Origin of the sequence: Pseudomonas sp. L7 (assembly GCF_046605565.1) — a bacterium.
Lineage (GTDB): Bacteria > Pseudomonadota > Gammaproteobacteria > Pseudomonadales > Pseudomonadaceae > Aquipseudomonas > Aquipseudomonas wayambapalatensis.
The window spans coordinates 783,454-825,000 of the sequence record NZ_CP176784.1 but is presented as its reverse complement, the minus strand read 5'-3'; the positions used below and the strand labels follow the sequence as shown (position 1 = coordinate 825,000).

Sequence of the window (41,547 nt, the reverse complement as noted above, 5' to 3'; positions counted from 1 at the left end):
TCGCGCCCATACATGCCCACCGCCAGGATAGCCAGCGGATTCATCGCCTCATCCAGGCGCAATCCTTCCACGTAGGGCCAGTCGATCAGCGCAAAGCCCGAGCGCTGACCCGGCATGCTCTTGGGATCCTGCAGCGTTTCGAAACGAACATAACGAGCCTTCGAAGTCGGCTCGACCTGCTTGAGTACCTCATACAGCGGAAAGCCCAGCCAGGGAATGACCATCGACCAGGCCTCGACGCAACGCAGCCGGTAGATACGCTCCTCAAGCTGCAGGGGCTTGACGAAGTCTTCCAGCGCGTAGCGCCCGGGCTTGCCCACCTCGCCATCGACCACCACGCTCCAGGGCTCGGTCTTGAGACTGCCGGCATTGGCCGCCGGGTCCCCCTTGTCGGGCCCGAACTCGTAGAAGTTGTTGTAGTGGGTAGCATCCTTGAATGGCGTGATTGCCTCATCCTTGACCGTCACGGCTTGCCAGCGCGTCGCACCGAGCTTGTCCTTGAACCAGCCAGGCGTCGAACCCGCCTCCACGTCGGCATAGCGCGAAGGTTCGGCGGCCTGGCCGAGCACAGGCAAAGCGCCCAACGCAAACCCGGCTAGAGAGGCACCCAATACAGAGCGGCGAGAGAAATAGACACTTTCAGGGGTAACGTCCGATTCGTTGCAATCGGACGACTTGGGAAGCTTGATGAGCATGGCGGCTCCACAGCACTGGTGGCGGATGTACCAGTAAGACTATGGAGCCGGAGGGTTATTCCAGCATTAAATCTTTTTTCAGACTTTTCGACGACGACCGCGCAGCAAGTACTGCACTGGGCCTGAAACCGCATAGCCGAGGAAGATCAGCAGCAGAATCCGTGGTGGATCGCTGAACACCACGGCGAACACCAGCACCACGGCCAGAATCGCAACAAAGGGTACGCGCCCCTTGAGATCCAGCTCCTTGAAGCTGTTGTACTTGATGTTGCTGACCATCAGCATGCCTGCAGCCGCCACCAGCAGCGCCACCAGGAACGACAGTTTTGAACCCTGGATACCGTAATCGCTGAAGGCCCACACGGTACCGGCGACCACACCTGCCGCGGCCGGGCTGGCCAGACCGATGAAGTAGCGCTTGTCGGCGGTGCCGACCTGGGTGTTGAAACGCGCCAGACGCAACGCGGCACCGGCCACATAGATGAAGGCGACCATCCAACCGACCTTGCCCATGTCGCCCAGCGCCCAGCCAAAGGCCAGTAACGCAGGCGCCACACCGAAGGCAACCATGTCCGACAACGAGTCGTACTCGGCACCGAAGGCGCTTTGCGTGTTGGTCATCCGCGCCACACGGCCATCGAGGCTGTCCAGGACCATGGCGACGAAGATGGCGATCGCAGCGAAGGCGAAGTACTTGCTCGCCTCGCGCGGATCACCCGCGCTCAGGGCGCTCTGCGCACTGATGGAGTTGATGATCGAGTAGAAACCGGCGAACAGGTTAGCGGTGGTGAAGAGGTTGGGCAGCAGGTAGATACCGCGATGCCGGACCTTGCGCCCTTCGGCGTCGTGACCTTCCTCAACATGCTCATCGACAGGTAGCAGGCTTTCGGCGTCGGAGGGCTTGTTCGGCTCTTCGGGACGTTCGCTCATGAAATGCACCTTGCAACTGGGTGGAATAAGTTCGACAGAGGCCGGCGAAACAGGTTCTAACGGCAGATCTCTGGTCGCTTTATACCAGAAGCTGACTGCCTAAACGAAAAAACGCGGCCGAAGCCGCGTTTTTAATCTATCGAGGCAAGACTCAGTTCTTGGTCTTGTCGACGATCTTGTTGGCCGAGATCCACGGCATCATCGAGCGCAGTTGCTCGCCGATGATTTCGATGCCGTGGGCGGCGTTGTTACGACGCTTGGCGGTCATCGAAGGATAGTTGGTAGCACCTTCGCTGATGAACATCTTCGCGTATTCGCCGTCCTGGATGCGCTTCAGAGCGTTGCGCATGGCCTTGCGGGATTCTTCGTTGATGACCTCAGGACCGGTCACGTACTCACCGTACTCGGCGTTGTTGGAGATCGAGTAGTTCATGTTGGCGATGCCGCCTTCGTACATGAGGTCAACGATCAGCTTCAGCTCGTGCAGGCACTCGAAGTAGGCCATTTCAGGCGCGTAGCCTGCTTCGACCAGAGTTTCGAAGCCAGCCTTGACCAGCTCTACGGTACCGCCGCACAGAACGGCCTGCTCGCCGAACAGGTCGGTTTCGGTCTCGTCCTTGAAGGTGGTTTCGATGATGCCGGTACGGCCACCGCCGACGCCAGCAGCGTACGACAGTGCGACGTTCTTGGCGTTGCCCGAAGCGTCCTGGTAGACCGCGATCAGGTCAGGAATGCCGCCACCCTTGACGAACTCGGAGCGCACGGTGTGGCCCGGAGCCTTCGGCGCGATCATGATCACGTCGAGGTCGCCGCGCGGAACGACCTGGTTGTAGTGGATCGAGAAGCCGTGGGAGAAGGCCAGGGTGGCGCCTTTCTTGATGTTCGGCTCGATCTCGGTCTTGTACAGGGTGCCCTGGAATTCGTCCGGGGTCAGGATCATGACAAGGTCGGCAGCAGCGACGGCGGTAGCGACGTCAGCGACTTTCAGGCCATGGGCTTCTGCCTTGGCAACGGTGGCCGAACCTTTACGCAGACCGACGGTAACGTCTACACCGGAGTCTTTCAGGTTGCACGCCTGGGCGTGACCCTGGGAGCCGTAACCGATGATGGCGACTTTCTTGCCCTGGATGATGGAGAGGTCGCAGTCTTTGTCGTAGAACACTTTCATGGAAATACCCCTGGTTATATCTTGGCCCCGCAGGACCTTCGCTAATTGGTGAAGTTAGATGCTGAGTACTTTGTCGCCACGGGCAATGCCGGTGACGCCGCTGCGCACGGTTTCGAGAATCGAAGCGGTGCCGATCGCCTGAATGAAGCTGTCCAGCTTATCGCTGGTGCCGCTCAGTTGCACGGTATACACACTGGCGGTGACATCGACGATCTGCCCACGGAAAATATCCGTGGTGCGCTTGATTTCGGCGCGCTGGGCGCCGGTAGCCTTGACCTTTACCAGCATCAGTTCGCGCTCGATATGGGCGCTCTCCGACAGGTCGACCAGCTTGACCACCTCTACCAGCTTGTTCAGGTTCTTGGTGATCTGCTCGATCACTTCGTCATGACCCACGGTGGTGAGGGTGAGGCGCGACAGGGTCGGGTCCTCGGTTGGTGCAACCGTCAGGCTTTCGATGTTGTAGTTGCGCTGGGAGAACAGACCGACCACGCGCGACAAGGCACCAGGTTCGTTTTCCAGCAGCAGGGAAATGATGTGCCGCATATCAGGTACGCTCCGTCTTGCTCAGCCACATGTCACGCATCGAGCCGTCCTTGATCTGCATCGGGTAGACGTGCTCGGTCCGGTCGACCGCGATGTCGATGAACACCAGGCGGTCCTTCATCGCAAAGGCCTCTTCCAGTTTTGGCTTGAGGTCTTTGAGGCTGGTGATGCGGATACCCACATGGCCATAGGCCTCGGCCAGCTTGATGAAGTCAGGCAGCGACTCGACGTACGAGTGCGAGTGACGACCGTTGTAGGACATGTCCTGCCATTGGCGAACCATGCCCAGCACCCCGTTGTTCAGGTTGACGATCTTCACCGGCAGGCCGTACTGCATGCAGGTGGACAGCTCCTGGATGTTCATCTGGATGCTGCCTTCGCCAGTGACACAAGCCACGTCCTGGTCCGGGAAATTGAGCTTGACGCCCATGGCTGCCGGGAAACCGAAGCCCATGGTGCCCAGGCCGCCGGAGTTGATCCAGCGATTGGGTTTGTTGAAGCGGTAGTACTGCGCCGCGAACATCTGATGCTGACCTACGTCGGAGGTGACGAAGGCGTCGCCATTGGTCACTTCGCACAAGGTCTCGATGACCTGCTGAGGCTTGATGACACTGCCGTCGCCCTTGTCGTAAGGGAACAGGCCGCGGTCACCGCGCCACTCATCGATCTGCTTCCACCAGGTATCGAGGGCCGCCTTTTCAGGCTTCTCGCCGATCTCCCTGAAGATGGCCAGCATCTCGCTGAGCACGCTCTCGACCGGCCCCACGATCGGCACGTCGGCCTTGATCATCTTCGAGATCGACGCAGGGTCGATGTCGATGTGGATGATCTTGGCGTTCGGGCAGAACTTGGCCGGGCCGTTGACCACACGGTCGTCGAAGCGCGCGCCAACAGCAAGGATCACGTCGGCATTGTGCATCGCCAGGTTGGCGGTGTAGCTGCCGTGCATGCCCAGCATGCCGAGGAACTGGCGATCGGTACCTGGGAAGCCGCCCAACCCCATCAGGGTGTTGGTGACCGGCAGGTTCAAGGACTTGGCGATTTCGGTCAGGGCTTCGGAGCCACCACCGAGAATCACGCCGCCGCCGGAGTAGACGATCGGACGCTTGGCGGCCAGGAGCATCTCGGCGGCCTTGCGGATCTGGCCGGAGTGGCCACGGACCGCAGGGCTGTAGGAGCGCAGCTTGACCTTTTTCGGGTAGACGTACTCGAACTTCTCGGCCGGGTTGGTCATGTCTTTTGGAATGTCGACCACGACTGGACCTGGGCGACCGGATTGCGCCAGGTAGAACGCTTTTTTCAGAACTTCCGGGATCTCGGTCGGGTTCTTGATCATGAAGCTGTGCTTCACGATCGGCCGGGAGATCCCGATCATGTCGGTTTCCTGGAAGGCATCGGTGCCGACCATGGTGCTGGGCACCTGGCCAGACAGGATGACCATCGGGATGGAATCCATGTAGGCGGTGGCGATACCGGTAATGGCGTTGGTCGCACCGGGACCGGAGGTCACCAGGACCACGCCAGCCTTGCCGGTGGCACGGGCATAACCGTCTGCCATGTGCGTGGCAGCCTGCTCATGACGAACCAGGATGTGCTGGACTTCCGGTTCCTTGAACAGGGCATCGTAAACATGAAGGAGAGCACCACCAGGGTACCCGTAAATGTGCTTAACGCCTTCGTCACGCAAGAAGCGGACGACCATCTCAGCGCCAGATAAAAGCTCCACGTTGTTCACCTCTAAAACGCCAGAATACCGCCCCATCCGGGCGGGTCTTAATAGGTTTACTGCCAAGCAGAGCATGAGCGAACGTCAGCACTGACTGAGCAAGTATTGGGAGCGCCCCAGAGTGTTGCGGGGTTTTCCCACCCAGCGCGAGGTAACGCGTTGCGGGGTGTAGCGAGTCGGCGCGGGTGTGCGCCTCATGATCTGCCTAGCGGGTCTGCTTCTGGCAGTCCCCCTACAGCGGAAACTGGATTCTTCTGATTCGCCGCCCTCAAGTCAAGAAAAATTATTGCCAATTTTTCCCTGAGATGAATTCCTACCACCACGAAAAACGACGCCAGCAGCAGGAAAGCAAAGATTTCCATAAAAAAGGGCCACAATCTGCGGCCCTTGAAGGAAAAAGAGAAGAAATCAGGCTCAAGCAGCGATCAATTGATCGAATGCTGCCAGCAGGCGCCGCAGTTCGCGGCTTTCTTCCGGACGGTCGGTGAATACCGTCTCGGCCATGACCAGGATCCCCGATGCATTAGGCAAAGGGTGACCATGCTCAAGAATAAGCTTCATGCGCGGTAGGAAAATCCACTGCAGCCACTGTTCGAACGAAAGCGTATCGACCGCGAACGGCACGGTGCTGGCCAGGGCGCTTGCGCTGGGTGGCTCATGGTCCCACCAGCCACGGACCTGAAGCTCGCGCTCGATCAGCAGCAGGTGGTCGGCAATATCGAGAATGCGCTGTTCCATCACGACGCGGTCCGCGCCTTCTGCCGTGCCAGGGCGGCGCCGGCACTGTCACCCTGTTTCTCGCGAGCCTGGGCGATGATGTTCCACAGTTCGGCCTGCAGATCAGGACGACCGTTGGCATACGTCAGTGCCCGGCGGGCGAGTTGCTCGGATTGTGCAGCATCACCTTGCGACAGACGCACCTGAGCCAGGCGGAACAGCACCTGCGGCTCACGCGGTGCGATGCGCTGGGCGCGCTCCAGGCTGGACGAAGCACCGTTGAGGTCGCCACTGCCCTGCTGCTGCTGGGCGGTGGTCAGCAATGCCAGGACTGGACCGTCCAGTTGCTCATCGGCGGACAACCCGCCGCCGTTGCTGCGTGGGATACCGGTAGGCGCACGCGTGGCAGCGGTCGGCGCACTGTTCATCGACGCGATGTCGAAAGGTTCATCACCTGCCGGATTGGGGTTGGTGGTGATCGGGCCGCTGCTGACCGGCCCTGGGGTGATCGGCCCGGTGCTCAGCGGTGCAGAACCGGTTTGCGCCGGGAAGGTCTGGATCGGCGATGCACCCGCGCCCTGCGGGATCATCACCGTGACCCCGGAATCTTCAGGCAGGGACTGGGCCTGGGACGTACCATTGCTGCCGGAGTAGACCGGCGCGCCACGGTTGGCCGTGACACGCTCGCTGTTCGAGACCCGTGTACTCGAATCAACCACCGGAATGGCGCCACGCGGGACGCTGGCGCAGCCGTGCAGCACGGCCAGCGCCGTCAAGGCAGGAAACCACCACTTGTTCACTTCACACCCTCTTCAATACAGGCCGCTCAATTCATCCAGCCCTTGACCCAGTCCATGACCGACTCGGCAGGATTCTGCTCGCCACCGCAGGCAGTACCGGCAGGCGGTTCGCTCCCACGAATATACGGCATCTGCACCGCTCCCGGACAGCTACCGTCGGAGCCCTGGGCGCTGTGCGGATCGATCCAGGCCTTCACCACGTTATCCGGCTGCGGCATGTCCAGCGGCAGCGGGTCAGCCTTGCGCATGAAGCTGGTCCAGACCTGCAATGCACCGGTAGCACCGGTGAATGGGGTCTTGCCGTTGTCGTCGCGGCCGAGCCAGACCACTGCCAGCAGGTCCTGGCTGAAGCCTGAGAACCAACTGTCGCGCGAGTCGTTGCTGGTACCGGTCTTCCCCGCCAACGTCAGATTGTTCGGCAGCACGTTGTACACCGAGCGACCTGTACCCTCGCGCATTACCCGCTGCATGGCGTTCTGCACCAGGTAGATCGCACCCGGATCGAAGGTCTGCTGGATCTGGAACGGGTAGCGCTTGAGCGGCTCGCCTTCGGCGGTCAGCACGCTGCGAATCCCGCGCATCGGTGTATTGAAGCCACCATTGGCGATGGTCTGGTACATGGTCGCGACCTGCATCGGCGACATGCCGCCAGCGCCCAGCAGCATCGACGGGAACGCCGGCCAGTCGACCTTGACACCCAGCCGGCCGATGGTCTTGATGACGTTGGGCACGCCCACCTCAAGGCCCAGCTTGGCGGTGGACAGGTTGTAGGAGTTGGCCAGCCCCTGATACAGGTAGATAGTGCCGTGAGAGCGCCGGTCGTAGTTCTGCGGGCGCCATACCTGGCCATCGGCGCCCTTGACCGAAAACGGTTCGTCCTGCACCCAACTGGTCAGGGTGTACTTGCTCGGCTGCTCCAGCGCCGTCAGGTAGACCGCCGGCTTGACCAGCGAACCGATCGGCCTGACCGCGTCGATGGCGCGGTTGAAGCCGGCGAAGCCCGACTGACGGCTGCCGATCAGCGCCTGCACTTCGCCGGTTTCCGGGTTGGTCACCACCATCGCCGACTCGACCTCGTCGGCGCCCTTGCGGCCGGCCAGGCGCTTGAAGGTTTCACTCATCGCGGTTTCGGCCTTCATCTGCAGGATCGGGTCGAAACTGGTGAAGATGCGCAAGCCTTCTTCGGTCAGGTCTTCGTCGCGATAGTCCTGGCGTAGTTGGCGCTTGACCAGGTCGAGGAAGGCCGGGAAGGAGCTGTCGGCCAGGCTGCCGCGCTTGGTCACGCCCAGTGGCATCTTCTTCGCCGCATCGACCACTTCCTGGCTGGCCACGCCCTGCTCGGCGAGCAGGTCGAGCACCAGGTTGCGCCGTTGCAGAGCGCGCTCAGGGTAGCGGCGCGGGTTGTAGTAGGACGGTCCCTTGACCATGCCCACCAGCAGGGCAATCTGGTGCAGCTTGAGCTCCGACAGCGGCTGGCTGAAGAAGAACTGGCTGGCCAGGCCGAAACCATGCACCGCGCGCTGGCCGTCCTGACCGACGAAGACTTCGTTCAGATAGGCTTCGAGAATCTCGCGCTTGTCGTAGTGCATTTCCAGCAGCACGGCCATCATCGCTTCGGTCAGCTTGCGGCTGAGGCTGCGTTCGTTGGTCAGGAAGAAATTCTTCACCAACTGTTGCGTGAGCGTACTGCCGCCCTGGCGCATGGCCCCGGACGACGTATTGACCCACAAAGCCCGCGCGATCGACTTGGGCGAAACACCGAAGTGGCTGTAGAAATCGCGGTCTTCGGTGGCGATCAAGGTCTCCAGCAGGTATGGCGGCACCTGGTCGATGTTGATCAGGATGCGGTCTTCGAGATTCTTCGGGTAGATACCACCGATCATCAGCGGCTCCAGGCGAACCACGTCGAGCTTGCCACCGTTGGCCCCCGCCAGCCCGGCGACATAGTCGCCGGAGAAGCGTACACGCACGAACTGCGCAGGCTCCATGCCCTCGTAGAACTGGAAGCCGCGGGTATTCAGATCGACATTGCCACCGTTGACCGAGGCCTCGCCCGGACCATTGGCCGTTGCCTCGCGACGGTAGCCCAGGGCATCGAGCTCGGTGAGGAAATCATCCTTGCTCAGCTTCTGGCCGACGAACAGCTCCAGCGGCCGGGCATACACCTTGGCCGGGATGGTCCAGCGCTTGCCAGAGAACTTTTCCTGGACGACGGCATCGAGGTAGACCGCAAAGCCGGCGATCACCACCAGACCGACCAGACTGAGCTTGAGTGCCCAGCCCAGCCAGGCGCGGGAGCGGCTGGGCGGACGTTTCTTGGGGGTTCGGGAATTTCGGGTACGAGTCATGGCGGCGGATTATACGCACTTTGCAAAGGCAGGGGACGCCCTCAGGCGGTAGGCAGGGGCGGCTCCATTGACCATAATGTCGCCTCCGAATTCCCTTACCCCGGAAGGATCTCCGTGAGCCAAGCCCTGATCAGCGCGCTGCAGAACCCCGCCCTCTACCCCCACGCCGTAGAAGGCTTCCAGCTCATCGAGACACACATCTCCTGGGTTCTGCTCACTGGCGAATATGCCTACAAGATAAAGAAACCGATGAATTTCGGTTTCCTCGATTTCACTGGCCTGGACCAGCGCCAGCATTTCTGTAACGAAGAATTGCGCTTGAACCAGCGCCTGACCGAGGGCCTGTACCTGGAAGTGCTGCCGATCACCGGCAGTGCCGAAGCACCGCAGCTCGGTGGCGAAGGTGAGCCGATCGAGTTCGCCCTGAAGATGCGTCAGTTCCCCCAAGGCCAGATGCTCAGCACCCTGCAAGCCAACGGTGAGCTGAATGCCGGCCACATTGACCAGATGGCCCGACAGATCGCCGAGTTCCACCTGCAAGCGCCGAAAGTGCCAGTCGAGCACGCGCTGGGCACCCCGGAAGCGGTAATGGCGCCGGTGGAGCAGAATTTCGAGCAGATCCGCCCATTCCTCACCGACAAGGCCGACCTGCAGCAACTGGATAACCTGCAAGCCTGGGCCCAGGACAGCTTCAAGCGCCTGCATGGCCTGCTCGAGGCGCGCAAGGCCAATGGCTTCATCCGCGAATGCCACGGCGATATCCACCTGGGCAACGCCACCCTGATCGACGGCAAGGTGGTGATCTTCGACTGCATCGAGTTCAACGAGCCGTTCCGCCTGACCGATGTGTACGCCGATACCGCATTCCTGGCCATGGACCTGGAAGACCGCGGCCTCAAGTGCCTGGCACGGCGCTTCGTCAGCCAGTACCTGGAACTGACCGGCGACTACGAAGGCCTGGAACTGCTGAATTTCTACAAGGCCTACCGCGCCCTGGTACGCGCCAAGGTTGCCCTGTTCAGCCTGTCGCCCGATGCCGACGGCGTGCAGCGCGCCACGACCCTGCGCACCTATCGCAACTACGCCAACCTGGCAGAGAGCTACAGCGCCATCCCCTCGCGCCTGCTGGCCATCACCCATGGCGTGTCCGCCGTCGGCAAGAGCCATGTGGCGATGCGCCTGGTCGAGTCGCTGGGGGCAATCCGCGTACGTTCGGATGTCGAGCGCAAGCGGCTGTACGGCGAGCAGCAGGCGCAGAACTCCGGCCAACTGCAAGCGGGCATCTATGACCAGGACGCAAGCACTGCCACCTACAAGCGCCTGAACGAGCTGGCAGCGACCATCCTGCGCGCCGGTTTCCCTGTCGTGCTCGATGCCACCTATCTCAAGCGCGAGCAGCGCAAGGCCGCAGCGGAAGTGGCCAACAGCACTGGTGTCCCCTTCCTGATCCTCGACTGCCAGGCGCCCGAAGCGGTCATCATCAGCTGGCTGGAGCAGCGTCAGACAGAAAATGTCGATCCGTCCGACGCCACCCTGGAAGTGGTAAAGGCCCAGCAAGCCAACCGCGACCCACTGGACGAAGAGGAGGCCGCGCATGGCAAGCGCGTCGACACCCATGAAAGCGCCAGCATGGACCAACTTATCGAGCAGATCCGCCAGCGCCTGCCCGGTCTCTGACCTGCAAGGCGTGAAGCAGTCCACAGTTCGCGCCTGATCTTCGGCGCCACCTCAGTGATGGCATTACAATATCATCACACCCCTGAGGAGGCGCCGTCATGAACCAGCCCCGGCAATTGGACAACGCCCTGTACACCCTGGTGCGCGATGAACAGATCGCCACCTTCAACCGCGAGAAGCCAGTCGACGGCCCCATTGATTTTCGCGGTGGTGACTTCCGGGGCCTTGACCTGCGCAACCTCGATGTACGCGGCATCGATTTCACCGACGCCTACTTTCATGCCGCCGACCTGCGTGGGCTGGATCTGCGCGAAACGGGCATGGAAGGCGCCAGCATCTCCCACGCACAGATCTCCGGGACCTATTTCCCGGGCGACCTGAGCGCTGACGAAATCCTCATGTCCCTGAAGTTCGGTACGCGCATGCGTTATCGTCCGAAAGGCTAAGCCTGACATTTCTGGACACAGCATCCCGTCGCCCGCACATGGCAAAAGGCCGCGTATTCGCCCAGCCCCGCTACACTCCTCTCTGACCTGCTCGCGATTTATCCACAGACCCGTTCGGCCATCGCAAGGAGGCTCGATGAACGATGAGTTGCAGCATCTGAAGAATCTAGGCAAGACCTCTGCGCAATGGTTGCATGCCGCTGGTATCCACAGCGCTTCGGATTTGCGCCGCCTGGGCGCGGTCGGGGCTTACCAGGCCGTGAGGACGCGGGGCTTCCGCGCTTCGAAAGTGTTGTTGTACGCCATCGAGGGCGCACTGCTGGATATGCACTGGAACGATCTGCCCGCCGAACGCAAGCAGGCACTGAACCAGCAACTGGATGCCAAGACCCCGCCGCAAAAAAAAGCAGAATAATCGAAGAAAGGGTATTGACCTCCAAATGAGAATCGTTATGATTATCACAACTGGTCGCGAGACTGGTTGGATAAACTGAAAGCCCCTGGTTCGGACTCTCAGATTATCTCCTCATCAGGCTAATCACGGTTATTGACCCGGCAATTTGCCGGGTCTTTTTTTGCCTGCAAATCGGGAAGCTGCCCGTGGTAACTACCCACCGCGCAACTGGGCACAGTAATCCTGCTCAGGCAGCGCCGCGGTGTACCACACATAGTCCGCCATTCCTGCCTCGACCTTCTGCCCGACTTCGGCCAGCAGCAGCACGCGGGTTTCGCCCTGCGCCTGCAGATCAGCCAGATGCAGCGGCACACCCAGGTCCTTGCGCGCGTGATAGGCGCCGGCCAGCAAAAGTGCAGGCTGCGGTGCCGCCAGCAGGCGCTCGGCCATATGTCGGTCCCTTTGCTGCTGGATGACCAACATGGCTGGCAACTGGCTTTCCGGCAGCAACCCGCAATGGCCCTCACGCACCTGCTCGAGCAAGGCAGCCTTTACCTGCGGTGCATTCGACCGCACGCCAGTCAGGACGGGCTGTCGGCGATAGGCCTCACGCATTGCTTCGGGGCTCAGGTCGCCAGCCAGCAAAACCCCAGGGCCTTTCAGGGCTTCACGCACGATCGGCGCGTACATCTGCCAATCCCAACCCTTCTGCCAGTCCAGCGCTGTGGGCAAGTCGCTCGGTAGCTGCGCCTGACGCTGCACCTTGTCGATCAGGGGCTGCTGCGCAGGCTGGAGCATCTCCAGCACCACGCTGCCTTGTGGCCTGACGGCCTGCAAGGCCTGCAGCAGCCAACGCTGCAGCGCATGGTGATCGGGGTTATCGTGTTTTTCACCGATCAGTATTCGCGGCACATCGCTCAGCGCCCGAATCAGCTCATCGGGCGTCAGGACACGGCCACTGGGCAACGCCTGTATCTGGCCGAGCGTCGGCTCGTTCAACCCTTGGCTGCTCTGCCAGGCCGGCAACGCTGGCAGCGCAGGCCGATGCACCTGGCAACCCGCCATGGTCAAGAACACCCCCATCGACAGGCCGAACAGCAAGGGATAGCGCATCGAAGGCTCCTAGCGGGTGATGATCAGCGGATGGCCGCGCTCCGGATGGGCCTGCACCAGCACATCGATACCGAATACTGCCTTGAGCGCCTGTGGCGTCAGCACCCGGGCCGGTGTGTCGAGCGCGTGGCTGCGACCCTGTTCCAGCAGCAGAATAGCGTCACAGTAGCGCGCGGCAAGGTTCAGGTCGTGCAGGATCACCAGCACCGCTGCGCCGCGGTCGGCAAAACTGCGCACCGCCTGCAACGTGGTGTGCTGGTGCAGCGGATCGAGGGCCGAGGTCGGCTCATCGAGCAGCAACGTCGCCCCCTCCTCTCCTGGCCACAGTTGCGCCAGCACCCGGGCCAGATGAACACGCTGACGCTCGCCGCCGGACAGCGCGAGGTAACTGCGTTCGACCAGGTGCCAGGCATCGGCCGCCTTCAGCGCCGCCTCGACGATCTCCCGGTCGCGCTGCTGGCCACTGCCGTGGGGCAAACGGCCCAGGCCCACCACCTCTTCGACACTGAAGGCAAAGCCCAGGCTGGACACCTGCGGCAACACTGCCAGGCGTCGCGCACGCTCCTGCCCCGGCCAGTGCGCCAGCGCTCGCCCCTGCAGCAGGACGTGCCCCTGGCTCGGCGCCAGTTCGCCACACAATGCCCCCAGCAAGCTGCTCTTGCCCGCCCCGTTGGGGCCGAGCACGCCCAGCACCTGCCCAGGCCGCAGGTGCAGGTCGATACCGTGCAGCACCTCGGTGCCGCCGCGCTTGAGCGACAAGCCTTTGACTTCGAGCATCAGCGCCCCCTCCTGACCAGCAGGAACAGGAAGAACGGAGCGCCAATGAAGGCCGTCACGATCCCGATCGGCAGCTCCGCCGGCGCCAACGCCAAGCGAGCCACCAGATCAGCGAACAGCAGCAGGGTTCCCCCCGCCAGCAATGACGCGGGCAACAACACGCGATGATCAGGCCCCGCAACCAGACGCACTAGGTGCGGAACCACCAGACCAATGAAGCCGATCAGGCCCGCAGCCGCCACTGCTGCGCCGACACCCAGGGCAGTGCAGAACACCAGTTCACGCTTGAGCCCTTCTACATCGATACCCAGGTGACGCGCCTCCGACTCGCCCAGCAACAACGCGTTCAGCGCCTGCGCCCGGCGCGGCAGCCACAAGGTTACCCCCAGTGCCACCAGCAACAGTGGCCACAGGCGCTGATAGCTGGCGCCGTTGAGGCTGCCCAGGTTCCAGAACGTCAGAGTGCGCAAGGTGGCGTCGTCGGCCAGGTAGGTGAACAGCCCGACCGCCGAGCCGCCGAGGGCGGTCATGGCGATACCGGCCAGCAGCATGGTGGCCACGTCGGTCTGACCATTGCGCCGCCCCAGGCGATAGACCAATGCCGTAACACCAAGCCCGCCGATGAAGGCACAGAGCGACAGCAGATAGGGTGCGAACCACTCCGGTATGCCCCCAAGCCAGGCGCCGCCGACGATGGCCACGGCAGCGCCGAGCGCCGCGCCGCTGGCAACCCCGACCAGGCCAGGATCGGCCAGCGGGTTGCGAAACAGCCCCTGCATGGCCACACCGGACAGCGCCAGCACCGCACCGACGGCCAGCCCCAGGAGCGTGCGCGGCAGGCGGATCTGCCCAAGAATCAGCTCAGCCTGCTCAAGCCCCGTCCGGTCGATGGGCATCCCCAGCAGCCGCAATCCGGCGCGCAGGATATCGGTCAGCGGCAAGCTGACCGGCCCCAGCGCCAACGACAGCCACACCGCCAGCAGGCACAGGAATGTCAGGCAGATGAACAGCGTACGCGGCTGGACCCGCTGCTTCATTGGTTGAGGCTGGCCTTGGCTGCGGGATAGAAAGCACCGGCCAGCTCATGCAAGGTGGCCGGCAGCCGCGGGCCGAGGCCACCGACCAACAGCGTCGGATCGAGTGACACCAGGCGCTTGTCGCGTACCGCACGCGAAGCGGCCAGCGCCGGATTTTCCTTGAGCAGCGCCTTGAGCGCCTGCTCGCCGTCCAGTGCTCGGTCGGAAAACACCACCACGTCCGGATCCAGCGCGGCCAGCGCTTCGACAGAGAAGTTCTTGTACCCCTGGTGATCCGCCAGGTTGCGCGCCCCAGCCTGACGCAACAGCCAGTCGCCCGAGGTGCCCTGCCCCGCGATCAATGGCTTGGCACCGGCATGACCGACCAGCAGCAACACACCTGGAGCCTTCTGACCGGCCTGGGCCTGCTTGATCTTTGCCTGCAGCGCATCGAGCTGCTGGTGGTAGCGAGTGCTCAGCTCACTGGCTTTTTGCTGCGCACCGAGCAGCTCGCCCAGGTGCTTGAGGTTCTGGTCCACTGCCGCCAGGTCGGCCTCACTGGAGAACAGCTCGACACGCACCCCGGCCCCGCGTACCTGCGCCAGCACCGGTGGCGGCCCCATTTCCTCGGTGCCGACCAGTACATCCGGGCGCAGGCTGAGGATACCCTCGGCTGACAGTTGACGCTGGTAGCCGATGCTCGGCAGTGCCTTGAGCGACTGCGGGTGCTGGCTGGTGGTATCGACGCCGACCAACCGCGCCTCGCCGCCCAGGGCACTGATCCATTCGCTCAGTGCCCCACCGGCGCTGACCCAGCGCTGCGGCAGGTCGGCGGCCAGCAACGGGGAGGAAAGGACAAGACCGGCGCACAAGGCGATCAGGGCAACAGGACGGCGCATCATCGGGTTCCTTTGCAGAAGGCGGCCAGACACCTTGTGGCACCTGACGGAACTGCGCACCATGGACGGGCTGGCGCAGTGGATGCGGGCAATTTGATAATTATTCGCATTGAAGCGTCAAGCCACCATTGGTTTCAAGAGTCTTATCTGCAATGCATTTCCTCTGCTCCTCCCAAGCCCTCGCCGAAGGCCGCAGCCGCGCCTTCAGCGTAGCTGGTGAAACGCTGTTCGGCGTGCGCCGCCAGGGCCGGGTGTACCTGTACCGCAACCATTGCCCGCATCGCGGCATCACGCTGAACTGGGCACCGGACAGCTTTCTCGATGACAGCGCCAGCCTGATTCATTGCGCCCATCATGGCGCGCTGTTCCTGATCGAAACCGGCGAATGCGTGTCGGGCCCCTGCGAGGGCGAGTCGTTGCAGGCCCTGGACTGCCACGAAGACAGCCAGGGCATCTGGCTCAAGGGTTGAGCAATACCGGCAGGCGGCGATCGATGATGATCTGCTCGGCATCAAGGCGCGCACCATAGGCCAGCACCTCGACACCATCGGCCACCGCATCGCGCAGTGCCTGGGCATAACCAGGGTCGATCTCTTCGGCCGGGCGTACCGCCTCGATGCCGGTGAGGTTGACGCAATACAGCTGCACGGCGCGAACACCCTGGCGGGCCAATGCAGCGAGCTCGCGCAGATGCTTGGCGCCGCGTTGGGTCACCGCGTCAGGGAAGGCCGCCACCGCGGTGTCGGGATAGCCCAGGGTCACGCTCTTGACCTCGACATAGGCCGGGCCCTCGGCGAACTCCAGGCGAAAATCCACGCGACTGCGCTCCTCGCCATAGGCCACTTCACGCTTGAGCGCGGCGAACCCGGCCAGCTCGGTGATCACGCCAGCGCGCAGGGCTTCCTCGACCAGGGCATTGGCCCTGCCGGTATTGACGCAGGCCAGGCGCCCCTGAGGCGTTTCACTGATCTCCCAGGTGCCCGCCAGCTTGCGCTTGGGATCGTTGGAACGACTGAACCAGACCTGCCCGCCGTCGCGCATGCAATTGAGCATGGAGCCGGTATTCGGGCAATGGATGGTCATCTGTTCGCCATTGGCCAGCTCGATGTCGGCCAGGAAGCGTTTGTAGCGGCGCAGCAGACGCGCTCGCTCGAGTTCGGGAAGGAAACGCATCAGGGTTGCCAGCTCCGCAGGCCACGGGCAATGCGCTGCACCGCCTCTTCCAGGCGCGGCAGGCTCTGGGTGTAGGCGAAGCGCACGTGATGCCCGGCCTGGTGGCGGCCGAAGTCCAGCCCGGGCGTGAAGGCCAGATGCTCGGTTTCCAGGAAATGACGACAGAAAGCGAAGGCATCGCCGCCGAAAGCACTGATGTCGGCGTATAGATAGAAGGCGCCCTGCGGCTCCACGGCAATGCCGAAACCGAGCTCGCGCAAGGCGGGCAGCAGGTAGTCGCGACGCCGGGCGAACTCGGCGCGGCGTTCCTCGAAGATGGCCAGGGTGCCGGGCTCGAAGCACGCCAGCGCAGCATGCTGGGCCATGCTCGGCGCACTGATGTAGAGGTTCTGCGCCAGCTTTTCCAGGTCGGCCACGGCCGAAGGCGGTGCGACCAGCCAGCCGAGACGCCAGCCGGTCATTCCGAAATACTTGGAAAAACTATTCAGGACGAAGGCGTCATCGTCCACCTCCAGCACGCTCGGCGCATCCATACCGTAGGTCAGGCCATGGTAGATCTCGTCCACCACCAGATGCCCGTGATGCTCACGGGTGGCCCGGGACAGGCTGGCCAGGGCCTCGCGGTCGAGCACGGTGCCGGTCGGGTTGGCGGGCGAAGCCACCAGCGCACCGACGGTATCCTTGTCCCAGTGCCGGTCGACCAGGTCGGCGGTGAGCTGGTAATTCACCTCCGGCCCTACTGGCACCAACTGCGCGCCGCCTTCGACCAGGCGCAGGAAATGGCGGTTGCACGGGTAGCCTGGGTCGGCCAGCAGCCAATGCTTGCCCGGATCCACCAGCAGGCTGCTGGCCAGCAGCAGCGCGCCGGAACCGCCAGGCGTCACAAGGATGCGCTCGGGATCCACCGACAGGCCATAACGCTGGCCGTAGAAACCTGCGATCGCCTCGCGCAACGCAGGCAGGCCACGGGCGGTAGTGTAGCGGGTATGCCCTGCAGCGAGCGCGGCCTGCCCGGCTTCGACGATCGGCGCGGCCGTGGTGAAGTCCGGCTCGCCGATCTCCAGGTGGATCACGTCATGGCCTGCCGCCTGCAGCTCGTTGGCACGCGCCAGCAGCGCCATGACATGGAAGGGTTCGATGGCGCGGCTGCGCGCACTGTAGGAGTGGGCCATGACCTTCTCTCAATTGGGTCTAAACTGGTGATTCTACTGTCGAGAAACACCGAACGGGCGACGCAGGTTGCTGTCAATACCTCGGATCGGGCGGGGTAGCGCACCCCCGATCTATCTGGTAAGTTCGGCGGCTCGCAGTCGCAGGGCCGGCGGTCGCCGGAGATGGAGCATCCTGCGCATTGGATCAGATGAGTGAGAGGCGGTCTATTCATGTCCACCGTAGAAAAGCAAAAAACCAATCAGACCATGTACGGTGTCGAGCCCTATAAGGAAACCAAGGGTGAAGAGTACATGGGCGAACCCATGCGCAAGCACTTCACCAAGCTGTTGGGTGCATGGAAGCTCGAGCTGATGACCAGTGTCGATCAGACCGTGACCCATATGAAGGACGAAGCCGCCAACTTCCCGGACCCTGCGGACCGCGCGAGCCAGGAAGAAGAGTTCGCCTTGGAGCTGCGTAACCGCGACCGTGAACGCAAGCTGATCAAGAAGATCGACAAGACCTTGCAGAAGATCCAGGACGAAGAATACGGCTGGTGCGACTCCTGCGGCATCGAGATTGGCCTGCGCCGACTGGAAGCCCGTCCCACCGCAGACCTGTGCTTCGACTGCAAGGAAATTGCCGAGAAAAAGGAAAAGACAGTCGGCAAGGGCTGATCCTTCTTCCCTCCGAACGGGGCGCATCGAGCGCCCCGTTTCATTTATATGCCCAGCACATCCATGAACGACTCCCGCTATATCGGGCGATTCGCCCCCACCCCCAGTGGCTTCCTGCATTTCGGCTCGCTGGTCGCCGCCCTCGCCTCCTGGCTCGATGCCCGCGCCGTCGACGGGCGCTGGCTGCTGCGCATGGAGGACACCGATCCGCCCCGGGAAATGCCCGGCGCCCGTGACGCCATCCTGCAGACCCTCGAACGCTACGGCCTGGAGTGGGATGGCGAAGTGGTGTTCCAGAGTCAGCGTCATGAGGCCTACGCCACGGTGGTCGATCGCCTGTTCAGCATGGGCCTGGCCTACGCCTGTACCTGCTCGCGCAAGCAACTGGAAGGATACGGCGGCATCTACCCCGGTTTCTGCCGCAACGCTGGCCATGCCCGCGAAAATGCCGCCATCCGCATTCGGGTGCCCGAACTGCTCTACCGCTTCAACGACCGTGTGCAGGGGGAATTCCAGCAGCACCTTGGACGCGAGGTGGGGGATTTCGTCATCCAGCGCCGCGACGGGCTGTATGCCTATCAACTGGCAGTGGTGCTGGACGATGCCTGGCAAGGCGTGACCGACATCGTGCGCGGCGCCGACCTGCTCGACAACACCCCGCGCCAGCTGTACCTGCAGGAACTGCTGGGGTTCTCGCAGCCGCGCTACCTGCACATTCCGTTGATCGTGCAGCCGGATGGGCACAAGCTGGGCAAATCGTACCGTTCACCACCGCTGCAGGCGGACCAGGCCACGCCGCTGCTGTTGCGGGCGTTACGAGCCCTGGGGCAGGCGAGTGATCCTGCGCTGGAAGGTGCCAGTCCGGCCGAGGTGTTGACGGTGGCGCGCAGGCAGTGGAAACCTGGGGCGATTGCACAGCAGTTGACGGTGCCGGAGGCGGATTTGCGCTGACGCGGCCGGCCCTCTTGCGGGGCAAGCTGCGCACATTCAAAACCCCAACGAATTCAAACCCTTGGCGAACACCCCAGAATCCCGCTAGCATCGCCCCAGCCATTTGCGCCAATAATAAGAAGCTCAAACCCGCAGCGCCCTGCCATCGAGGCCCGCATGTATATCTATCGCTTGGTCCTGCTTCTGGTCGTGGGGATCTATCTGTTCTCCCCGGCCATCATGGACTGGTGGATCGAACCGACCGGAGCCTGGTACCGCCCGTATCTGCTCTGGCTGATCCTGATCGTCGTCACCTTCATCCTGCAGAGCCAACGAGATGCCGATGAGCTTTAGCCTGACCCAGATGATCCTGATCAGCGCCGCCTACCTGCTGGTGCTGTTCGGCGTGGCCTGGGTCAGCGAACGCGGGTTGATCCCGCGCTCGGTCATCCGCCACCCCCTGACCTACACCCTCTCGCTGGGCGTCTATGCCAGTGCCTGGGCGTTCTATGGTTCGGTAGGCCTGGCCTACCAGTACGGCTATGGCTTCCTCGCCTGTTACCTGGGTGTGTCCGGGGCCTTCCTGCTGGCGCCGGTGCTGCTCTACCCGATTCTCAAGATCACCCGCACCTACCAGCTCTCCTCCCTCGCCGACCTACTGGCGTTCCGTTTCCGCAGCACCTGGGCCGGGGCACTGACCACGGTGATCATGCTGATCGGCGTATTGCCGTTGCTGGCCCTGCAGATCCAGGCGGTGGCCGACTCCATCAGCATCCTGACCGGCGAGCCGGTCAAGGCGCGCGTGGCCTTCGCCTTCTGCGTGCTGATCATCCTCTTCACCATTTTCTTCGGCTCACGCCATATCGCCACCCGCGAGAAGCACGAAGGCCTTGTGTTCGCCATCGCCTTCGAGTCGGTGATCAAGCTGCTGGCCCTGGGCGGCATCGGCCTGTACGCCTTGTACGGGGTGTTCGGCGGCCCGCACGAACTGGAAGTCTGGCTGCTGCAGAACCAGACGGCACTGGCCGCACTGCACACGCCGCTGCAGGAAGGCCCATGGCGCACGTTGCTGCTGGTGTTCTTCGCCTCGGCGATCGTCATGCCGCACATGTACCACATGGCCTTCACCGAGAACCTCAGCCCGCGCTCGCTGGTCAGCGCCAGCTGGGGCCTGCCGCTGTTCCTGCTGCTGATGAGCCTGGCGGTGCCGCTGGTGCTGTGGGCAGGCTTGCGCCTGGGCGCAAGCACCAACCCGGAGTACTTCACCCTGGGCCTGGGCATCGCCGCCAACAACGAGGCGCTGGCCTTGCTCGCCTATGTCGGCGGCCTGTCAGCGGCCAGCGGCCTGATCATCGTCACCACCCTGGCGCTCTCGGGCATGGCCCTGAACCACCTGGTGCTGCCGCTCTACCAGCCCCCTGCCGAGGGCAACATCTACCGCTGGCTGAAATGGACCCGCCGCGCGTTGATCGTGGCAATCATCACCGCAGGCTTCGTCTTCTACCTGACCCAGAATACCCACCAGAGCCTGGCCAACCTGGGCATCGTCGCCTTCGTCGCCACGCTGCAGTTCCTGCCGGGCGTGCTTTCGGTACTGTACTGGCCAACCGCCAATCGGCGCGGCTTCATCGCCGGCCTGCTGGCCGGTACGCTGGTGTGGATGGTCACCATGCTGCTGCCGCTGCTGGGCAATGTGCAGGGCTTCTACATTCCGCTGCTGAACATGATCTACGTGCTGGACGACACAAGCTGGCACATGGCGGCCATTGCCTCGTTGGCGGCCAACGTGCTGCTGTTCACCCTGATCTCGCTGTTCACCAACGCCAGCAGCGAGGAGGTCAGCGCCGCCGAGGCCTGCGCAGTCGACAATGTGCGCCGCCCGCAACGCCGTGAACTGCATGCGGCCTCCCCCCAGGAATTCGCCACCCAACTGGCCAAGCCACTGGGCGCCAAGGCCGCGCAGAAAGAAGTCGAGCAGGCCCTGCGCGACCTCTACCTGCCCTTCGACGAACGCCGCCCCTACGCCCTGCGGCGCCTGCGTGACCGCATCGAGGCCAACCTCTCGGGGCTGATGGGTCCCAGCGTAGCCCAGGACATGGTCGAGACCTTCCTGCCCTACAAGTCTGGTAACGAGAACTACGTCACCGAAGACATCCACTTCATCGAAAGCCGTCTCGAGGACTATCACTCGCGCCTGACCGGCCTTGCCGCCGAGCTCGATGCGCTGCGCCGCTACCACCGTCAAACGCTGCAGGAACTGCCCATGGGCGTCTGCTCGCTGGCCAAGGACCAGGAAATCCTGATGTGGAACCGAGCCATGGAGGAGCTGACCGGCATCGCCGCCAAGCACGTGGTCGGTTCGCGCCTGGTGACCATCGCCGAACCTTGGCGCGGGTTGCTGCAAGGCTTCATCGACCTTCCCGACGAGCACCTGCACAAGCAACGCCTGGCCCTGGACGGCCAGCCGCGCTGGCTCAACCTGCACAAGGCGGCCATCGACGAGCCGCTGGCCCCGGGCAACAGCGGCCTGGTGCTGCTGGTCGAAGACCTCACCGAGACCCAGGCCCTCGAAGAAAAGCTGGTGCACTCCGAGCGCTTGGCCAGCATCGGCCGCCTGGCTGCAGGCGTGGCCCACGAGATCGGCAACCCGATCACCGGCATCGCTTGCCTGGCGCAGAACCTGCGCGAGGAACGCGAAGGCGACGGCGAGATCATCGAGCTGTCGAGCCAGATCCTCGAACAGACCAAGCGCGTCTCGCGCATCGTCCAGTCGCTGATGAGCTTCGCCCACGCCGGCGGCAGCCACCAGAATACCGAAGAGCCCGTGTCGCTGGCCGAGGTGGCGCAGGATGCCATCGGTCTGCTGGCGTTGAACCGGCGCAATTTCGAAGTACAGTTCTTCAACCTTTGTGACCCGGACCACTGGGCCGAGGGTGACCCGCAGCGCCTGGCCCAGGTGCTGATCAACCTGCTGTCCAACGCCCGCGACGCCTCGCCAGCTGGCAGCGCCGTGCGTGTGCGCAGCGAAGCGAGCGAGCACACCGTCGACCTGATCGTCGAAGACGAGGGCAGCGGTATTCCGAAGAACATCATGGATCGCCTGTTCGAGCCCTTCTTCACCACCAAGGATCCGGGCGAGGGAACCGGACTGGGGCTCGCTCTGGTCTATTCCATCGTGGAAGAGCATTATGGGCAAATCACCATCGACAGCCCGGCCGATCTCGATCGGCAACGTGGCACACGGATCCGCGTGACCCTGCCCCGGCATGTCGTAGCGACGTCCCCTGAAATTCGAGACCGTCGAGAGAATTGAATCAATGCCGCACATTCTGATCGTCGAAGACGAAACCATCATCCGTTCGGCCCTGCGTCGTCTGCTCGAGCGGAACCAGTACCAGGTCAGCGAAGCCGGCTCGGTGCAGGAAGCCCAGGAACGCTTCAGCATTGCCACCTTCGACCTGATCGTCAGCGACCTGCGCCTGCCCGGAGCACCGGGCACCGAGCTGATCAAGCTCGGCCAGGGCACGCCGGTGCTGATCATGACCAGCTACGCCAGCCTGCGCTCGGCGGTCGACTCGATGAAAATGGGCGCGGTGGACTACATCGCCAAGCCTTTCGACCATGACGAGATGCTCCAGGCTGTCGCGCGCATCCTGCGCGACCGGCAGAATGCCCCGGTCGCCACTGCGGCCGCGGCCGAAGTGCGCAGCAACGGCAAGGCACCAGGCGCAGACAAGCAGAGCGGCGCCTCGGCCAACGGCGAAATCGGTATCATTGGCTCCTGCCCCCCCATGCAGGACCTGTACAGCAAGATCCGCAAGGTCGCTCCGACTGACTCCAACGTCCTGATCCAGGGCGAATCCGGCACCGGCAAGGAGTTGGTCGCCCGCGCCCTGCACAACCTTTCGCGACGCGCCAAGGCCCCGATGATCTCGGTGAACTGTGCGGCCATTCCGGAAACGCTGATCGAATCCGAGCTGTTCGGCCACGAGAAAGGCGCGTTCACCGGCGCCAGCGCTGGCCGTGCCGGCCTGGTCGAGGCAGCGGACGGCGGCACCCTGTTCCTCGACGAGATCGGCGAACTGCCGCTGGAGGCTCAGGCTCGACTGCTGCGTGTGCTGCAGGAAGGCGAGATTCGTCGGGTCGGCTCGGTGCAGTCGCAAAAGGTCGATGTGCGCCTGATCGCTGCGACCCACCGCGACCTGAAAAACCTGGCCAAGTCCGGCCAGTTCCGCGAAGACCTTTATTACCGTCTGCACGTCATCGCCCTCAAACTGCCCGCCTTGCGCGAGCGCGGCAGCGACGTCAACGAGATTGCCAACGCCTTCCTCGCCCGGCAGAGCGCGCGCATCGGCCGTGACGACCTGCATTTCTCCAGCGATGCCGAGCAAGCCATCCGCCACTACAGCTGGCCGGGTAACGTCCGCGAGTTGGAGAACGCCGTCGAGCGCGCGGTCATTCTCAGCGAAAGCCCGGAAATATCCGCCGACCTGCTGGGCATCGACATCGAACTGAGCGGCCTGGAAGACGACGACCTCCCCGACAGCCTGCCGATGGTCGCAGGTGTCGGTGGTAACAACGCCAGCCACGAGCCGACGGAAGACCTGTCGCTGGAAGACTACTTCCAGCACTTCGTCCTCGAACACCAGGACCACATGACCGAGACGGAACTGGCCCGCAAGCTGGGTGTAAGCCGCAAGTGCCTGTGGGAGCGTCGCCAGCGCCTGGGTATTCCACGGCGCAAAAGCAACGTCGCCAGCGAGAACTGATACGTCCATAGCTCTACAGCGCCGACCCTGGGTCGGCGCTTTGCGTTCAGGGGCTTGCCCACGGTGAGCCCTACCACACCCCGCCCCTTCAGCAGGTAACACCCGGTTACCGTGAAAAATCTGTTACCTCAACCGTCCGCGACGTAACAAATCGAGGCATACGGTAACGAAATTTCTACATTTTCCCGCCTTGCGCGCGGCCCGAAAATCCGCAACCCATTGATTTAATTGGGTTTGCGAAAGTTGGCACGCCACCTGCTATATCTTTCGTACAAGAACAATAACAAGCACTGCTACTCAGAATAAGAACAAGACGAAACGGCTCACGCACAACAAGAACAAGACGGCGGAGGCGCAGCTAACTGATTCTTTTGGAGAGGAGTTGTGTTTGGGGCTTGCCCCACAACCAGGCAGAGAACAACAAAAACTGCACTAAAGCAGCGCCTGAACTGGTTGGATCGATTGATCAGCATAGCATCAGCGACCAAAGCAATCCGTTTGCTCTTCACCCCTGAATCTGGGGTCGTCCACACGCTTCAAGCTGTGTGGACAGGGCACTCAACAAAAACAAGAAGCCCGACAAAAAAACAATAAGAGCACGCAACGACTTGATGGGGAGCCTAGGCTCCCCATGTCGTTTCTCCCCGCCTTAATCGCCTTTCGGCACCGCCTACACCATTCCGCCAGTAAATGCTAGAATCCCCCGCCATCATGCGGCCATTCTCCTAGTCTTGGCCGAACATTCCTTCAAACAGTGCATCCCATGCTGAAGAAGCTGTTCCAGTCGTTCCGTCCTCCCATCCGTGGTCAACACCACAGGCGCACCACGCCTGAAGTGATCAACAAGAGCCAACACTCGCTGCAGCGCAGCCAGTTCAGCCGCCACGCCGTGAGCATCGTCGAGCGCCTGCAGGGCGCCGGCTACCAGGCCTACCTGGTCGGCGGCTGCGTGCGCGACCTCCTGCTGGGCATCACCCCCAAGGACTTCGATGTCGCCACCAGCGCCACGCCCGAACAGGTGCGTGCCGAATTCCGCAATGCCAGGATCATTGGCCGGCGCTTCAAGCTGGTCCACATCCATTTCGGCCGCGAAATCATCGAAGTCGCCACCTTCCGCGCTCATCACAGCGAAGATGACCAGGGTGACAGCCACCGTTCGTCGCACAATGCCAGCGGGCGAATCCTGCGTGACAACGTCTACGGCACCCTCGAAGACGATGCCCAGCGTCGCGACTTCACCATCAACGCCCTGTACTACGACCCGGTCAGCGAGCGCGTCCTGGACTATGCCAATGGCGTCCACGATATCCGCAATCGCCTGCTGCGCCTGATCGGCGATCCGACCCACCGTTACCAGGAAGACCCGGTGCGCATGCTGCGCGCGGTGCGTTTCGCCGCCAAGCTCGACTTCGGCATCGAGAAGCACACCGTCCAGCCTATCCGCGAACTGGCCAAGCTGCTGCGCGAAATCCCGCCGGCGCGCCTGTTCGAGGAAGTGCTCAAGCTGTTCCTGTCCGGCCAGGGGGCGATCGCCTTCGAAATGCTGGTCGACCTCGAGTTGTTCGAACCCCTGTTCCCGGCCAGCGCCCACGCCCTGGATGAACGCCCGAACTACACCCACACCCTGATCAGCCAGGCGCTGGCCAACACCGACCTGCGCGTCAAGCAGGGCAAACCGGTGACCCCGGCCTTCCTGTTCGCCGCGTTGCTGTGGCCTGCCCTGCCAGCACGTGCCCTGTACCTGCAAAGCCAGGGCGTGCCGCCGATCCCGGCAATGAACGAAGCCGCCCACGACCTGATCGCCGAACAGTGCCAGCGCATTGCTATTCCCAAGCGCTTCACCCTGCCGATCCGCGAGATCTGGGACATGCAGGAGCGCCTGCCACGGCGCAGCGGCAAACGCGCCGACATGCTCCTGGACAACCCGCGCTTCCGCGCCGGCTACGACTTCCTGCTGCTGCGCGAAAGTGCCGGTGAGGAAACCGACGATCTCGGCCAGTGGTGGACCGACTACCAGGACGCCCACGACAGCGAACGCCGCGACATGATCCGCGAGCTGGGCAGCCGTGACGAAGGTTCGGGGCCGGCCCCGCGCAAACGCAAGCGCAGCAATAGCAAGCGCAAGGCCGGTGGCGACGAGGCCTTCGACTGAGCATGCCGGTACGCGCCTATATTGGCCTGGGCAGCAACCTGGACGCCCCCGCCGAGCAACTGCGCAGCGCCCTCCAGGCGCTGGACCAGATCGCCGGGACGCACCTGGTGGCCGCTTCGGCGTTGTACACCAGTGACTCCCTGCTGCCCGGCCAGCCTCGCTACACCAATGCGGTCGCAGCGCTCGACACCGAGCTGGCGCCGCTGGCGCTGCTCGATGCCCTGCAGGGCATCGAGAACGATCAGGGCCGGGTGCGCAAGGAGCGCTGGGGCCCGCGTACACTCGACCTGGATGTGCTGCTGTTCGGCGACCAGGTCATTGATGTGCCACGTCTGAAAGTGCCGCATTACCACCTGCATGCCCGTCCCTTCGTGCTTTATCCGCTGGCCGAGCTGGTCCCTGAAGACTTCCATCTGGCCGATGGCCGCAGCCTCGCGCAACTGCTCCAGGACTGCCCGTTCGTCGGGCTGGAACGCTTGTAATCCGGGCGTTTCAGCCATCGGTAACGCCAGTAACACCCTGAGCGTAACAATGCGGTAACAGGGTCATTGACTTCCCCCCCATCGCTCACGACTATAGGCGTCCCGCGGCGCCCGTATGCCGCATCACACCCATTTAGGCCCGGACAGCCCTGTGACCCGAACATCACGCACGATGATGTGCCGCTCCGGAAGATGAATACACGCGTTGTACGCAGTCGTTTTTCACAGCGCCTGAACGAGGATTTCGCTACATGCCTGAAGTAACCCTGACCACCCTGCATGGCCTGAAGGCCAAGGGTGAGAAAATCACCATGCTGACCTGCTACGACGCCACCTTCGCCAAGGCCGCCAGCCAGGCCGGCGTCGAGGTGCTGCTGGTTGGCGATTCGCTCGGCATGGTCCTGCAGGGCCATGACAGCACCCTGCCCGTCACCACCGACGACATGGCCTACCACACCGCCTGCGTCAAACGCGGCAACGACGGTGCACTGATCCTGGCCGACCTGCCCTTCATGGCCCATGCCACGCTCGAGCAGTCGTTCGTCAACTGCGCCAAGCTGATGCGCGCCGGAGCGCACATGATCAAGGTCGAGGGCGCAGCCTGGTTGGCCGAGACCATCCGCCTGCTGGCCGACCGCGGCGTGCCGGTGTGCGCGCACATGGGCCTGACCCCGCAGACCGTCAACGTGCTCGGTGGCTACAAGGTCCAGGGTCGCCAGGAAGCCCAGGCGCAACAGATGCGCGCCGATGCCATCGCCCTCGAGCAGGCTGGCGCCGCCATGCTGCTGCTCGAATGCGTGCCCAGCGAGCTGGCCACGGAGATTTCCCAGGCGGTGAGCATTCCAGTGATCGGTATCGGTGCCGGCAGTGGTACCGATGGCCAGGTACTGGTGCTGCACGACATGCTGGGCTTGTCCCTCAGCGGCCGCGTACCGAAGTTCGTGAAGAACTTCATGGCCGGCCAGCCCGATATCCAGAGCGCCCTGGCGGCCTACGTCAAGCAGGTCAAAGATGTGAGCTTCCCGGCCCCCGAACACGGGTTCAGCGCATGAATACCGTCAAGACTGTCCGCGAACTGCGCGCCGCCGTGGCACGCGCCCGGGGCGAAGGCAAGCGTATCGCCTTCGTCCCGACCATGGGCAACCTGCACAGCGGCCACGCCGCCCTGGTGACCAAGGCCGCCCAGCGCGCCGACTTCGTGGTTGCCAGCATCTTCGTCAACCCGCTGCAGTTCGGCGCAGGCGAAGACCTCGACAAATACCCACGCACCCTCGCTGCCGATCAGGAAACCCTGTTGCAGGCCGGTTGCCATCTGCTGTTCGCGCCTACTGTCGAAGAGATGTACCCCGACGGCATGACCGTGCAGACCCGGGTGAGCGTGCCGCAACTGTCCGAAGGCCTGTGTGGCGCCAGCCGCCCCGGGCACTTCGAGGGTGTGGCGACTGTGGTCAGCAAGCTGTTCAACATGGTCCAGCCGGATCTGGCCGTGTTCGGCGAAAAGGACTACCAGCAGCTGGCGGTCATCCGCGCCATGGTGCGAGACCTGAACATGCCGATCCAGATCATCGGCGAGCCGACCGTGCGGGCTGAGGATGGGTTGGCGCTGTCGTCGCGCAACGGTTATCTGAGCGCTGAACAACGCGCTGCGGCACCGATGCTATACAAAGTGCTGAGCCTGTTGGCCGAGGCGGTCCGGCGGGGTCAGCGCGATTATCTGACGCTGCTGGCTGAAGGCCAGGCGCAGCTGACAGCCGCCGGGTTCCGCCCGGACTACCTGGAAGTGCGTCATGCCGTCAGCCTGAAACCGGCGCAAGCCGACGATCGTGACCTGGTGATCCTGGGGGCGGCGTATCTGGGTAGCACTCGGCTGATCGACAACCTGTACTTGCACCTGGACGAAAAGACCGCCTGATCGCGGCGCCCCCGCAGGTACAGCGCCGCCACTGAATACGGCGTTGTACCTGTGGGAGCGGGCTCGTCCCGCGTTTAGGCCAGCACTGACAACCCCACGCAAATATTTCACGCCCCGCCCGCCCGCCCCATTCCCGCCGACCGGCCAATGCCTATAATGGGCCTCTCCTGCAACTGGCAAAGCCTGCCAGTGTCAAAGCCTGACCATGCCCGAAGGAAACCATCCGCAATGGCGTATTACCGCACTCCCCACGATGTGACGGCCCTGCCCGCCTGGCAGGAGCTTCAGCAACACCGCGATGCCATGCAGGGCTTCAGCATGCGCGACGCCTTCGCCGCCGACCCCAAGCGCTTCGAGCAGTTTTCGCTCAGCAGCTGCGGCCTGTTCCTCGACTACTCGAAGAACCTGATCAACGAAAAGACCCGTGAGCTGCTCGTCGAACTGGCTCAGGAAGTCGGTCTGGCTGACGCCATCAAGTCGATGTTCAGCGGCGAGATCATCAACGGCTCCGAAGGCCGTCCGGTGCTGCACACGGCCTTGCGCCGCCCGGTCGGTGACAAGCTGAATGTCGGTGGTGTCAATGTGATGCCCGAAGTGCACAAGGTCCTCAACCAGATCACCGAACTGGTCGGACGCATCCACGACGGCCTGTGGCGCGGCTACAGCGAAAAACCGATCACCGACGTGGTCAACATCGGCATCGGCGGCTCCTTCCTCGGCCCCGAACTGGTCTCCGAGGCCCTGCTGCCTTACGCCCAGCGCGGCGTGCGCTGCCACTACCTGGCCAACATCGACGGCAGCGAGTTCCACGAACTGTCGGCCAACCTGCGCGCCGAAACCACCCTGTTCATCGTCTCGTCGAAGTCGTTCAACACCCTCGAAACCCTGAAGAACGCCATGGCTGCGCGCACCTGGTACCTGGCCCAGGGCGGCTCGGAAGCCGAGCTCTATCGCCACTTCATCGCAGTCTCCAGCAACAAGGCCGCCGCCGTGGCCTTCGGCATTCGTGAAGAAAACATCTTCCCGATGTGGGATTGGGTGGGCGGGCGCTACTCGCTGTGGTCGGCCATTGGCCTGCCGATCGCCCTGGCCATCGGTACTGCCAACTTCAAGGAACTGCTGTCCGGCGCCTACACCATGGACCAGCATTTCCAGACCGCGCCGTTCGAGAAGAACATGCCAGTCCTGCTGGCGCTGCTCGGCGTGTGGTATGGCAACTTCTGGAATGCCAGCAGCCACGCGATCCTGCCGTACGACCACTACCTGCGTAACATCACCAAGCACCTGCAACAGCTGGACATGGAGTCCAACGGCAAGAGTGTACTGACCGACGGCTCCCCGGTGAAAACCGAGACCGGCCCGGTGATCTGGGGCGGCGTTGGTTGCAACGGCCAGCACGCCTATCACCAGTTGCTGCACCAAGGCACCCAGATGATCCCGGCCGACTTCATCGTGCCAGTGGTGAGCTTCAACCCGGTGGCCGACCATCACCAGTGGCTGTATGCCAACTGCCTGTCGCAGAGCCAGGCGCTGATGCTCGGCAAGACCCGCGAGGAAGCCGAGACCGAGCTGCGCGCCAAGGGCCTGAACGAAGCAGATATCGAAAAGCTGGCACCACACAAGGTGATCCCGGGCAACCGCCCGAGCAACACCCTGGTGGTCGAGCGCATCAGCCCACGCCGCCTCGGCGCGCTGGTGGCCATGTACGAGCACAAGGTCTTCGTGCAGAGCGTGGTCTGGGGCATCAACGCCTTCGACCAGTGGGGCGTGGAGCTGGGCAAGGAGCTGGGCAAGGGCGTGTACCAGCGCCTGGTCGGCAGCCTGGAAGACAGCGCTGAAGATGGCTCGACCCAGGGCCTGATCAACTACTTCCGCGGCCGTCATCGCGGCTGACCTGAAGGCTGCATTCGCGGGCGAGCCCGCTCCTACGGGCCCTTGTAGGAGCGGGCTCGCCCGCGAAGAGGCCAGCACAGGTTGAACAACAGTTCCAGCTACACTGTCCATCGAATAGCCGTTGAAGTCCCTCCGACAAGAGCAGGACAACCCGCCATGTTCGATATCCGCAACTACCCCCAGGCCCTGGCCGTCAGCCAGGCCGCCGAACTCTCCGACGCAGATTACCGCCGCCTCTACCGCCAGTCGGTGGATGACCCCGATACCTTCTGGGCCGAGCAGGCCAGGCGCCTGGACTGGATAAAACCCTGGTCGAGCGTGCAACAGTGCGACCTCAAGACCGGCACCGCACGCTGGTTCGAGGGCGCCCAGCTCAACGTCAGCTACAACTGCATCGACCGTCATCTCGACAAGCGTGGCGAGCAGACCGCCCTGCTCTGGGAAGGCGACGACCCGAAAGACGCCAAACCGATCACCTACCGCGAACTGCATCGCCAGGTCTGTCGCCTGGCCAACGCCCTGAAAGCACGCGGCGTGAAGAAAGGCGACCGGGTCTGCATCTACATGCCGATGATCCCCGAAGCCGCCTACGCCATGCTCGCCTGCACGCGAATCGGCGCCATTCATTCGGTGGTGTTCGGCGGCTTCTCCCCCGATGCCCTGCGCGACCGCATCCTCGATGCCGACTGTCGCACGGTGATCACTGCCGACGAAGGCGTGCGTGGCGGCAAACGCATCCCTCTCAAGCAGAACGTCGACAAAGCCCTGGCCAGTTGCCCGAATGTCAGCAGCGTGCTGGTGGTCAAGCGCACCGGGGGTGATGTGGCCTGGAGCGAAGGACGCGACCTCTGGTACCACGAGGCCACCGAGCGCGCAGGCGACGACTGCGCCCCCGAACCAATGGCCGCCGAAGACCCGCTGTTCATCCTCTACACCTCCGGCAGTACTGGCAAACCCAAGGGCGTGCTGCACAGCACGGCAGGTTACCTGCTGCAGGCGACGATGACGTTCAAGGTGGTATTCGATTACCGCGACGGCGAAGTCTTCTGGTGCACAGCCGACGTCGGCTGGGTCACTGGCCACAGCTATATTGTCTATGGCCCGCTGGCCAACGGTGCCATCTCGCTGATGTTCGAAGGCGTGCCCAACTACCCGGACACCTCGCGCTTCTGGCAAGTGGTCGACAAACACCAGGTGAACATCTTCTACACCGCGCCCACAGCGCTGCGCGCCTTGATGCGCGAAGGCAACAAACCGTTGCAGGGCACCTCGCGCGAGAGCCTGCGCCTGCTCGGTAGCGTCGGCGAGCCGATCAACCCTGAAGCCTGGGAATGGTATTTCGAAGCCGTCGGGCAAAAGCGCTGCCCCATCGTCGACACCTGGTGGCAGACCGAAACCGGCGGCATCATGCTCACCCCGCTGCCCGGAACACCACGTCTCAAGCCCGGCTGCGCCACGCAACCGATGTTCGGTGTGCAACCGGTGCTGCTGGACGAAAAAGGCAAGCTGATCGAAGGCCCCGGCGCCGGCCTGCTGGCGATCAAGGCCAGTTGGCCCGGGCAGATCCGCAGCGTCTATGCTGATCACCAGCGGATGGTCGACACCTACTTCAAGCCCATGCCCGGCTACTACTTCACCGGTGATGGCGCACGCCGCGATGCCGACGGCGACTACTGGATCACCGGGCGTATCGACGATGTGATCAACGTATCCGGCCATCGCATCGGCACCGCCGAGGTGGAGAGTGCGCTGGTGCTGCATGACAGCATCGCCGAGGCTGCGGTGGTCGGCTACCCCCACGACCTCAAGGGCCAGGGCGTGTATGCCTTCGTCACCACGATGAATGGCATCACCCCAAACGATGCGCTCAAGGCCGAGCTGCTGGCGTTGGTCAGCAAAGAGATCGGCAGTTTCGCCAAACCCGAGTTGATCCAGTGGGCACCGGCCTTGCCCAAGACCCGCTCGGGCAAGATCATGCGGCGTATACTGCGCAAGATCGCCTGCAACGAGCTGGACAACCTCGGCGATACCTCGACCCTCGCCGATCCCAGCGTGGTCCAGGGCCTCATCGACACACGCCTCAACCAATAGACGGCCGCCAAGCGGCCAGCACAGGTCGCCATGGAAGCCTTACGTCGCCGCATCGAAACCCAGGTCATGAGCCTTACCGGGCTGGCCCTCGGCCAGCTCGACCTGGAGTCCCCCAAAGGCGACCCGGGCCTGTTCGGCCCGCAAAGCGTCAGTTGGCAAGTACATGGTGATTTCCCCAGCATGCTGATCGGCGGCATCAGCGCACTGATGCTGCAACTGTTGCATCCGCTGGCACTGGCCGGGGTCTGGGATCACTCGAATTTTCGCGAAGACCTGCTCGGCCGACTGCGCCGCACCAGCCAGTTCATCTCAGGCACCACCTTCGGCTCGACCCGAGATGCCGAATGGCTGATCGAAAAGGTCCGCACCATCCACCTCAAGGTGGTCGGCACCGCTCCCGATGGGCGTCATTACGCCGCCAGCGACCCGGACCTGCTGACCTGGGTACACGTGGCCGAGGTCAGCAGTTTTCTCGCCGCTCACCTGCGCTACCGCAACCCGCGATTGTCAGTGGCCGACCAGGACGCCTACTACGACGAGATCGCCTTGATCGCCGAACGCCTGGGCGCCCGCAACGTCCCGCGCTCATGCCGCCAGGTGGACGACTACCTGCAGCACATGCGCGCACAACTGCTTTGTGATGCTCGCAGCCTGGAAGTGGTCGACATCCTGCTCGAAGCCCCGGCGCCCAGTCGCCTGGCAGAGCCTGTGGGCAAGCTGATGCTGCACGCAGGTATCGACCTGTTGCCCGATTGGGCCAGCGCCCTGCTCAATCTGCACCAAGGCCCCCTGCAGCGTCGCATGGTGCGCCTGGGCGTGGAGCGTACAGCGCCCGTGTTGCGCTGGGCCATGCGTGACGGTTCGGCGCACCGCGCCCGGCGGCGGATGGGCTTGCTCTAAGAGTTCTCCGATGTATCGGAACTGATTTGACGTGCCATACTCCAAGCACCTCCGCTCGAGACAGACGACGCCGCACATGCCCAAAGGATTGAATCGCGCCATTGGCGCCTTGCTGGCCATCGTGGCCCTGTACAGCCTGCTTGGCTTCTTCATTCTTCCCGGTGTGGGCCTGCGCATCGCCAACCAGCAACTGGCGCAGTACGCCACCGCGCCGGCGCACCTGCAGCGTATCGAGTTCAACCCGTTCAGCCTCGAGCTGACGTTGTGGAGCCTGCAGATCGGCGAGCCGGGCAAGGAGCAGGTGGCCTTCGAACGCCTCTACGCCAACCTCTCGCTCGACAGCCTATGGAGCGGCGCCCTGCACCTGGACGCGGTAGAGCTGGACAAGCCGCGTACCGAGCTGCTGTTCGCCAAGGACGGCAGCCTCAACCTCAGTCAGCTGTTCAAGCTGCCGCCGAGCGAGCCAAAACCGGACGAGCCGCCGAGCGATCCGTTCCCGCTGCGGATCGCCAGCATCAAGCTCAACGAAGGCTACCTGCACTTCCAGGACCTGCGCCCGAGCGAACCCATCGAGTTCCTCTACGACTCGATGAACCTCGAACTGAAGAACCTCAGCACCTTGCCGGACGACAGCGCCGACATGACGCTGGTCGCCAACGGCCCCAACGGCGGGCGTATCGACTGGAGCGGCAACCTGAGCCTGTCGCCCATCACCTCCGAAGGCACGCTGAAGATCACCGACAGCAAGATGAAGCTGTTCTGGCCCTACGTACGTGATGCCGTACCGCTGGTGCTGGAAGACGGCGTGCTCAGCCTCGATACCCACTACAAACTGAACCTGTCCAAGGAAACCGAGCTGCTGCTCGATAACGCCTCCGTGCGCGTCGCGCCCTTCGCCATCAAGGCGCCCGACGGCCGCCCGCTGGCGCGCCTGGCCAGCCTTGAGGTCAGCGAAACCTCCATCGACCTGGCCAAGCAGTTGGTGACCGTCGGCAAGATCCGCAGCGAAAAACTCGAAACCTGGGCGGCCCTCGAACGTGACGGCCAGCTCGACTGGCAGAAACTCTTCGCCAGTCAGCCCGCCAAAGCCACCCCCAAGGAAAAGGCCGAGCCCGCCACCGCAGCGCCGCCCCCTGAGGAGAACGCCGCCAAGCAGCCCAGCAAACCCTGGCAGGTACTGCTCAAGGATGTTCAGGCACGCAACTACATGATTCACCTGGCCGACCGCAGCCAGAAAGAGCCCGTAGCGCTCGATGTCGGGCCGCTCAACCTGGACATGCAAGGCTTTGACAGCCTCAACAAGTCGCCCTTCACGCTCAAGCTCGACACCGGCGTTGGCCGCCAAGGCAAGCTGCAGGCTGCCGGCCAGGTCAACCTGGCACCGGTCACCGCCAAGCTGGACGTCAGTACCCGCGACATCGACCTGCGCGTAGCCCAGGCCTACATCAGCCCGTTCATTCGCCTGGAGCTGCGCAGCGGCATGCTCGCCAGCGATCTCAAGGTCGATCTCAAGGGCACCGAGCCACTGGCCTTCAGCGTGGCGGGCAAGGCCCAGGTCAACCAACTGCACACCCTCGACACGATCAAGGGGCGCGACTTCGTGAAATGGCAGCAGGTGAACGTCGATGGGCTGTCCTATGTGCACGGCGATGCCCTGTCGATCGACAAGATCACCCTGTTGCAGCCCTACGCGCGCTTCATCATCAACGAAGACCGCACCACCAGTGTCGACGACCTTCTCATCCCGCAACCTGCTGACGGACCAGCCGCCAGCCAAGCGAAACCGGCCACAGCCAGCAATGAAAAGCCGCTGGGCATCCGAATCGGCCAGATCGATATCAACGATGGCTCGGCCAACTTCGCCGACCTGACACTGACGCCCAACTTCGCCACCGCCGTGCAACAGTTGAACGGCCAGATCGGCACCATCGACAACCGCAAGCCGCTGCCGGCGAAGGTTGACGTCAAAGGCAAGGTTGATCGCTACGCGCCGGTGACCATCAAGGGCGCATTGAATCCGTTCGACCCGATGGCCAGCCTCGACATCGCCACCAGCTTCAAGCGCGTCGAACTGACCACCCTGACGCCCTACTCCGGCAAGTTCGCCGGGTTCCGGATCCGCAAGGGACGCCTGAATCTCGACCTGCACTATGTGATCACCAAGGGTCAGCTCAAGGCCGAGAACAAGGTCGTGGTGGAGCAACTGCAACTGGGTGAAAAAGTCGACAGCCCCGATGCCGTCGACCTGCCTATTCGCCTCGCTGTCGCGTTGCTCAAGGATACCGAGGGCAAGATCTCCATCGAGCTGCCTGTCACGGGCGATCTCAACAACCCGCAGTTCAGCGTCATGCCGATCGTCTGGCAGACCCTGCGCAACCTGGTGCTGCGTGCAGCGCAGGCGCCGTTCAAGTTCATCGGCGGGTTGATTGCCGGGGGCGGTTCGGAAGATCTGGGCAACGTATCCTTTGCTCCCGGTTCCAGCGACCTCAGCAGCGAGGCCCAGTCGGCCCTGGACAAGCTGGCCTCGGCCCTGCAACAGCGGCCGGAACTGCGCCTGGAGATCGAAGGTACGAGCGCGCAGAGCAGCGACGGCCCATTGATCGCCCAGCAACGCCTGGAGCGCGAGTACCAGACGACCTGGTACAAGATCCTGCAGCGTCGCGGCGACAAGGTGCCGGCCAATGCCTCGATGCTGGTGGTCGACGGCAGCGACAAGCCGGCCATGCTCGAGGGCATCTACCGCACCCGTCTCAAGCAGCAGCCACCTGCGGAATGGGAGAAGCTCAGCCGCGACGAACGCACCACCAAGCTGCGCGAGGCGGTGATCAAATCCTGGGCCGAAAGCGCGGTCTTGCTGCGCAACCTCGGCCAGGATCGGGCGAGCAGCATCAAGGACTACCTGGTAGACAAGGGCAAGTTGGAGGATGACCGGGTGTACTTCATCGATACCACCCTGGGGCAGGCCGAAAGCGACGGGCGAGTGATCACCCCGATGCATCTTGACGCAGAGTAATCCCTGAACGATTTCAGATGCGCAAAGAGAAAGCCCCGGCAGATGCCGGGGCTTTCTCTTTGGGTGGCCAGATCCTTCTGACCGACGGGACAATCCTTATTCGGTTTTCAGCGCTTCAGCAGTTACGTCTTTCACGCCTTTGATCTTCTTGGTGATGTTCACCGCGGTTTCTTTCTGCGATGGGGTGACCTTCGTGTCCGAAGACAGGGAGACAACACCGTGGCTGGTTTCAACTTTGATATCGCTGCCCGGGATGCCTTTTTCAGTCAGCAGATCAGCCTTGACCTTGGTGGTGATCCAGGTGTCCGAGGTTTCTTGCTTGGCATCGGCCACCGGTTGGTTGGAAGCCAGCATCACTGGAGCTTGGGTAGCCTCTGCGGCGAATGCGCCGTTAGCCATCGACAGAGTCAGGGCGGTAGCAGTAGCGGCAGCAATGGCAAACTTCTTCATGTGGGTCACTCCTGTTTATTCGAAAGATCTGCGCCGTGGTTCCTGGCTGCAGGTATGAAGGTAGTTGCAGGGGCTGTGCCAGTTTTTCCGCTTCGCTTGATTCCTTTAAAAACAATGACTTACGAAAACATTCATCTTGTTGGTGTCGTGCAATTTGCAAGCCCGGCGAAAAACCTGCATGCAAGATGCAAGTCCGACAGGTTTTTCTGCGCACATAAAAAAAGGACCTCCGAAGAGGTCCTTTTCATCAGGGCCGATAAGGCTTAGACACCCGATGCCTTGGCAGCGGCGACGTCCTTGATCGACAGTTTGATACGGCCGCGGTTGTCCACGTCCAGTACCAGTACTTCGACTTCCTGACCTTCTTTCAGCACGTCGGTGACCTTCTCTACACGCGCATCGCTGAGCATGGAGATGTGCACCAGACCGTCCTTGCCAGGCAGGATGTTGACGAAGGCGCCGAAGTCGACGATACGCTCGACCTTGCCGACGTAGATCTTGCCGATCTCGGCTTCTGCGGTGATGCCCAGGATGCGCTGCTTGGCAGCATCTGCCGCTTCCTTGGTTTCGCCGAAGATCTTGATCGAGCCGTCGTCTTCGATGTCGATCGAGGCCTTGGTTTCTTCACAGATGGCGCGGATGGTGGCGCCGCCTTTACCGATGACGTCACGGATCTTGTCGGTGTCGATCTTCATCGCGATCATGGTCGGGGCGTTGGCCGACAGTTCGGTACGCGACTGACCGATGATCTGGTTCATCTGGCCGAGGATGTTCAGGCGCGCTTCCAGGGCCTGGCCCAGGGCGATCTCCATGATCTCTTCGGTGATGCCGTTGATCTTGATGTCCATCTGCAGCGCGGTCACGCCTTTGGCGGTACCGGCAACCTTGAAGTCCATGTCGCCCAGGTGGTCTTCATCACCCAGGATGTCGGTCAGGATCGCGAATTTCTCGCCTTCCTTGACCAGGCCCATGGCGATACCGGCAACCGGCGCCTTCATTGGAACGCCAGCGTCCATCAGGGCCAGGGAAGCGCCGCAGACCGAAGCCATGGAGCTCGAACCGTTGGATTCGGTGATTTCCGAAACGACACGGATGGTGTACGGGAATACGTCGGCAGCAGGCAGCATGGCCTGGACCGAGCGACGTGCCAGACGGCCGTGACCGATTTCACGACGGCCAGCACCGCCCATGCGACCACACTCGCCTACCGAGAACGGCGGGAAGTTGTAGTGCAGCATGAAGGGGTCTTTCTTCTCGCCTTCGAGGGTGTCCAGCAGCTGGGCGTCACGGGCGGTGCCGAGGGTGGCAACCACCAGGGCCTGGGTTTCGCCACGGGTGAACAGCGCCGAACCGTGGGTCTTAGGCAGAACACCGACTTCGATGTTCAGCGGACGCACGGTCTTGGTGTCACGACCGTCGATACGCGGTTTGCCGTTGACGATGTTTTCGCGAACGGTGCGGTACTCGATTTCGCCGAAGATGTCTTTGACTTCGCTCGCCGATGGCTGGCCTTCTTCACCGGAGAACTTGGCGACGGCCTGGTCGCGCAGCTCGCCCAGGCGCGCGTAGCGGTCGGCCTTGACGGTGATGGTGTAGCCCTGGGATACGGCTTCACCGAACTCGGCGCGGATAGCGTCGAACAGTGCGGTGTTGGCGACGGCAGGTTTCCAGTCCCAGGTTGGCTTGCCGGCTTCGGCGGCCAGTTCCTTGACGGCCTGGATCACAGCCTGGAATTCGTCGTGGGCGAACAGCACGGCGCCCAGCATCTGGTCTTCGGTCAGCTCCTGGGCTTCCGATTCGACCATCAGTACGGCGTCGGAGGTACCGGCAACGACCATGTCCAGGCTCGAGGCAGCCAGTTGCTCGTAGGTCGGGTTCAGCAGGTAGCCGGTGCTTTCGTGGAAGGCAACGCGGGCAGCGCCGATCGGGCCTTCGAACGGAATGCCGGAGATGGCCAGGGCAGCCGAGGTACCGATCATCGCAGCGATGTCCGGATCGGTCTTCTTGCTGGTGGAAACCACGGTGCAGACGACCTGCACTTCGTTCATGAAGCCTTCGGGGAAGAGCGGGCGGATCGGACGGTCGATCAGACGCGAGGTCAGGGTTTCTTTCTCGGAAGGACGGCCTTCACGCTTGAAGAAACCGCCAGGGATCTTGCCAGCGGCGTAGGTCTTTTCCTGATAGTGCACGGACAGCGGGAAGAAGCCCTTGCCTGGATCAGCTTGCTTGGCACCGACCACGGTCACCAGCACGGTGACATCGTTGTCGACGGTGACCAGCACGGCGCCGGTGGCCTGACGGGCAATGCGGCCCGTTTCGAGAGTGACGGTCGATTGACCGAACTGGAACGTCTTGATTACCGGGTTCACGGTTTCCTACCTTTTCAGTGGCTCTTGGGGGAACTGGGAAAACTGGGATCTTGCGAATTCTTGGGCGGAAGGGAGTGTCGACTCCGTTGACCGTCCAGATACAACACGAGGCTGGGAGCCTGGGCGTCTTGCGAAAAAATCGCTCGACGGCATCAGGCTGCCAACCTCGGAGATACGCGTGGCGTGTCCAAGGGTAGCGCTGACAAGCAGCGCTCCCCAAGCATGCGACACGCCATGCACACCACTGCCAGGCCGCTATTAGCGACGCAGGCCCAGGCGACCGATCAGGGCGCTGTAACGAGTGGTGTCTTTGCCCTTCAGGTAATCCAGCAGCTTACGACGCTGGTTGACCATACGGATCAGACCACGACGGGAGTGGTGGTCTTTTTCGTTGGCCTTGAAGTGGCCTTGCAGCTTGTTGATGTTGGCGGTCAGCAGAGCAACCTGCACTTCCGGGCTACCGGTATCGCCGGCGGCTTGCTGGTAATCGGCAACGATCTGAGCTTTTTCTTCAACGCTGAGGGCCATTTGGCTTCTCCTGATAAACGGATCCCGCAAGCGGGGTCCAATAGGCCAGGGACTGAAATCCCTGTATTAATAAAAAGAGGTCTGACCGTGCCTACTGACAGCCATCCTCGGTTCCACAGCGCATGACCGAAGCCCTGCCCTGTGGTTTCGGTCATTCCGACCGAATCAGTCGACGCGGCGCAATGCGCCCGTCTTCGCTCACTTCACCGATACCGATGAAACGGCCATTGTGATCCTGTACCCGGACCATGCCGAACTGCGGCGCGTCCGGTGCTCGCACTGCCTGACCGTGCAGCCAGTAGAACGCGCTGTGCTCGGACAACAGCACCAGCGGCCAGTCCTGCAGCCCGCTGTCGGACGGCATGAGGAAGCGATCGAGTGCTTCGTTGCCACCTTCGGCATGCGCCTGCTCGAGCTCCTCGAGCGTCACGGTCTGTGCCAGGGCGAAAGGCCCGGCCTGGGTGCGACGCAGTTCTGCGACATAGGCACCACAGCCCAGCACCTCACCGATATCCTCGACCAGCGTGCGGATATAGGTGCCTTTGCTGCAGCCGACCGAGAGGCGCGCACGGGTGCCTTCGCACTCGAGCAACTCCAAGCGGTTAATAGTAACAGAACGCGCCTCGCGCTCCACTACCTCTCCTGCACGCGCCAATTTGTAAAGCGGCTGGCCGTCACGCTTGAGCGCCGAGTACATCGGCGGCACCTGGCGGATTTCACCGCGAAAACGCGGGATCGCGGCTTCGATATCAGCGCGACCAACGGTCACCTCGCGAGTCTGCAGCACCTCGCCTTCGGCGTCCGCTGTGCTGGTAGTCTGCCCCAGCTGCATGACGGTTTCGTAGCCCTTGTCGGAATCGAGCAGGTACTGCGAAAACTTGGTCGCCTCACCAAAGCACAGCGGCAACACACCGGTGGCCAGTGGGTCGAGGCTGCCGGTATGGCCGGCCTTTTCTGCATTGAGCAGCCAGCGGACTTTCTGCAAGGCTGCATTGGAGGTGAACCCCAAGGGCTTGTCGAGCAGGATGATACCACTGACGTTACGACGGATACGTTTGACCTGGGCCACCGCTTACTCCTTGGTGTCCAGCTCGTCAGCATCCTTGTGCAGGCGATCTTCGGCCACCGCACGCTCGATCAGTGCCGAGAGATGAACACCCCGGCTGACACTTTCATCGAAGTGGAAATGCAGTTGTGGAACACTGCGCAGTTGCATCGCCCGGCCGAGGTGCAGGCGCAGGAAACTGGCGGCACTGTTGAGCGCCTTGAGGGTCTGGGGGACTGCGTCGGCGTCGTCCTGGCCCATCACGGTGATGAAGACCTTGGCGTGGCCAAGATCACGGCTGACGTCGACCGCGGTGATGGTCACCAGGCCCACGCGTGGATCCTTGACTTCACGGCGGATCAGCTCGGCCAGCTCGCGCTGCATCTGATCGCCGATGCGTTGGGTACGGCTATATTCTTTTGCCATTTTTGCTACCTGTATCTTAAAGCGGCAAACGCCCGGTCAGGCGGGTGTGCCTGACCGGGCGTTACCTTCAGAGGCCCAGCCAGCCGCCTTGCGACGGGGCCTGGGCCGCGCCCATCCCTTACAGGGTACGGGCAACCTGGACTTTCTCGAAGACTTCGATCTTGTCGCCGACCTTGACGTCGTTGTAGCTCTTCACGCCGATACCGCACTCCATGCCGTTACGCACTTCGGCGGCGTCGTCCTTGAAGCGACGCAGCGATTCCAGCTCGCCTTCGAAGATCACGACGTCCTCGCGCAGTACGCGGATCGGACGGTTGCGGTACACGGTACCTT

Annotated in this window: 37 protein-coding genes (2 of these 37 cut by a window edge); 17 read left to right on the top strand and 20 right to left on the bottom strand. The window is 62.7% G+C overall.

Features of this window, described 5'->3' with window-relative positions:
* The 8 genes from msrP to mrcB form a co-directional block, all read right to left on the bottom strand.
* Window positions 1-695: the 5' portion of a protein-methionine-sulfoxide reductase catalytic subunit MsrP gene (gene msrP, locus ACK3BK_RS03925; protein ID WP_411383763.1), read on the bottom strand. 319 nt of this gene lie to the left of the window's left edge; only the first 695 of its 1,014 coding nucleotides appear in the window; the start codon lies at window positions 693-695; its stop codon lies off the left edge, out of view.
* Between the two features lie 78 nt (window positions 696-773).
* Window positions 774-1,625 carry a CDP-diacylglycerol--serine O-phosphatidyltransferase gene (pssA, locus tag ACK3BK_RS03920; protein WP_054892580.1) on the bottom strand — a complete coding sequence of 284 codons (852 nt, stop codon included), beginning with the start codon at window positions 1,623-1,625 and terminating at the stop codon, window positions 774-776.
* A 151-nt stretch (window positions 1,626-1,776) separates the two neighbouring features.
* Window positions 1,777-2,793 carry a ketol-acid reductoisomerase gene (ilvC, locus tag ACK3BK_RS03915; protein ID WP_151926452.1) on the bottom strand — a complete coding sequence of 339 codons (1,017 nt, stop codon included), beginning with the start codon at window positions 2,791-2,793 and terminating at the stop codon, window positions 1,777-1,779.
* 54 nt (window positions 2,794-2,847) lie between these two features.
* A complete protein-coding gene (ilvN, locus tag ACK3BK_RS03910; RefSeq protein WP_003250040.1) occupies window positions 2,848-3,339 on the bottom strand; it encodes an acetolactate synthase small subunit in 492 nt (163 codons plus the stop codon).
* Between the two features lies 1 nt (window position 3,340).
* Window positions 3,341-5,065, bottom strand: a complete 1,725-nt coding sequence (locus ACK3BK_RS03905) for an acetolactate synthase 3 large subunit (RefSeq protein ID WP_186670384.1) — start codon at window positions 5,063-5,065, stop codon at window positions 3,341-3,343.
* Window positions 5,066-5,479: 414 nt separating this feature from the next.
* The gene (locus ACK3BK_RS03900) at window positions 5,480-5,806 is read right to left on the bottom strand and encodes a YqcC family protein (protein ID WP_186670385.1); all 327 of its coding nucleotides are present in this window, start codon (window positions 5,804-5,806) and stop codon (window positions 5,480-5,482) included.
* Window positions 5,803-6,582, bottom strand: a complete 780-nt coding sequence (locus ACK3BK_RS03895) for a tetratricopeptide repeat protein (RefSeq protein WP_411383762.1) — start codon at window positions 6,580-6,582, stop codon at window positions 5,803-5,805. The genes ACK3BK_RS03900 and ACK3BK_RS03895 overlap by 4 nt, the downstream gene beginning before the upstream one ends.
* A gap of 26 nt (window positions 6,583-6,608) precedes the next feature.
* On the bottom strand, window positions 6,609-8,930 hold the full coding sequence (gene mrcB / locus ACK3BK_RS03890; protein WP_411383761.1) for a penicillin-binding protein 1B: 2,322 nt from the start codon (window positions 8,928-8,930) through the stop codon (window positions 6,609-6,611).
* Between the two features lie 114 nt (window positions 8,931-9,044).
* Here mrcB and ACK3BK_RS03885 point away from each other — a divergent pair, with 114 nt between their 5' ends.
* The 3 genes from ACK3BK_RS03885 to ACK3BK_RS03875 all read left to right on the top strand — a co-directional run bounded on the left by ACK3BK_RS03885 (window position 9,045) and on the right by ACK3BK_RS03875 (window position 11,468).
* Window positions 9,045-10,607 carry an AAA family ATPase gene (locus ACK3BK_RS03885; RefSeq protein WP_186720401.1) on the top strand — a complete coding sequence of 521 codons (1,563 nt, stop codon included), beginning with the start codon at window positions 9,045-9,047 and terminating at the stop codon, window positions 10,605-10,607.
* Between the two features lie 98 nt (window positions 10,608-10,705).
* A complete protein-coding gene (locus ACK3BK_RS03880) occupies window positions 10,706-11,053 on the top strand; it encodes a pentapeptide repeat-containing protein (protein ID WP_411383760.1) in 348 nt (115 codons plus the stop codon).
* 136 nt (window positions 11,054-11,189) lie between these two features.
* The gene (locus ACK3BK_RS03875; protein WP_186670391.1) at window positions 11,190-11,468 is read left to right on the top strand and encodes a TfoX/Sxy family protein; all 279 of its coding nucleotides are present in this window, start codon (window positions 11,190-11,192) and stop codon (window positions 11,466-11,468) included.
* Between the two features lie 192 nt (window positions 11,469-11,660).
* Here ACK3BK_RS03875 and ACK3BK_RS03870 read toward each other — a convergent pair whose 3' ends face one another.
* From ACK3BK_RS03870 to ACK3BK_RS03855, 4 genes are read right to left on the bottom strand one after another with little or no spacing between them, the layout of a single operon-like run.
* Window positions 11,661-12,560 (bottom strand): ChaN family lipoprotein, encoded by a 900-nt coding sequence (locus ACK3BK_RS03870; RefSeq protein ID WP_411383759.1) that lies wholly within the window; start codon window positions 12,558-12,560, stop codon window positions 11,661-11,663.
* A 9-nt stretch (window positions 12,561-12,569) separates the two neighbouring features.
* Window positions 12,570-13,337: a heme ABC transporter ATP-binding protein gene (locus ACK3BK_RS03865; protein WP_411383758.1), complete on the bottom strand. Its 768-nt coding sequence runs from the start codon at window positions 13,335-13,337 to the stop codon at window positions 12,570-12,572.
* Window positions 13,337-14,320 (bottom strand): FecCD family ABC transporter permease, encoded by a 984-nt coding sequence (locus ACK3BK_RS03860; protein WP_411384438.1) that lies wholly within the window; start codon window positions 14,318-14,320, stop codon window positions 13,337-13,339. The genes ACK3BK_RS03865 and ACK3BK_RS03860 overlap by 1 nt, the downstream gene beginning before the upstream one ends.
* 50 nt (window positions 14,321-14,370) lie before the next feature.
* A complete protein-coding gene (locus tag ACK3BK_RS03855; RefSeq protein WP_288375676.1) occupies window positions 14,371-15,255 on the bottom strand; it encodes a hemin ABC transporter substrate-binding protein in 885 nt (294 codons plus the stop codon).
* 149 nt (window positions 15,256-15,404) lie between these two features.
* Here ACK3BK_RS03855 and ACK3BK_RS03850 point away from each other — a divergent pair, with 149 nt between their 5' ends.
* Window positions 15,405-15,722, top strand: coding sequence for a Rieske (2Fe-2S) protein (locus ACK3BK_RS03850; protein WP_411383757.1), 318 nt, complete (start codon window positions 15,405-15,407; stop codon window positions 15,720-15,722).
* Here the strand turns inward: ACK3BK_RS03850 and sfsA are convergent.
* Both sfsA and ACK3BK_RS03840 read right to left on the bottom strand, forming a co-directional pair.
* Window positions 15,712-16,425, bottom strand: a complete 714-nt coding sequence (gene sfsA, locus ACK3BK_RS03845) for a DNA/RNA nuclease SfsA (protein ID WP_411383756.1) — start codon at window positions 16,423-16,425, stop codon at window positions 15,712-15,714. The two genes, ACK3BK_RS03850 and sfsA, sit on opposite strands and share 11 nt — an antisense overlap.
* A complete protein-coding gene (locus ACK3BK_RS03840; protein WP_411383755.1) occupies window positions 16,425-17,597 on the bottom strand; it encodes a pyridoxal phosphate-dependent aminotransferase in 1,173 nt (390 codons plus the stop codon). Before ACK3BK_RS03840 ends, sfsA begins: the two co-directional genes overlap by 1 nt.
* 210 nt (window positions 17,598-17,807) lie before the next feature.
* Here ACK3BK_RS03840 and dksA point away from each other — a divergent pair, with 210 nt between their 5' ends.
* The 13 genes from dksA to ACK3BK_RS03775 all read left to right on the top strand — a co-directional run bounded on the left by dksA (window position 17,808) and on the right by ACK3BK_RS03775 (window position 36,396).
* Window positions 17,808-18,254 carry an RNA polymerase-binding protein DksA gene (gene dksA, locus ACK3BK_RS03835; protein WP_054892595.1) on the top strand — a complete coding sequence of 149 codons (447 nt, stop codon included), beginning with the start codon at window positions 17,808-17,810 and terminating at the stop codon, window positions 18,252-18,254.
* 63 nt (window positions 18,255-18,317) lie between these two features.
* Window positions 18,318-19,205 (top strand): tRNA glutamyl-Q(34) synthetase GluQRS, encoded by an 888-nt coding sequence (gene gluQRS, locus ACK3BK_RS03830; RefSeq protein WP_411383754.1) that lies wholly within the window; start codon window positions 18,318-18,320, stop codon window positions 19,203-19,205.
* 156 nt (window positions 19,206-19,361) lie between these two features.
* Complete coding sequence (locus ACK3BK_RS03825) at window positions 19,362-19,538, top strand: hypothetical protein (RefSeq protein WP_003250005.1); 177 nt, start codon at window positions 19,362-19,364, stop codon at window positions 19,536-19,538.
* Window positions 19,522-22,497, top strand: coding sequence for a sensor histidine kinase (locus tag ACK3BK_RS03820; RefSeq protein WP_186711118.1), 2,976 nt, complete (start codon window positions 19,522-19,524; stop codon window positions 22,495-22,497). The genes ACK3BK_RS03825 and ACK3BK_RS03820 overlap by 17 nt, the downstream gene beginning before the upstream one ends.
* Window positions 22,498-22,501: 4 nt before the next feature.
* Window positions 22,502-23,953: a sigma-54-dependent transcriptional regulator gene (locus tag ACK3BK_RS03815; RefSeq protein WP_186670407.1), complete on the top strand. Its 1,452-nt coding sequence runs from the start codon at window positions 22,502-22,504 to the stop codon at window positions 23,951-23,953.
* A gap of 763 nt (window positions 23,954-24,716) precedes the next feature.
* On the top strand, window positions 24,717-26,105 hold the full coding sequence (locus ACK3BK_RS03810; protein WP_186670408.1) for a polynucleotide adenylyltransferase PcnB: 1,389 nt from the start codon (window positions 24,717-24,719) through the stop codon (window positions 26,103-26,105).
* Window positions 26,106-26,107: 2 nt separating this feature from the next.
* Window positions 26,108-26,587, top strand: a complete 480-nt coding sequence (folK, locus tag ACK3BK_RS03805) for a 2-amino-4-hydroxy-6-hydroxymethyldihydropteridine diphosphokinase (RefSeq protein ID WP_186670410.1) — start codon at window positions 26,108-26,110, stop codon at window positions 26,585-26,587.
* Between the two features lie 251 nt (window positions 26,588-26,838).
* Window positions 26,839-27,639, top strand: a complete 801-nt coding sequence (panB, locus tag ACK3BK_RS03800) for a 3-methyl-2-oxobutanoate hydroxymethyltransferase (protein ID WP_186670412.1) — start codon at window positions 26,839-26,841, stop codon at window positions 27,637-27,639.
* Entirely contained in the window at window positions 27,636-28,499 is an 864-nt protein-coding gene (gene panC, locus ACK3BK_RS03795) for a pantoate--beta-alanine ligase (RefSeq protein WP_186670414.1), read from the top strand. The genes panB and panC overlap by 4 nt, the downstream gene beginning before the upstream one ends.
* A 228-nt stretch (window positions 28,500-28,727) precedes the next feature.
* Entirely contained in the window at window positions 28,728-30,392 is a 1,665-nt protein-coding gene (pgi, locus tag ACK3BK_RS03790) for a glucose-6-phosphate isomerase (RefSeq protein WP_186720386.1), read from the top strand.
* Between the two features lie 156 nt (window positions 30,393-30,548).
* The gene (gene acs / locus ACK3BK_RS03785) at window positions 30,549-32,483 is read left to right on the top strand and encodes an acetate--CoA ligase (protein WP_411383753.1); all 1,935 of its coding nucleotides are present in this window, start codon (window positions 30,549-30,551) and stop codon (window positions 32,481-32,483) included.
* Between the two features lie 30 nt (window positions 32,484-32,513).
* A complete protein-coding gene (locus ACK3BK_RS03780) occupies window positions 32,514-33,383 on the top strand; it encodes an oxygenase MpaB family protein (RefSeq protein ID WP_411383752.1) in 870 nt (289 codons plus the stop codon).
* Window positions 33,384-33,459: 76 nt separating this feature from the next.
* The gene (locus tag ACK3BK_RS03775; RefSeq protein ID WP_411383751.1) at window positions 33,460-36,396 is read left to right on the top strand and encodes a DUF748 domain-containing protein; all 2,937 of its coding nucleotides are present in this window, start codon (window positions 33,460-33,462) and stop codon (window positions 36,394-36,396) included.
* Between the two features lie 96 nt (window positions 36,397-36,492).
* On the opposite strand, the gene ACK3BK_RS03770 is transcribed toward ACK3BK_RS03775, so the two are convergent.
* The 6 genes from ACK3BK_RS03770 to infB form a co-directional block, all read right to left on the bottom strand.
* Complete coding sequence (locus ACK3BK_RS03770) at window positions 36,493-36,846, bottom strand: BON domain-containing protein (RefSeq protein ID WP_054892607.1); 354 nt, start codon at window positions 36,844-36,846, stop codon at window positions 36,493-36,495.
* A 263-nt stretch (window positions 36,847-37,109) separates the two neighbouring features.
* Window positions 37,110-39,215: a polyribonucleotide nucleotidyltransferase gene (gene pnp, locus ACK3BK_RS03765; protein WP_411383750.1), complete on the bottom strand. Its 2,106-nt coding sequence runs from the start codon at window positions 39,213-39,215 to the stop codon at window positions 37,110-37,112.
* 258 nt (window positions 39,216-39,473) lie between these two features.
* Window positions 39,474-39,743, bottom strand: a complete 270-nt coding sequence (gene rpsO, locus ACK3BK_RS03760) for a 30S ribosomal protein S15 (RefSeq protein WP_029613930.1) — start codon at window positions 39,741-39,743, stop codon at window positions 39,474-39,476.
* A gap of 151 nt (window positions 39,744-39,894) precedes the next feature.
* The gene (gene truB, locus ACK3BK_RS03755; protein ID WP_065861581.1) at window positions 39,895-40,812 is read right to left on the bottom strand and encodes a tRNA pseudouridine(55) synthase TruB; all 918 of its coding nucleotides are present in this window, start codon (window positions 40,810-40,812) and stop codon (window positions 39,895-39,897) included.
* A 3-nt stretch (window positions 40,813-40,815) separates the two neighbouring features.
* A complete protein-coding gene (gene rbfA / locus ACK3BK_RS03750) occupies window positions 40,816-41,214 on the bottom strand; it encodes a 30S ribosome-binding factor RbfA (protein ID WP_054892610.1) in 399 nt (132 codons plus the stop codon).
* Between the two features lie 118 nt (window positions 41,215-41,332).
* On the bottom strand, window positions 41,333-41,547 hold the 3' portion of the coding sequence (gene infB / locus ACK3BK_RS03745) for a translation initiation factor IF-2 (RefSeq protein WP_186669413.1). It continues 2,323 nt past the right edge of the window; 215 of the gene's 2,538 nt are visible here — the last part of the coding sequence; the start codon falls outside the window, past its right edge; the stop codon is at window positions 41,333-41,335.

Excerpts from the sequence above, each read along its gene's own strand:
- pssA (WP_054892580.1), bottom strand. The coding sequence starts at position 1,625 with ATGAGCGAACGTCCCGAAGAGCCGAACAAGCCCTCCGACGCCGAAAGC.
- ilvC (WP_151926452.1), bottom strand. The coding sequence starts at position 2,793 with ATGAAAGTGTTCTACGACAAAGACTGCGACCTCTCCATCATCCAGGGC.
- ilvN (WP_003250040.1), bottom strand. The coding sequence starts at position 3,339 with ATGCGGCACATCATTTCCCTGCTGCTGGAAAACGAACCTGGTGCCTTG.
- mrcB (WP_411383761.1), bottom strand. The coding sequence starts at position 8,930 with ATGACTCGTACCCGAAATTCCCGAACCCCCAAGAAACGTCCGCCCAGC.
- ACK3BK_RS03880 (WP_411383760.1), top strand. The coding sequence starts at position 10,706 with ATGAACCAGCCCCGGCAATTGGACAACGCCCTGTACACCCTGGTGCGC.
- ACK3BK_RS03875 (WP_186670391.1), top strand. The coding sequence starts at position 11,190 with ATGAACGATGAGTTGCAGCATCTGAAGAATCTAGGCAAGACCTCTGCG.
- ACK3BK_RS03870 (WP_411383759.1), bottom strand. The coding sequence starts at position 12,560 with ATGCGCTATCCCTTGCTGTTCGGCCTGTCGATGGGGGTGTTCTTGACC.
- ACK3BK_RS03865 (WP_411383758.1), bottom strand. The coding sequence starts at position 13,337 with ATGCTCGAAGTCAAAGGCTTGTCGCTCAAGCGCGGCGGCACCGAGGTG.
- ACK3BK_RS03855 (WP_288375676.1), bottom strand. The coding sequence starts at position 15,255 with ATGATGCGCCGTCCTGTTGCCCTGATCGCCTTGTGCGCCGGTCTTGTC.
- ACK3BK_RS03850 (WP_411383757.1), top strand. The coding sequence starts at position 15,405 with ATGCATTTCCTCTGCTCCTCCCAAGCCCTCGCCGAAGGCCGCAGCCGC.
- sfsA (WP_411383756.1), bottom strand. The coding sequence starts at position 16,425 with ATGCGTTTCCTTCCCGAACTCGAGCGAGCGCGTCTGCTGCGCCGCTAC.
- ACK3BK_RS03840 (WP_411383755.1), bottom strand. The coding sequence starts at position 17,597 with ATGGCCCACTCCTACAGTGCGCGCAGCCGCGCCATCGAACCCTTCCAT.
- dksA (WP_054892595.1), top strand. The coding sequence starts at position 17,808 with ATGTCCACCGTAGAAAAGCAAAAAACCAATCAGACCATGTACGGTGTC.
- gluQRS (WP_411383754.1), top strand. The coding sequence starts at position 18,318 with ATGAACGACTCCCGCTATATCGGGCGATTCGCCCCCACCCCCAGTGGC.
- ACK3BK_RS03825 (WP_003250005.1), top strand. The coding sequence starts at position 19,362 with ATGTATATCTATCGCTTGGTCCTGCTTCTGGTCGTGGGGATCTATCTG.
- ACK3BK_RS03820 (WP_186711118.1), top strand. The coding sequence starts at position 19,522 with ATGCCGATGAGCTTTAGCCTGACCCAGATGATCCTGATCAGCGCCGCC.
- ACK3BK_RS03815 (WP_186670407.1), top strand. The coding sequence starts at position 22,502 with ATGCCGCACATTCTGATCGTCGAAGACGAAACCATCATCCGTTCGGCC.
- ACK3BK_RS03810 (WP_186670408.1), top strand. The coding sequence starts at position 24,717 with ATGCTGAAGAAGCTGTTCCAGTCGTTCCGTCCTCCCATCCGTGGTCAA.
- folK (WP_186670410.1), top strand. The coding sequence starts at position 26,108 with ATGCCGGTACGCGCCTATATTGGCCTGGGCAGCAACCTGGACGCCCCC.
- panB (WP_186670412.1), top strand. The coding sequence starts at position 26,839 with ATGCCTGAAGTAACCCTGACCACCCTGCATGGCCTGAAGGCCAAGGGT.
- panC (WP_186670414.1), top strand. The coding sequence starts at position 27,636 with ATGAATACCGTCAAGACTGTCCGCGAACTGCGCGCCGCCGTGGCACGC.
- pgi (WP_186720386.1), top strand. The coding sequence starts at position 28,728 with ATGGCGTATTACCGCACTCCCCACGATGTGACGGCCCTGCCCGCCTGG.
- acs (WP_411383753.1), top strand. The coding sequence starts at position 30,549 with ATGTTCGATATCCGCAACTACCCCCAGGCCCTGGCCGTCAGCCAGGCC.
- ACK3BK_RS03780 (WP_411383752.1), top strand. The coding sequence starts at position 32,514 with ATGGAAGCCTTACGTCGCCGCATCGAAACCCAGGTCATGAGCCTTACC.
- ACK3BK_RS03775 (WP_411383751.1), top strand. The coding sequence starts at position 33,460 with ATGCCCAAAGGATTGAATCGCGCCATTGGCGCCTTGCTGGCCATCGTG.
- ACK3BK_RS03770 (WP_054892607.1), bottom strand. The coding sequence starts at position 36,846 with ATGAAGAAGTTTGCCATTGCTGCCGCTACTGCTACCGCCCTGACTCTG.
- rpsO (WP_029613930.1), bottom strand. The coding sequence starts at position 39,743 with ATGGCCCTCAGCGTTGAAGAAAAAGCTCAGATCGTTGCCGATTACCAG.
- rbfA (WP_054892610.1), bottom strand. The coding sequence starts at position 41,214 with ATGGCAAAAGAATATAGCCGTACCCAACGCATCGGCGATCAGATGCAG.